Annotated in this window: 59 protein-coding genes, 2 tRNA genes, 1 other RNA gene and 1 other annotated feature (2 of these 63 only partly in view); of the genes, 45 read left to right on the forward strand and 17 right to left on the reverse strand. The window is 46.1% G+C overall.

What is annotated here, in order from left to right:
- Positions 1-452: the 5' end (the start) of a YaaC family protein gene (locus FO446_RS00205; RefSeq protein WP_237899743.1), read on the reverse strand. The gene continues 562 nt to the left of window position 1, outside the view; 452 of the gene's 1,014 nt are visible here — the first part of the coding sequence; it begins with the start codon at positions 450-452; the stop codon falls past the left edge of the window.
- A 166-nt stretch (positions 453-618) separates the two neighbouring features.
- Between FO446_RS00205 and guaB the strand changes: the two genes are divergently transcribed.
- The 20 genes from guaB to FO446_RS00305 all read left to right on the forward strand — a co-directional run bounded on the left by guaB (position 619) and on the right by FO446_RS00305 (position 22,091).
- A complete protein-coding gene (gene guaB, locus FO446_RS00210; protein WP_173612165.1) occupies positions 619-2,079 on the forward strand; it encodes an IMP dehydrogenase in 1,461 nt (486 codons plus the stop codon).
- 188 nt (positions 2,080-2,267) lie between these two features.
- Positions 2,268-3,584, forward strand: a complete 1,317-nt coding sequence (locus FO446_RS00215; RefSeq protein WP_173612164.1) for a D-alanyl-D-alanine carboxypeptidase family protein — start codon at positions 2,268-2,270, stop codon at positions 3,582-3,584.
- 106 nt (positions 3,585-3,690) lie between these two features.
- Positions 3,691-4,575, forward strand: coding sequence for a pyridoxal 5'-phosphate synthase lyase subunit PdxS (gene pdxS / locus FO446_RS00220; RefSeq protein WP_012683798.1), 885 nt, complete (start codon positions 3,691-3,693; stop codon positions 4,573-4,575).
- Between the two features lie 10 nt (positions 4,576-4,585).
- The gene (gene pdxT / locus FO446_RS00225; protein ID WP_232774356.1) at positions 4,586-5,161 is read left to right on the forward strand and encodes a pyridoxal 5'-phosphate synthase glutaminase subunit PdxT; all 576 of its coding nucleotides are present in this window, start codon (positions 4,586-4,588) and stop codon (positions 5,159-5,161) included.
- A gap of 126 nt (positions 5,162-5,287) precedes the next feature.
- Positions 5,288-5,513 (forward strand) — a binding site (T-box leader).
- A 54-nt stretch (positions 5,514-5,567) separates the two neighbouring features.
- Complete coding sequence (serS, locus tag FO446_RS00230) at positions 5,568-6,848, forward strand: serine--tRNA ligase (protein WP_106785127.1); 1,281 nt, start codon at positions 5,568-5,570, stop codon at positions 6,846-6,848.
- A gap of 191 nt (positions 6,849-7,039) precedes the next feature.
- Positions 7,040-7,207 (forward strand): hypothetical protein, encoded by a 168-nt coding sequence (locus FO446_RS00235; protein ID WP_173612162.1) that lies wholly within the window; start codon positions 7,040-7,042, stop codon positions 7,205-7,207.
- Positions 7,208-7,267: 60 nt separating this feature from the next.
- A complete protein-coding gene (gene aceB / locus FO446_RS00240) occupies positions 7,268-8,875 on the forward strand; it encodes a malate synthase A (RefSeq protein ID WP_173612161.1) in 1,608 nt (535 codons plus the stop codon).
- Positions 8,876-8,902: 27 nt separating this feature from the next.
- Positions 8,903-10,192, forward strand: a complete 1,290-nt coding sequence (aceA, locus tag FO446_RS00245; protein WP_173612160.1) for an isocitrate lyase — start codon at positions 8,903-8,905, stop codon at positions 10,190-10,192.
- A gap of 191 nt (positions 10,193-10,383) precedes the next feature.
- Positions 10,384-11,481, forward strand: coding sequence for an ABC transporter substrate-binding protein (locus FO446_RS00250; RefSeq protein ID WP_173612159.1), 1,098 nt, complete (start codon positions 10,384-10,386; stop codon positions 11,479-11,481).
- Complete coding sequence (locus tag FO446_RS00255) at positions 11,471-12,304, forward strand: alkaline phosphatase family protein (RefSeq protein WP_237899744.1); 834 nt, start codon at positions 11,471-11,473, stop codon at positions 12,302-12,304. Before FO446_RS00250 ends, FO446_RS00255 begins: the two co-directional genes overlap by 11 nt.
- A gap of 36 nt (positions 12,305-12,340) precedes the next feature.
- Complete coding sequence (locus FO446_RS00260) at positions 12,341-13,186, forward strand: ABC transporter permease (protein WP_232774359.1); 846 nt, start codon at positions 12,341-12,343, stop codon at positions 13,184-13,186.
- Positions 13,183-13,971 (forward strand): ABC transporter permease, encoded by a 789-nt coding sequence (locus FO446_RS00265; protein ID WP_221868201.1) that lies wholly within the window; start codon positions 13,183-13,185, stop codon positions 13,969-13,971. The genes FO446_RS00260 and FO446_RS00265 overlap by 4 nt, the downstream gene beginning before the upstream one ends.
- The gene (locus FO446_RS00270; protein WP_237899745.1) at positions 13,971-14,990 is read left to right on the forward strand and encodes an ABC transporter ATP-binding protein; all 1,020 of its coding nucleotides are present in this window, start codon (positions 13,971-13,973) and stop codon (positions 14,988-14,990) included. The genes FO446_RS00265 and FO446_RS00270 overlap by 1 nt, the downstream gene beginning before the upstream one ends.
- A complete protein-coding gene (locus FO446_RS00275) occupies positions 14,974-15,774 on the forward strand; it encodes a DeoR/GlpR family DNA-binding transcription regulator (RefSeq protein WP_237899747.1) in 801 nt (266 codons plus the stop codon). Before FO446_RS00270 ends, FO446_RS00275 begins: the two co-directional genes overlap by 17 nt.
- The gene (locus tag FO446_RS00280; RefSeq protein WP_237899749.1) at positions 15,768-16,772 is read left to right on the forward strand and encodes a histidinol phosphate phosphatase domain-containing protein; all 1,005 of its coding nucleotides are present in this window, start codon (positions 15,768-15,770) and stop codon (positions 16,770-16,772) included. The genes FO446_RS00275 and FO446_RS00280 overlap by 7 nt, the downstream gene beginning before the upstream one ends.
- A 222-nt stretch (positions 16,773-16,994) precedes the next feature.
- Positions 16,995-18,512, forward strand: a complete 1,518-nt coding sequence (locus FO446_RS00285; RefSeq protein ID WP_237899750.1) for a YcdB/YcdC domain-containing protein — start codon at positions 16,995-16,997, stop codon at positions 18,510-18,512.
- A 53-nt stretch (positions 18,513-18,565) separates the two neighbouring features.
- Positions 18,566-19,102: an RNA polymerase sigma factor gene (locus tag FO446_RS00290; protein ID WP_173612151.1), complete on the forward strand. Its 537-nt coding sequence runs from the start codon at positions 18,566-18,568 to the stop codon at positions 19,100-19,102.
- Positions 19,089-20,741, forward strand: a complete 1,653-nt coding sequence (locus FO446_RS00295) for a YcdB/YcdC domain-containing protein (protein ID WP_173612150.1) — start codon at positions 19,089-19,091, stop codon at positions 20,739-20,741. The genes FO446_RS00290 and FO446_RS00295 overlap by 14 nt, the downstream gene beginning before the upstream one ends.
- Before the next feature lie 98 nt (positions 20,742-20,839).
- A tRNA-Arg gene (locus FO446_RS00300) sits at positions 20,840-20,916 on the forward strand.
- A 470-nt stretch (positions 20,917-21,386) separates the two neighbouring features.
- The gene (locus tag FO446_RS00305; protein WP_173612149.1) at positions 21,387-22,091 is read left to right on the forward strand and encodes a hypothetical protein; all 705 of its coding nucleotides are present in this window, start codon (positions 21,387-21,389) and stop codon (positions 22,089-22,091) included.
- A gap of 417 nt (positions 22,092-22,508) precedes the next feature.
- Here FO446_RS00305 and FO446_RS00310 read toward each other — a convergent pair whose 3' ends face one another.
- Positions 22,509-23,786 (reverse strand): hypothetical protein, encoded by a 1,278-nt coding sequence (locus tag FO446_RS00310; RefSeq protein ID WP_173612148.1) that lies wholly within the window; start codon positions 23,784-23,786, stop codon positions 22,509-22,511.
- Positions 23,787-24,758: 972 nt separating this feature from the next.
- Here FO446_RS00310 and FO446_RS00315 point away from each other — a divergent pair.
- Positions 24,759-25,298 (forward strand): hypothetical protein, encoded by a 540-nt coding sequence (locus FO446_RS00315; RefSeq protein ID WP_370647954.1) that lies wholly within the window; start codon positions 24,759-24,761, stop codon positions 25,296-25,298.
- Positions 25,299-25,336: 38 nt separating this feature from the next.
- On the opposite strand, the gene FO446_RS00320 is transcribed toward FO446_RS00315, so the two are convergent.
- Positions 25,337-25,762, reverse strand: a complete 426-nt coding sequence (locus FO446_RS00320) for a DUF7832 domain-containing protein (protein ID WP_173612147.1) — start codon at positions 25,760-25,762, stop codon at positions 25,337-25,339.
- A gap of 187 nt (positions 25,763-25,949) precedes the next feature.
- On the opposite strand from FO446_RS00320, the gene FO446_RS00325 reads away from it, so the two are divergent.
- The 3 genes from FO446_RS00325 to FO446_RS00335 all read left to right on the forward strand — a co-directional run bounded on the left by FO446_RS00325 (position 25,950) and on the right by FO446_RS00335 (position 29,338).
- Positions 25,950-27,587, forward strand: a complete 1,638-nt coding sequence (locus FO446_RS00325) for a hypothetical protein (protein WP_237899751.1) — start codon at positions 25,950-25,952, stop codon at positions 27,585-27,587.
- A gap of 21 nt (positions 27,588-27,608) precedes the next feature.
- Entirely contained in the window at positions 27,609-28,016 is a 408-nt protein-coding gene (locus FO446_RS00330; RefSeq protein WP_232774365.1) for a RidA family protein, read from the forward strand.
- Positions 28,017-28,156: 140 nt separating this feature from the next.
- Complete coding sequence (locus FO446_RS00335; protein WP_221868209.1) at positions 28,157-29,338, forward strand: NupC/NupG family nucleoside CNT transporter; 1,182 nt, start codon at positions 28,157-28,159, stop codon at positions 29,336-29,338.
- 70 nt (positions 29,339-29,408) lie between these two features.
- Here FO446_RS00335 and FO446_RS00340 read toward each other — a convergent pair whose 3' ends face one another.
- Complete coding sequence (locus FO446_RS00340; RefSeq protein ID WP_173612073.1) at positions 29,409-29,588, reverse strand: hypothetical protein; 180 nt, start codon at positions 29,586-29,588, stop codon at positions 29,409-29,411.
- A 90-nt stretch (positions 29,589-29,678) separates the two neighbouring features.
- Between FO446_RS00340 and FO446_RS00345 the strand changes: the two genes are divergently transcribed.
- Complete coding sequence (locus tag FO446_RS00345; protein WP_173612144.1) at positions 29,679-30,287, forward strand: hypothetical protein; 609 nt, start codon at positions 29,679-29,681, stop codon at positions 30,285-30,287.
- A gap of 67 nt (positions 30,288-30,354) precedes the next feature.
- Here FO446_RS00345 and FO446_RS00350 read toward each other — a convergent pair whose 3' ends face one another.
- Positions 30,355-30,765 (reverse strand): DoxX family protein, encoded by a 411-nt coding sequence (locus tag FO446_RS00350; protein WP_173612143.1) that lies wholly within the window; start codon positions 30,763-30,765, stop codon positions 30,355-30,357.
- 196 nt (positions 30,766-30,961) lie between these two features.
- On the opposite strand from FO446_RS00350, the gene FO446_RS00355 reads away from it, so the two are divergent.
- A complete protein-coding gene (locus FO446_RS00355; protein ID WP_106656985.1) occupies positions 30,962-31,309 on the forward strand; it encodes a winged helix-turn-helix transcriptional regulator in 348 nt (115 codons plus the stop codon).
- 100 nt (positions 31,310-31,409) lie between these two features.
- On the opposite strand, the gene FO446_RS00360 is transcribed toward FO446_RS00355, so the two are convergent.
- The gene (locus FO446_RS00360; protein ID WP_229087872.1) at positions 31,410-31,766 is read right to left on the reverse strand and encodes a helix-turn-helix domain-containing protein; all 357 of its coding nucleotides are present in this window, start codon (positions 31,764-31,766) and stop codon (positions 31,410-31,412) included.
- 166 nt (positions 31,767-31,932) lie between these two features.
- Between FO446_RS00360 and FO446_RS00365 the strand changes: the two genes are divergently transcribed.
- Positions 31,933-32,145 (forward strand): helix-turn-helix domain-containing protein, encoded by a 213-nt coding sequence (locus FO446_RS00365; RefSeq protein ID WP_173612140.1) that lies wholly within the window; start codon positions 31,933-31,935, stop codon positions 32,143-32,145.
- A gap of 294 nt (positions 32,146-32,439) precedes the next feature.
- On the opposite strand, the gene nagE is transcribed toward FO446_RS00365, so the two are convergent.
- From nagE to FO446_RS00395, 6 genes are all read right to left on the reverse strand, one after another.
- Positions 32,440-33,879, reverse strand: a complete 1,440-nt coding sequence (gene nagE, locus FO446_RS00370; RefSeq protein ID WP_173612139.1) for an N-acetylglucosamine-specific PTS transporter subunit IIBC — start codon at positions 33,877-33,879, stop codon at positions 32,440-32,442.
- A gap of 152 nt (positions 33,880-34,031) precedes the next feature.
- Positions 34,032-35,744, reverse strand: a complete 1,713-nt coding sequence (ptsP, locus tag FO446_RS00375; RefSeq protein WP_237899752.1) for a phosphoenolpyruvate--protein phosphotransferase — start codon at positions 35,742-35,744, stop codon at positions 34,032-34,034.
- A 40-nt stretch (positions 35,745-35,784) separates the two neighbouring features.
- Positions 35,785-36,042: an HPr family phosphocarrier protein gene (locus FO446_RS00380; RefSeq protein WP_007719815.1), complete on the reverse strand. Its 258-nt coding sequence runs from the start codon at positions 36,040-36,042 to the stop codon at positions 35,785-35,787.
- A 36-nt stretch (positions 36,043-36,078) separates the two neighbouring features.
- On the reverse strand, positions 36,079-36,576 hold the full coding sequence (locus FO446_RS00385; RefSeq protein WP_237899753.1) for a PTS sugar transporter subunit IIA: 498 nt from the start codon (positions 36,574-36,576) through the stop codon (positions 36,079-36,081).
- A 129-nt stretch (positions 36,577-36,705) separates the two neighbouring features.
- Positions 36,706-37,563, reverse strand: coding sequence for a glucose PTS transporter transcription antiterminator GlcT (glcT, locus tag FO446_RS00390; RefSeq protein WP_173612136.1), 858 nt, complete (start codon positions 37,561-37,563; stop codon positions 36,706-36,708).
- Between the two features lie 367 nt (positions 37,564-37,930).
- Positions 37,931-38,428, reverse strand: a complete 498-nt coding sequence (locus FO446_RS00395) for a ribonuclease H-like YkuK family protein (RefSeq protein ID WP_056496045.1) — start codon at positions 38,426-38,428, stop codon at positions 37,931-37,933.
- A gap of 184 nt (positions 38,429-38,612) precedes the next feature.
- Here FO446_RS00395 and tadA point away from each other — a divergent pair, with 184 nt between their 5' ends.
- Positions 38,613-39,095, forward strand: coding sequence for a tRNA adenosine(34) deaminase TadA (tadA, locus tag FO446_RS00400; RefSeq protein WP_173612134.1), 483 nt, complete (start codon positions 38,613-38,615; stop codon positions 39,093-39,095).
- Positions 39,096-39,134: 39 nt separating this feature from the next.
- Here tadA and FO446_RS00405 read toward each other — a convergent pair whose 3' ends face one another.
- Positions 39,135-39,854, reverse strand: a complete 720-nt coding sequence (locus tag FO446_RS00405; RefSeq protein ID WP_048035529.1) for a pseudouridine synthase — start codon at positions 39,852-39,854, stop codon at positions 39,135-39,137.
- A gap of 159 nt (positions 39,855-40,013) precedes the next feature.
- On the opposite strand from FO446_RS00405, the gene FO446_RS00410 reads away from it, so the two are divergent.
- Positions 40,014-40,102, forward strand: a tRNA-Ser gene (locus FO446_RS00410).
- Between the two features lie 430 nt (positions 40,103-40,532).
- On the forward strand, positions 40,533-42,281 hold the full coding sequence (locus FO446_RS00415) for a methyl-accepting chemotaxis protein (RefSeq protein WP_221868214.1): 1,749 nt from the start codon (positions 40,533-40,535) through the stop codon (positions 42,279-42,281).
- A gap of 63 nt (positions 42,282-42,344) precedes the next feature.
- On the opposite strand, the gene FO446_RS00420 is transcribed toward FO446_RS00415, so the two are convergent.
- Positions 42,345-42,788 carry a GNAT family N-acetyltransferase gene (locus FO446_RS00420; protein WP_173612132.1) on the reverse strand — a complete coding sequence of 148 codons (444 nt, stop codon included), beginning with the start codon at positions 42,786-42,788 and terminating at the stop codon, positions 42,345-42,347.
- 168 nt (positions 42,789-42,956) lie between these two features.
- Here FO446_RS00420 and FO446_RS00425 point away from each other — a divergent pair, with 168 nt between their 5' ends.
- Together FO446_RS00425 and FO446_RS00430 are read left to right on the forward strand one after the other, a co-directional pair.
- Positions 42,957-43,487 (forward strand): RNA polymerase sigma factor, encoded by a 531-nt coding sequence (locus tag FO446_RS00425; protein ID WP_173612131.1) that lies wholly within the window; start codon positions 42,957-42,959, stop codon positions 43,485-43,487.
- Entirely contained in the window at positions 43,471-44,772 is a 1,302-nt protein-coding gene (locus FO446_RS00430; RefSeq protein ID WP_237899754.1) for a penicillin-binding transpeptidase domain-containing protein, read from the forward strand. Before FO446_RS00425 ends, FO446_RS00430 begins: the two co-directional genes overlap by 17 nt.
- An 80-nt stretch (positions 44,773-44,852) precedes the next feature.
- Here the strand turns inward: FO446_RS00430 and FO446_RS00435 are convergent, their stop codons facing one another.
- Positions 44,853-45,281, reverse strand: a complete 429-nt coding sequence (locus FO446_RS00435) for a DUF4275 family protein (protein ID WP_173612129.1) — start codon at positions 45,279-45,281, stop codon at positions 44,853-44,855.
- A gap of 176 nt (positions 45,282-45,457) precedes the next feature.
- Here FO446_RS00435 and FO446_RS00440 point away from each other — a divergent pair, with 176 nt between their 5' ends.
- The 8 genes from FO446_RS00440 (at position 45,458) to FO446_RS00475 (ending at position 50,779) form a co-directional block, all read left to right on the forward strand.
- Complete coding sequence (locus FO446_RS00440) at positions 45,458-46,039, forward strand: sulfurtransferase TusA family protein (protein WP_232774369.1); 582 nt, start codon at positions 45,458-45,460, stop codon at positions 46,037-46,039.
- 13 nt (positions 46,040-46,052) lie between these two features.
- On the forward strand, positions 46,053-47,204 hold the full coding sequence (locus FO446_RS00445; RefSeq protein ID WP_232774370.1) for an MBL fold metallo-hydrolase: 1,152 nt from the start codon (positions 46,053-46,055) through the stop codon (positions 47,202-47,204).
- A gap of 62 nt (positions 47,205-47,266) precedes the next feature.
- Positions 47,267-47,491 carry a sulfurtransferase TusA family protein gene (locus FO446_RS00450; RefSeq protein ID WP_173612126.1) on the forward strand — a complete coding sequence of 75 codons (225 nt, stop codon included), beginning with the start codon at positions 47,267-47,269 and terminating at the stop codon, positions 47,489-47,491.
- Between the two features lie 339 nt (positions 47,492-47,830).
- Positions 47,831-48,619: a sulfite exporter TauE/SafE family protein gene (locus FO446_RS00455; RefSeq protein ID WP_232774371.1), complete on the forward strand. Its 789-nt coding sequence runs from the start codon at positions 47,831-47,833 to the stop codon at positions 48,617-48,619.
- A gap of 84 nt (positions 48,620-48,703) precedes the next feature.
- Positions 48,704-49,186, forward strand: coding sequence for a DsrE/DsrF/DrsH-like family protein (locus FO446_RS00460; RefSeq protein WP_237899756.1), 483 nt, complete (start codon positions 48,704-48,706; stop codon positions 49,184-49,186).
- A gap of 89 nt (positions 49,187-49,275) precedes the next feature.
- Entirely contained in the window at positions 49,276-49,542 is a 267-nt protein-coding gene (locus FO446_RS00465) for a metal-sensitive transcriptional regulator (RefSeq protein ID WP_173612124.1), read from the forward strand.
- Between the two features lie 24 nt (positions 49,543-49,566).
- A complete protein-coding gene (locus FO446_RS00470; RefSeq protein WP_221868221.1) occupies positions 49,567-49,956 on the forward strand; it encodes a rhodanese-like domain-containing protein in 390 nt (129 codons plus the stop codon).
- Positions 49,957-50,146: 190 nt separating this feature from the next.
- Entirely contained in the window at positions 50,147-50,779 is a 633-nt protein-coding gene (locus FO446_RS00475) for an NAD(P)-dependent oxidoreductase (protein ID WP_232774373.1), read from the forward strand.
- Between the two features lie 81 nt (positions 50,780-50,860).
- Here FO446_RS00475 and FO446_RS00480 read toward each other — a convergent pair whose 3' ends face one another.
- A complete protein-coding gene (locus FO446_RS00480) occupies positions 50,861-51,169 on the reverse strand; it encodes a DUF4870 domain-containing protein (protein ID WP_221868222.1) in 309 nt (102 codons plus the stop codon).
- A gap of 237 nt (positions 51,170-51,406) precedes the next feature.
- Here FO446_RS00480 and FO446_RS00485 point away from each other — a divergent pair, with 237 nt between their 5' ends.
- Positions 51,407-52,006 (forward strand): class I SAM-dependent methyltransferase, encoded by a 600-nt coding sequence (locus tag FO446_RS00485; RefSeq protein ID WP_221868223.1) that lies wholly within the window; start codon positions 51,407-51,409, stop codon positions 52,004-52,006.
- A 12-nt stretch (positions 52,007-52,018) separates the two neighbouring features.
- A complete protein-coding gene (locus tag FO446_RS00490; RefSeq protein WP_173612119.1) occupies positions 52,019-52,678 on the forward strand; it encodes a DedA family protein in 660 nt (219 codons plus the stop codon).
- Between the two features lie 123 nt (positions 52,679-52,801).
- Here FO446_RS00490 and FO446_RS00495 read toward each other — a convergent pair whose 3' ends face one another.
- Positions 52,802-53,692, reverse strand: coding sequence for an EamA family transporter (locus FO446_RS00495; RefSeq protein ID WP_237899758.1), 891 nt, complete (start codon positions 53,690-53,692; stop codon positions 52,802-52,804).
- Between the two features lie 213 nt (positions 53,693-53,905).
- Here FO446_RS00495 and FO446_RS00500 point away from each other — a divergent pair, with 213 nt between their 5' ends.
- The 3 genes from FO446_RS00500 to FO446_RS00510 all read left to right on the forward strand — a co-directional run.
- The gene (locus FO446_RS00500) at positions 53,906-55,669 is read left to right on the forward strand and encodes an HD-GYP domain-containing protein (protein WP_173612117.1); all 1,764 of its coding nucleotides are present in this window, start codon (positions 53,906-53,908) and stop codon (positions 55,667-55,669) included.
- A 55-nt stretch (positions 55,670-55,724) separates the two neighbouring features.
- An RNA gene (gene ffs, locus FO446_RS00505) (signal recognition particle sRNA large type) lies at positions 55,725-55,989 on the forward strand.
- A 238-nt stretch (positions 55,990-56,227) separates the two neighbouring features.
- Positions 56,228-56,563: the 5' portion of a PAS domain-containing sensor histidine kinase gene (locus FO446_RS00510; RefSeq protein ID WP_173612116.1), read on the forward strand. The gene runs 1,098 nt beyond the window's last position; 336 of the gene's 1,434 nt are visible here — the first part of the coding sequence; its start codon is at positions 56,228-56,230; the stop codon falls past the right edge of the window.

Below are 56,563 nucleotides of genomic sequence, written 5' to 3' on the forward strand. Positions count from 1 at the left end.
GGGATGGATGAAAATAAATCATGGACTGAATAGCGCTCTTGTAACGGCGCAAGCTGGAACACGTTAGTTAATTGCGCAAAAAACCCCTCCTTTTGTGGACGAACCTCGTCCTCCATTAGGATATAGGCGTTTCTTTTAAGCTTTCTGGTCGTGACACCATGTTGCAGAACACGACTGTTTTGGGGATAATACGGATCACGAGTCAATAACATCGCCTTCAACAAGTGAGAGCAACCATAAAACAGCAGCAATGGCTGGATGGACAAGTCGGCAACAGCGGAAGTGGAATAAAAATGTCTGGCTTGTCTCCAGAGATAAAGGAAACGCGAGCTTTGTTGAAAGGCTAGTCGCTCGGCATGCTCAGTACCCATGTCATGATAGCAGGAAGCCAAATATTTACGTGCAGTTGGTTCGGTCTCAAAATAGCGTAATGTTTTCCAAGCGTTATCCATGTTACCCACCTTTGGTAATTTTCGTAATATGGTTATGTTTCCCTAAATATTTTTTGATTTATCTGTATAATCGATTCTATAACCGAACGATATACTCATTTCTTGACAGTAAATTAAGCCGTTTGTTAAACTGTCTTAAACAATTCGCCGAGAGGAGCTTTCAACTGTGCGGGAAGATAAATTTGTTAAAGAGGGCTTAACGTTTGATGATGTATTGCTCATTCCAGCAAAATCTGAAGTTTTGCCAAGGGATGTTGATCTGCGAGTACAATTGAGTGAGAATGTGAAGCTGAATATTCCTCTGATCAGTGCTGGGATGGACACCGTAACGGAGTCTGGACTTGCAATCGCCATGGCTCGCCAAGGTGGTATCGGGATTATCCATAAAAACATGTCCATCGAGCAACAAGCAAGCGAGGTAGATCGTGTAAAACGCTCTGAAAGTGGCGTTATTACCAATCCATTCTCTTTGACTCAAGAACATACCGTAGAAGAAGCGAATGCTCTCATGGGTAAATATCGTATCTCCGGTGTTCCGATTGTCGATGCGAATCAAAAACTGATCGGGATTCTTACCAACCGCGATCTGCGCTTTGTGCATGACTTCTCCATCAAGATCAAAGACGTGATGACCAAAGAAAACCTGGTGACGGCTCCTGTCGGTACTACACTGCAACAGGCAGAATTGATTTTGCAACAACATAAAATCGAAAAGCTCCCGTTGGTGGATGAGAACAACATCCTGCGTGGACTCATTACGATTAAAGATATTGAAAAAGCAATCCAATACCCAAATGCAGCAAAAGATAACCAAGGCCGCTTGCTGTGTGGTGCTGCTGTTGGGGTATCAGCAGACACGTTTGAGCGTGCCGCAGCACTTGTACAAGCTGGCGTAGACGTTTTGGTAATCGATACGGCTCATGGGCATTCCAAAGGCGTAATTGAAACGGTAAAAGCAGTTCGCAAAGAATACCCAACGCTCACCATCGTCGCAGGAAACGTTGCAACTGGACAAGCTACTCGCGATCTGATCGAAGCTGGCGCATCTGTGGTGAAGGTTGGTATCGGTCCTGGATCCATTTGTACAACTCGTGTTGTAGCAGGTATCGGGGTTCCGCAAATTACAGCGATCCATGATTGTGCACAGGTAGCACGAGAGTACAATATTCCAATTATTGCCGACGGCGGCATTAAATACTCCGGTGATTTGCCAAAAGCAATTGGTGCAGGTGCTTCAGTGATCATGATTGGAAGCCTGTTCGCTGGTACAGAAGAAAGCCCGGGCGAATTCGAGATTTTCCAAGGGCGTCGTTTCAAGGTATATCGCGGAATGGGATCGATTGGCGCGATGAAAGCCGGCAGTAAGGACCGTTACTTCCAAGAGAACGCACAAAAGCTCGTTCCGGAAGGGATCGAAGGCCGTGTTCCTTACAAAGGCCCATTGGCGGATGTCACGTATCAGTTGATTGGTGGACTGCGTGCAGGTATGGGATACTGCGGAGCGAAGACTATCGAAGATTTGATTCAAAACTCCCAGTTCGTTCGCATTACCGGCGCTGGCTTGCGTGAGAGCCACCCACACGATGTACAAATTACAAAAGAATCACCTAACTACTCGATTTCTTAAGCGAAAAAGTGGTAAAGAAGACCTACGTCCCCTTTCTTTTATAAAGAGAGGGGATTTTTACTAGCCACTAACATGTGGAAATAGGAGGAATCTCGCTTCAAGCCACCCTGCAACCTATGGTACACTTACAATTGTGTGCTTGTTTCATGAAAAAAGAAATCGACAGAAATAGGAGAGTGAGAGATTACATGAAGCGAAAGACATGGACAAAGCGATTGACAGGTCTGTTCCTTTCTGTCGCTGTTTTTGCTACAGCAATGGGAGGATCGGTTTCAAAGGTGGAAGCTGCCCCTGTAGCATCTCAAGCGAATTTACAATTGGAAGCGAAGTCTGCCATTCTTGTTGAGGCATCGACGGGAAAGGTTCTCTATAGTAAAGATCCTGATGTAGCACTTCCGCCTGCGAGTATGAGTAAAATGATGAGCGAATATCTGGTTCATGATGCCATCAAGCAAAAGAAAATGAAATGGGATGATGTCGTCCCTGTAAGTGAATATGCGTTTTATATTGCTAAAATTTCTGATTCGTCTGGTGTGTATTTGAATTTAGGCGAATCCTTTACAGTTAAACAATTGTATGAAGCGATGGCAATCGTATCAGCCAATGACGCTACTGTACTTTTGGCTGAGAAGATCGCAGGCAGTGAGGCAGCCTTTGTTGAATTGATGAACAAAAAGGCAGCAGAGCTTGGTATGAAAAATACTTCGTTCGTCACTTCAACTGGATTACCAGCCAATGAGTTGGGTCCATACTCTGTTCAGACCGATCAAACAGAAAACCTGATGTCTGCTCGTGATGCAGCGATCCTTGCCCGTGCGCTGATTCACGATTTCCCGGATGCGTTGGAGACCTCCAAAAAACCAATCTTCACCTTCCGTACAGGTACACCAAAAGAGTGGAGCAAGAAAAACTATAACTGGATGCTGCCTAGCCTGATTAGCTATTACCCAGGTGTAGACGGATTAAAAACGGGGCATACAAATGCAGCAGGTTATTGTTTTACAGGTACGGCTGTTCGCGACAACATGCGTTTGATTAGCGTCGTGATGAAAACTAGCTCCGAGTCAAAGCGTTTTGCTGAGACGAGAAAACTGTTTGACTACGGTTTTGCCAATTTCAAGCTCACAAAACAAATGGACAAGAATGTACCAGTCAAAGGATTTGAAACAGCTCCTGTGAAAAACGGTGTAGAGGTAACTGTGCCAGTTGTTACAGGCAGTGAAGTAAACATGATCACCAAAACCGGTACGGAAGCAAAATACACGCCAACAGTTACCTTCCAGGAGCTAACCGCACCGATCCAGCAAGGACAAGTTGTCGGTAAGATTGTTTTGAAAGAAGAAGGTATGAAGGAATCGGATTACTTGCAGCCTGAAGACGCAGCAAAAGCAGGCGTGGATATCGTAGCAGGACAGGCAGTAGAGGAAGCCAGCTGGATTCGTCTGTTCTTCCGCAGCATCATTGAGTTTTTCAGCAATTTGTTTAGCAGTGGAACAGGAAATTAAATAACTATTGTTTTCCCCTACATCTATCGTTTACAATGACGGTAACAGGAACCATAACACCGCATAACAGTTTCGGTTCTGACTCATGATGTAGGGGGTATTTTTAATGGTACAAGTAGGAACATCCCGCGTTAAAAGAGGTATGGCTGAAATGCAAAAAGGCGGCGTCATTATGGACGTCGTGAATGCTGAACAAGCGAAAATTGCAGAAGCAGCGGGTGCTGTTGCTGTAATGGCTTTGGAGCGTGTACCGTCTGACATTCGTGCAGCAGGTGGAGTTGCTCGCATGGCGGACCTTAGCATTGTAGAGGAAGTACTGAATGCTGTTTCGATCCCTGTTATGGCAAAAGCTCGTATCGGTCATTTTGTTGAAGCGCGTGTTCTCGAGTCTCTGGGTGTAGATTATCTCGATGAGAGTGAAGTGCTCACTCCGGCAGATGACTTGTACCATATCAATAAAAAAGAGTTCACTGTACCGTTTGTATGTGGCGCCCGTGATCTGGGTGAAGCTCTCCGCCGTATCGGGGAAGGTGCATCCATGATCCGCACAAAAGGTGAGCCAGGAACCGGAAACATTGTAGAGGCTGTTCGTCACATGCGCACGATGATGTCCCAAATCCGCAAAGTGCAAGCTATGTCCTACGATGAACTGATGGCAGAAGCCAAAAACCTGGGTGCTCCATACGAACTGCTTGAAGAGGTACACAAAACAGGTAAGCTGCCAGTCGTAAACTTCGCAGCAGGCGGAGTAGCAACACCAGCGGATGCTGCCCTGATGATGCAACTCGGCTCGGATGGCGTGTTTGTTGGCTCTGGTATCTTTAAATCAGAGAATCCAGAGAAGTTTGCTCGCGCGATTGTGGAAGCGACCACCCACTACACAGATTACGAACTGATTGCTCGCGTATCCAAAGGCTTGGGAACAGCAATGCCAGGAATCGAAATCTCCAAAATTCGTGAAGCTGATCGCATGCAAGAGCGCGGCTGGTAAGGTGAGTAGCATGAAAATCGGCGTACTCGCTCTACAAGGAGCTGTAGCAGAACATCTGCGAATGCTAGAAGAGGTTGGTGCGACAGCTGTCCCGGTCAAAAAAGTAGAAGAACTGGATGACCTAGATGGACTGGTCATTCCCGGCGGAGAAAGCACCACGATTAGCAAGCTGATGCACAAGTACGGATTCATGGAGGCTGTTCAAGAATTCGGTAAGGCGAACAAGCCGATCTTCGGAACTTGCGCAGGAGCGATTCTTCTGGCGAAACGGATTCAAGGACAAGACGATTACCATTTAGGCTTGATGGATATCAAAGTCGAGCGGAATGCTTTTGGTCGCCAAAAGGAGAGCTTTGAAGTCTTGATGCCTGTTGCGGGTGTAGCGGCAGATTACCCGGCAGTGTTCATCCGGGCTCCGTATATTATGGAAGTGGGAGAGAACGGTCAAGTCTTGGCCAAGCATGAAGACAAGATTGTTGTCGCCCGAAGCGGTCATTATTTGGCAGCAGCCTTTCACCCAGAATTGACCGAAGATACAAGACTGCACAAATACTTCCTCGACATGGTCAAGGAATACAGAAGCTAGCTGTCATACCGGAAGATCGGCCGTAAAAAGGTGCCGATCTTCTTTTTTCTGTACAGATCAGGATGGGCTGCTCTTTACATACGTATAGAACCTGTAGTACAGTTAACAATAATAGTATTCATGAATGAGAATGCGATGATGAGAACAAGTACTTCACAAGAGCCAGGCCTAGAGAGTCGGTGGTAGGTGCAAACCGATCCGGTTATGTGAGGGAATCCATCTCGGAGTGGCAAAGGAACAACAACTTTGCCCGGAACCGTCCCGTTATGACGGAAGAGTGGGCATATGCATGAAGGATTGCTGCATATGTCAACGAGGGTGGCAACGCGGGTATACAACACTCGTCCCTTACCAGGGGACGGGTGTTTTTTGTTTTTTTTTCAATACGATTCGGAGGGATTTACACATGTTGGACGTAAAAGTATTACGCCAGGATTTAGAAGAAGTAAAACGCCGTTTGGCTCACCGCAATGAAGATATTTCTGCGTTGGATCAATTCGTAGAAGTAGATGAAAAGCGTCGCGAAGTCATCCAAGAGGCAGAAGCGCTGAAAAATAAGCGTAACACGGTATCCGAGCAAGTAGCTGTCATGAAACGCAATAAGGAAAATGCAGACCATCTGATCGCTGAAATGAAAGAAGTAAATGAGCGCATCAAGGCTTTGGATGAAGAGCTGCGCCAACTGGATGAACAGCTGGAGTTCATTTTGCTGAGCCTGCCAAACCTTCCGCATGAAAGCACGCCGATCGGTACGACTGAAGACGATAACGTGATCGCCTGGACATGGGGAGAGCCACGTGCGTTTGACTTCGAGATTAAGCCTCACTGGGAGCTGGCTAGCCAAGCAGGCATCCTCGATTTTGAAACCGCGGCAAAAGTAACAGGAAGCCGTTTTGTTTTCTATAAAGGCTTGGGCGCACGTCTGGAGCGCGCACTAATGAACTTCATGATGGATTTGCACTCGAATGAACATGGCTATGAAGAAGTGATCCCACCGTATATCGTCAACCGTACGAGCATGACGGGAACGGGGCAATTGCCTAAGTTTGAAGAGGATGCATTCAAAATCGAGGGACCAGATTACTTCCTGATTCCAACAGCAGAGGTGCCCGTCACCAACATGCATCGTGATGAGATCATGGATGGAGCGGATCTCCCTCGATACTACACTGCTTTCAGCGCATGTTTCCGTTCGGAAGCGGGCTCTGCTGGCCGTGATACGCGTGGGTTGATTCGTCAGCATCAATTCAACAAAGTTGAGCTGGTGAAATTCGTGAAACCAGAAGAGTCTTATGACGAACTCGACAAACTGGTGAAAAACGCTGAAAAGGTGCTTCAACTGCTTGGATTGCCATACCGTGTCCTGAGCATGTGCACAGGCGATCTTGGTTTTACGGCTGCGAAGAAATTCGACCTAGAAGTTTGGATTCCAAGCGGCGGCACATACCGTGAAATCTCGTCTTGCTCGAACTTTGAAGATTTCCAAGCACGCCGTGCCAATATCCGTTTCCGTCGCGATACGAAATCAAAGCCAGAATTTGTGCATACATTGAATGGTTCCGGTTTGGCGATTGGACGTACAGTAGCAGCAATCTTGGAAAACTACCAAGAGGCAGACGGAACAATCGTAATTCCAGAAGCTCTTCGTCCGTACATGGGCGGAGTAGATAAGATCGCACCGAAGTAATAAGCGAGAGATTTGGAAAACAGCTCTTGATCCATAACGGGTCAAGGGCTGTTTTATATTGTGTACTAATACAGATATATTTTTTAAAAAACGTGTTGCACTGTACTAATCTCTGTTATATAATAAAAACAAATTTTAAGAAAATTGTTTTAATACAGAAATGGAGGAATGGAGAATGGACTGCTATCGGTGTGAAGGTAACGGAGAACAAAATTGCCCAAGATGTGGAGGCGTTGGTCGTGATGCCAACGGAGCGGCTTGCCACAATTGCTTGGGAGACGGTCATGTATGCTGCAGCCATTGCAGTGGCAGCGGGTATCAGGAGTAAGGACATTTTTTTTGCTATCGCTGTTATATAATAAAAAACATTTTATCGATCTGTACCATAATAACTTTCAAGTGAGGGAGGAGGAGCTGTTTTGACTACTGTACCAACGAATCCATATCCGCTGGAGGTGCAGATTTCCGGTGAGATGCACCCTGGTTATCAAGATATCCTGACACCAGAAGCGATTCAATTCGTGATGAAGCTGGAGCAAAGGTTTGGCGACAGACGCCAACAATTGTTGGCGAAGCGCGTGGAGCGCCAATTGCAGATTGATGCAGGTCAACTACCCGATTTTTTAGAGGAAACAGCGGACATTCGCAAAGGAGATTGGACTGTTGCTCCATTGCCCAAAGATTTGCAGGACAGACGGGTGGAGATTACAGGACCTTCGGGTGACCGGAAAATGGTCATCAATGCACTGAACTCGGGTGCTCGGCTTTTCATGGCTGACTTTGAGGACGCGAACTCACCGACCTGGGAGAACACCATCCAAGGCCAAATCAACATGAAGGATGCGGTACGCCGCAATATCTCTTACATCAGTCCGGAGGGCAAATCATACACCCTCAATGAAAAAACAGCGGTTTTGATCGTGCGTCCTCGTGGCTGGCATCTTGAAGAAAAGCACATCCTCCTCGATCAAAAACCGATCTCCGGCAGCCTGCTTGACTTCGGACTTTATTTTTACCACAACGTAGATGCTCTTGTCGCGAATCAAACAGCACCGTATTTCTACTTACCGAAACTGGAGAGCCATTTGGAAGCTCGACTCTGGAACGACGTCTTCCTTTTCGCGCAGGATGAATTGAATATTCCACGCGGCACGATTCGCGCGACAGTATTGATCGAAACGATTCTCGCGGCTTTTGAGATGGATGAGATTTTGTATGAGCTTCGCGAGCATAGTGCAGGACTGAATTGCGGACGTTGGGATTACATTTTCAGCTATATCAAAAAGCTGCGGAATCAGCCTGATGTGATTACACCGGATCGTGCCCAAGTAACCATGACCGTTCCGTTCATGAAAGCTTACACAACGCTAGCCGTGAAGACTTGCCATAAACGGATGGCACCCTGCATCGGCGGAATGGCTGCACAAATTCCGGTGAAAAATGACCCGGTACAAAACGCAGAAGCCATTGCCAAAGTGCGCGCTGACAAAGAGCGGGAAGCGTACGATGGACATGATGGGACTTGGGTTGCTCACCCGGGGCTAGTGCCGGTAGCTATGGAAGTGTTCGATCGCCTGATGAGAGAGCCGAACCAAATTTGGTACAAACGTGAAGACGTAGACGTATCTGCTAGTCAACTGCTGGCAGTCCCAGAGGGCACGATTACAGAAGCGGGTGTCCGTACGAACATAAGCGTAGGTTTGCAGTACATCGAGGCTTGGTTGCGAGGCTCTGGGGCTGTGCCGATCAACAATCTGATGGAGGATGCGGCTACAGCAGAAATTTCGCGGGCACAAGTCTGGCAATGGATGCGTCATCGTCACGGAGTCTTGCAGGATGGTAGAAAGGTGACGGAAGGCTTGGTGAAGCAGTGGCTGAGTGAGGAGCTGCAAGCGATCAAGCAAGCAATTGGCCAGGAGAGATACGACAAAAGCAAGTATCCGACTGCTGGAGATCTGTTCTTGCAATTGGTAACGACAGAAGATTTTGAAGACTTCCTAACGGTACCGGGTTATCGCTATTTGTAAAAATAAAAATGAGTGGGGGAAATGAAAATGAAAAAAGTAAACAAACAGGAAGCGATTCAACAGGTGGAGCAAAGCTGGCAGGGTGAGCGTTTTAAAGGAATTACACGTCCGTATACAGCAGAAGATGTCGTTCGTCTGCGCGGTTCCGTACAAATCGAACATACACTGGCTCGTCTGGGAGCAGAGCGTCTATGGAATCTGTTGCATACCGAGCACCATATTAAAGCGTTGGGGGCTTTGACCGGGAATCAAGCGATTCAGCAGGTAAAGGCAGGATTAAAAGCGATTTATTTGAGTGGCTGGCAGGTAGCGGCCGATGCTAATCTGTCTGGTCAGATGTATCCTGATCAAAGCCTCTACCCGGCAAACAGTGTTCCTCAAGTCGTAAAAAGAATTAATCAGGCATTGCAACGCGCTGACCAGATCGATCAATCAGAAGGTGGTACCGATACGAATTGGTTTGCTCCGATCGTGGCAGACGCAGAAGCGGGCTTTGGTGGGCCATTGAACGTCTTTGAATTGATGAAGGGCATGATTGAAGCGGGCGCAGCAGGTGTGCATTTTGAAGACCAGCTGGCTTCCGAGAAAAAATGCGGCCATATGGGCGGAAAGGTACTGATTCCAACGCAGGCGGCTGTACGTAATCTGATTTCCGCTCGATTTGCGGCAGATGTGATGGGAGTCCCAACAATTATCGTGGCACGTACCGATGCCAATGGCGCTTTCCTGATCACCAGCGACATCGACGAGCAGGATAAACCATTCCTGACGGGTGAACGAACAGCAGAAGGGTTCTTCCGTCTACGCGGCGGATTGGATGCAGCGATTGCCCGTGGCCTTGCGTACGCTCCTTATGCAGATTTGATCTGGTGCGAGACTTCTGAGCCGAATTTGGAGGAAGCACGCCGTTTTGCCGAAGCGATCCATGCCAAATACCCGGGCAAGCTGTTAGCGTACAATTGCTCTCCTTCTTTCAACTGGAAAAAGAAGCTGGATGAACAGACTATCGCTCGCTTCCAGGAAGAGATCGGCGAGATGGGCTACAAGTTCCAATTTGTCACGCTCGCTGGCTTCCACTCCCTGAATTACAGCATGTTTGAATTGGCGCGCGGCTATCGTGACCGCGGAATGGCTGCCTATTCTGAATTGCAGCAGGCTGAGTTTGCTAGCGAAGTACATGGCTATACCGCCACTCGTCATCAGCGTGAAGTGGGTACCGGGTATTTCGATGAGGTTGCGCAGGTCATCTCTGGCGGCAATTCCTCTACGACTGCACTCAGCGGATCGACGGAAGAGGAGCAATTCGCGCATAATTAAACAGGAAAAACGAAGGACTAGGTGGTTCTCTGGTATTCAGAGGACCACTTTTTGCGTTCACTTCTATTTTTCATAGAGTCTTAATAGCTTTTTAACAACGCATTTATATCAGTTTCATTTTGATTGTTTACGATTGGGTTAGAAAAAAGCAAGAGATCAAACACAAATAAAAACGAAAAGGGGCCTTAAAGATGAGAGGGAACCAGTTAAGCTGGAAACGAACCGTTGTTGTCATGACTTCCGTTTTTCTGCTTGCGGGATGTGCCACCGAGACGAAATCAGGCACTTCTCTGGATACGTCGCAATTGACCCTGGATCAAATCGTGGAAAAAGCGAAGCAGGAGGGAGAAGTCAACTCCGTGGGAATGCCGGACACGTGGGCAAACTGGGGGGAGACCTGGAGCAATCTTGCAAAGGAATATGGCTTGAAGCATACGGACACCGACATGTCGAGCGCAGAAGAATTGGCTAAGTTTGAAGCGGAAAAAGAAGACGCCACAGCAGACATCGGTGACGTAGGCATCGCTTTTGGACCGTTAGCCAAGCAAAAAGGGCTGACGCTGCCTTACAAAACCTCTTACTGGAACGACATTCCCGACTGGGCAAAAGATGATGAAGGACATTGGCTGCTGGGCTATACGGGAACACTGGCTTTTATCACTGACAAGACAAAGGTGCAAAATCCTCCCAAGTCCTGGGCAGATTTGAAAAACGGAAGCTACAAGGTCGCGATTGGCGATGTCATGAAAGCGAATCAGGCGCAATTTGCCGTTCTGGCCGCCGCCTATGCAAATGGGGGAGATGAGAAAAATATTCAGCCCGGCATTGACTTTTTCGCTGAGCTGGCAAAGAACAAGCGGCTCAGTACGAGCGATCCGAGTCTTGCCAATCTAGAAAAGGGTGAGGTCGAAGTTGCTATCTTGTGGGATTTCAACGCGCTCGGGTATCGGGACAAAATCGACAAAAACCGCTTTGATGTCCTCATCCCGGAAGAAGCATCAGTCAGCAGCGGATACGCTACGGTTATCAACAAGTACACCAAGCACCCACACGCTGCCATGCTGGCTCGTGAATACATTCTCTCCGACGCTGGACAGTCCAATTTGGCTCGCGGCTATGCACGACCGATTCGCGCTAACGCCAAGCTGGATGAATCCGCTAAAGCCATGCTGCTCCCGGATGACATGTATAAAAACGCACGTCCTGTGGGCGATTTGACTGCTTGGGAAGAGACGGCTAAAAAGTTGCCGCAGTTATGGCAGGAGAAGGTGTTAATCCATGTGCGCTAGCAAGCTCGCGATGATTGTGCTCGACGGATTGAGATTTGACACAGCCGTCACGCACATGGGGTACCTGCATCACCTGGTTGAGTACGGCATTGCGGCCCGCTTTCAGGTGCGATCGGAACTACCCAGTCTCTCTCGTCCTTTGTACGAGGTTCTTTTAACGGGAACACCTGTTTGGAAGAACGGCATTTCCAGCAATCAGACGGTTCGGCTTTCGCACCAGGAGAGTCTCTTTCACCTGACGCAGAAAAACGGACTGTCCAACGCTGCTGCGGCTTATTGCTGGGTAAGTGAGCTTTATAACAAGGCTCCGTTCAATCCGTTTTACGACCGAATCCAATTGAATACCGACAAGCCGATACAAAACGGGATGTTCTACTGGGAAGATCACTATCCGGATACACACCTATTTGCTGACGCCAACTTTTTGTTGAATGGATACAATCCGGATTTTCTTTACGTCCACTCCATGAATATCGATGATGACGGACATAAGCATACGGCCGATTCCGCGCGATATCGAAATCGCGTTCTGGCGGCAGATTCGATACTGGCTAATGTGCTTCCTGCGTGGATCGATGCGGGTTATCAAATCATTGTAACAGCCGATCACGGGATGACAGCCGATGGAAATCATGGTGGCACTTCTAGCGCTGACCGGGACGTCCCCTTGTTTGTCATCAGCGACCTGATATCTCCCGGTATTCGCGAGGAGGAAATTCCGCAATTGCAGGTGGCTCCGCTTGCCTGCCATTTGCTCGGCATCTCCCCCTCGAAAGAGATGCAGCCATTGAACGTAGGAGGGCTGAGTAAGACGTCTCCCTAAGGGGGCGTCTTTTCCTCTAAGAAAGGAGTTTTTGCGATGAAACGATTTGTCAGTATGCTTTGGGTCACGACGATTCCGTTCTTTGCAATGATCGCCCTGTTTCTCCTCGTCCCATTGCTTTCTATGATTGGAGGGAGCTTTCAGGCCGAGGGGGGCGGAGGTTTTACCGTTAGTCATTATCGTGAGATTTTTTCAAATTCGTATTACTTGCAAGCTTTTGAGAACAGCGTGCTCATCTCGTTCCTGTCTGCTCTCATTGGAATCGTCGTTGCTGTTTTCGCCACCTATGCGATTACCCGTTTCCCGCAATCTCTGCAACAGCGAGTGCTTGTTATTACCAATCTAACCTCCAATTTTGCAGGAATTCCGCTCGCATTTGCCTTCATTGTCCTGTTGGGAAACAGTGGATTGTTTGTTTTGCTCGCGAAGCAACTGGGGATTGATTTTGGTGAGTCCTTTACTCTGTATTCGTGGAGCGGCTTGACGCTTGTTTATATTTATTTTCAACTGCCCCTGGCGGTAATGCTTTTGTATCCCCTGTACAATGCCATTCAAAAACAATGGATGGAAGCGGCCGAGCTGCTTGGGGCAAGTCCATGGAAGTTTTGGCTGAGAATCGGTTTTCCGGTACTGCTTCCAGGCATCGTCGGCACATTCAGCATTCTGTTTGCCAATGCAATGGGTGCCTATGCTTCTGCCTATGCGCTCACTGGGAGCAACTACAATCTGGTACCCATTCGGATTGGCGCGCTTGTCTCTGGCGACATTTTTGCCAGACCCGAGCTGGGTAGCGCACTCGCTGTACTGCTCGGCCTTACGCTTGCAGGAGCCTTACTCGTGAACGAGTGGCTGACGCGGAAGATTCGGAGGGATTTGTCTTGAAGCGGATCAGTTTGCCATCCTTGTCGTTTGCGTTGGTCATGTTGTATTTGTTTTTGCCAGTAGCGGCTACCATCCTTTACTCACTGGCAACCGAGTGGAACAGTACGATTTTGCCGGAAGGACTCACAGGAAAATGGTTCGCAGAGCTGTATTCTGATCCTCGATTCTTGCAAGCATTCGGGCGTTCTTTTCTGCTCAGCTTTCTGACGACAGTCGTTGCCGTTATCATTATTGTTCCTGCTGTATTCTCCATTATCGTCTACGCTCCCCGGATGGAGAGGCTGGTTCAGATTTTGGTGATGCTGACCTATGCTGTTCCGGGTGTTATTATGGCCGTCGGATTGATCCGTACTTATTCAGGAAACGGAATTCCAATGGTCATCATCACCGCCGGGGCGTATTTGGTCGGTTTGCTTCCGTATCTTTATCAGGGAACGCGCAATAGTCTGCTTGCGATGCAGGCACGTTCGTTGATGGAGGCAGCCGAGCTATTGGGTGCGAGCCACTGGCAGGCGTTCGTACGGATTATCGTTCCGAATATCATGTCTGGAATTTTCGTGTCCTCGCTCTTGTCGTTCTCCATTTTGTTTGGTGAATTCGTTCTGATTAACATCCTGGTGGGAGGAAGATACGAAACTCTGCAGATGTATCTGTACGCCAAGCTATCGTCAAGCGGACATGTCGCCAGCGCGATTACTGTCACTTATTTTGTCCTGATGGCTATCATCACTGGCCTGGTTGTAAAATTCACGCGCCGAAGCTTCGCACGCAAGGAGGTCCCCTAATGAGCTACGTCAAAATCGAACACTTGTCCAAAACCTTTCACGGTCAACACGTGTTGCAGCAACTCGATCTTGCGATTGAAAAAGGCGAGCTAGTCACTTTACTTGGCCCTAGCGGGTGTGGAAAAAGTACGCTATTACGCATCCTCAGTGGTTTGACGGCTCGGGATACAGGCATGATCTACATCGACGGCAAAGACGTGACGGACGTGTCGCCGAAAAATAGGCAAATCGGCATGGTGTTCCAATCGTACGCACTCTTTCCCAATCTTACGGTCAGTCAAAACATTGCCTTCGGTCTGGAAATGAACAAAATCTCGAAAACGGAGATTCGGTTGCGTGTCCAAGAAATGATTGAGCTGGTGGGATTGGTGGGAAAGGAGCAGGCTTACCCGCGTGAATTGTCTGGCGGCCAGCAGCAGCGTGTGGCACTCGCCCGTTCTCTCGTTACCCGGCCAAAAGTGCTTCTGCTGGATGAGCCGCTTAGTGCACTCGATGCCCAGATTCGCAAAAATTTGCAAAAGCAGCTACGCACCATCCAACGTGAGTTAAACATGACGACTGTGCTGGTTACTCATGATCAGGAAGAAGCCATGGCTGTCAGTGACCGTATCTACATCATGAATGGTGGACGAATCGTTCAGCACGGCAGTCCCCAAGAGATTTACACGCAACCTCGCTCTGAATTTGTTGCTCGCTTCATCGGCAATTACAACGTGCTGACTGCCGAGCAGCTTAACCGAATCGCGCCTAATCTGTCTCATCCAGCAGTTGAACGATTCGCAATCCGTCCTGAGACGTTTCGCGAACAGCGGTTGGCTGGGGAGGACATCTGTTTGACCGGGAATATCGCTCAGGTAACCATGCTCGGCAACATTACCCGTTACGAGCTGAACATGCGGGATGTTCCTGTACTGGTGGACACACTTCACCTGTCCTTCGAGCAGGAGCAGATCGGCACAACAAAAACATTGTATGTAAGTCCCAAGGATGTGATTCCGCTTTATGACACTATTGCCTGAAGAACGACAGCAAGTGATTCTGGACGAATTAAACCGCCACGGTAAAATTCAGGTGATGAGTCTGGCAAAAAACCTGGCAGTAACACCGGAGACAATCCGACGTGATCTTGACCATTTGGAACAGCAACGTTTGTTAAAGCGAGTGTACGGAGGAGCAATCCCTTTTCATTTGGCGAAACGTGAGCCGCACTTTGAAAAGAAACAGGCGATCCAACAGACGGCAAAAACGAAAATCGGGCAAATCGCGGCAGAACTTTTGTCTGACGGGGATACTATCGCGCTCGATGTCGGGACGACAACACTGGAATTGGCACGTGCGATAAAGGGCCTCAACCAATTAACGATTGTCACGAATTCGCTCCCCGCCGCTTCTTTACTAAACGAGCTGTTGGAAGCCAATCAATTCAACGGTCAGGTCATTATGCTGGGGGGGTTGACCCATCCGGCCCAAAAATCGGTTGCTGGGGCGTTTACCTGCGAGCTGCTCTCCCGCTTTCATTTTGATAAAGCTTTTATTTCCTGTGGAGGAATGACGGCTGATGGCTTCACCGATTATGACATGGAAGAAACGCTGTGCTCGACCATGATGGTACAGCGGTCGGAGCAAGTCTATGTATTAGGAGATACATCCAAGATTGATCAGACGCAATTTTTTCGTATTTGCGGCTGGCAGGATGTCAGCGCGGTTGTTTGTGACCAGCCGATGCCGGATGAATGGCTATCGTCTGGCATACAAACTACCTGGATAAGCGAACATCCGGGAAGGAGAGACTTCACATGCTGATCGACTATCATCTTCATCTGGAAGAAGGGCCTTTTTCATTGCGTTGGCTCGATCGTACCAATGCGGCCCTCGACCACTTTTATCCGCTTTCTGAACCTCGACATACCCGCGCCTGGCTGCTGGACAGTCTTGCGCGATTAAATAACCGGATGTCTTTGGGAGCATACGACCCGTCTTGGATCGATCTGTATTTGCGTGAAGCGTTAAACAAAGGCTTGAAGGAAGTGGGGATTGTCGATCATTTATACCGCTTTCGTGAAGCCCGTCCCTACTTTGAACGGTATATGGAGCTGGGTGACACCGATTTGGGGCGTTTGCAGCGAACGTGGCTTGATCAAGTATGCACCGAGAGCCTCAGTGACTTTTGTGTCGCCATTGAAGCAGCAAAGCAGCGTTGGTCGGCAAGCGGTGTGGAGTTGCGGCTGGGGATCGAAGCGGATTACTTTATCGGCGGGGAAGCAGAATTGGAAAGCTTGCTCGCAGGCGCTTCGTGGGATTATGTGATCGGTTCTGTTCATTTTTTACAAGGATGGGGCTTTGACAATCCCGAGACTTGCCATCTGTTTGAGCAGCACGACTTGAAACAGTTATACGGGGACTTTTTCCATACAGTTGAATCTATGATTAGGAGCAACTTGTTTGATTTTGTTGCTCATCTGGACAATCTGAAAGTGTTCTCCTATCGCCCAGAGGAATCGGAGCTTGTTCCCTATTACCACCGAATTGCAACTGCTTTGAAAGAAACGGATACAGCGACCGAAATCAATGCGGGCCTGTACTACCGCTATCCCGTTCAGGAAATGTGCCCGAGTCCTGCTTTCCTCGACGTTTTGGTCGCGCATGGTGTTCCATTGACACTCTCGTCCGACGCGCACTTTCCCGACGATATTGGGAGATACGTGGCGGAGAATCTGGAAGTCCTTCGTTCAAAAGAGGTAACGGAGATTGCTACTTTTTCCGGTCGTCAACGGATCATGAAGCCAATCTGCTATGCTTGACTGTGAAAAACAGCATGTCTTGAGCAAAATATGATTTGAGATGCAAAAAACCTTGGATTGCCAAGGTTTTTTTAGTTCTGTTTGCTTGACAGGGGGAAGACCACTGTAACAGGGTTTTTATGTTTTTTCTGGAAAGCGTAACCTTTTGTTCGTTTCTACGAATAAGTCAATGTACACAAATAGCAAGCAGCATCCAAGTAACCAATACAAAGGAGAGAACCTATGAGGAAAACAATTTCGCAAGCTGTATGTCTGATGGGAGCCATGTGTGTCCTGGCCTCCACACCTGTAGCTTTAGCCACCCAAGGAGAGTATCAGCAAGCAACGTTATCAGCAGGAAATCAAGCAAGTGTAGCGGATGATGTCATGAAAACAGTAGACGAAGCTCTGGTCAAAGCGGGGAAACTATTGCCGTATCTCAAGGAGTTTACGTTCAAGACGGTAACGCTTGATAAAAAGAGACCGAACATTATCTTTGTTCAGCTAAGAAAAGAAAAAGACCAAAATGAGCCGAGAGTAGACATCGAATTTGAAGCGAAAACTGGGAAATTAATAAGTTTCAGGTTAGCGACAGAGGAAGTAGAAGATGAAAAGAAACCAACCTGGCAGGAGTCCAAAGAAAAGGCAACCGCTTTTCTAAAAGAGTGGTACGGTCCAGATATGGATGGTTATCAGCTTAATCAGCTCTTCACTGAAGAGGGTGGGCACGGTATTGTGTTTTCCAAATCCGTAAATGGTTTACTCTATCCGAATTTGAGTACACGCCTAGAGTTGAATGCCAAAGGTGAGGTTGTCTCCGGTGGACCAAATGGGGGCTTTCCCTATGAGATCCCTTCAATCGAAAAGACCTCTTTCCCCGATCCCAAAGAAGCAATGGCAAAGGAACAAATGACAAAAACAGTAGCTTCCCACATGAAATTGTCCTATTGGGCCGATCGGAAGCTGCTTGCGTATGAGCCCATGTTTTCCGGATATCTGGATGCAACGACAGGGAAGTCCTTGTACGTGTCGGAACAGAAGTACTACCTGCCCGGAGAAATCGTGAAAGTTGCGCCGAAAACGAATAAACTGACAGCCAAAACGAAAGAGGAAGTTTCCTCATATGTGAAACAGGAATTTAACGTAGACATAAAAGCAGAGGAATGGAAGGAAGAGAGTTTTCCGAAAACGGGGATCAAGGTATTTACATGGAGAGAAGAAACTGACGATGAAACGGTAGTAACTGTTGTGGAGAAAACAGGAGAGATTCTGTCTTTTTCTAAAGAAGTGACAATCATAAAGAAAGATAGTAAGACGAGGGAAGAAGCACGCGCGCTAGCAATCAAGGAAATGGAAAAATACCTACCCATTGATACGAAAGAAATGATGGAAATCGGTAATTCAAAGCATATCAAAGGCGAAGAAGATGGGAGCTTCGAATTTGAGTTCGTCAAGGTGCATCAGGGGATACCCGTACGGGACAGAAGCTTCTATGTCTACATCGTTAACGGAAAGGTCATGAGATTAGACACGGCTAGCAAAGCGAAATTCACCGAACAGTTACCTGATTTGAAGGCTGGGATAACGGCGGAACAGGCTGCGCAGGAATTCCTCAAGCAATTTCAACTGGAGTATTTTTATCCTGAAAATAACGGGAATAAGGCACTTTTGGTATACAAACTGGCCACAGTTTATCAAACGGTAAATGAACAAATTGATGCGTTAACGGGAAAGATTGTTCAGGAGGATGAGGACCAATAAGCCGATTGATCCTGACCAAGGGATAGAAGACACACGGAGAAAGGAGGGCGCGCATGTATGACGACCTCAATGAGAAAATGGGGAGCATCTATGAACAGCACTACATGGCTGTTTACTGCTTCTTGCTGCATTTCACGGGCAATCAGAATGAAACCGAAGATTTGACACAAGAGGTGTTTACCCGTGTAGTGAAAGCATTGCCGACTTACGACGGACGAGTAGCAGTAAAGACTTGGCTATTCTCCATCGCAAAGCATATTGCTATCGACCATTATCGCAAGCAGAAGCTGTATGAGCTGGTTTCTGAAAACTGGCTAATGCGGCTAACAGCAAAGCAAGGGATACCAGAAGTAGAGCTGGATAACAAGGAAGAAATGCGGGAGATCAAGGATGCGTTGCAAAGACTGAAACCATCTTATCGTATGGTCGTCATCTTGCGCAGTGTGGAAGGGTACAGCATCAGGGAGACGGCGGAACTTCTGGCTATTTCGGAGGCCAAGGTCAAGGTGGTTTATCATCGGGCGCTGAAAAAGCTTCAGCACTTCCTGAAGGATTCGGTGAAAGGGGGGATTCCACATGAGCTGGCATGAAGAAGAGCTGGAAAAACAACTGAGACGGCTAAAGGAAACGGAATCGCCACCTCGCCCGGAATACGTCAGGGAGACTCAACGGCGTTTACAATTACGTACAAATCAACTGAAGCGTCGTTTGCATTTTCAACGTGTGGCAAATCGGGTGGCTGGCGTTGCAGCAATCGTTTTGTTGGGAGGATGGGCGTCCACAGAGAGTGGGCAGCAGAGTCTTCAAACTCTTTGGGAGCATACAATGAAGCACGAGCAACCATCTGCAACCATTGTTCCTGCACCCACTCCGGAATCCATAAAGCCGCCGCCGCTTCCTCCTCCAGCAAACACGACCAAAGAGAATAAAGTCTTGAATCGTCCTCCCGAAATGAATCGGTCAGAGACGACTACTGTACGTATTGAGCACAAAAAACAGCCAGAAAAGGCTTTACCACCAGTAGCTACCTCCTCGCTCAAGCAGACTGATGCCGTGACCGATCCAATCTCAATCCCTCCCTTGGTGAAAAAAGCACAAACATACATGCTGGAGTTGTTGGGAGAACAAGGAGAGCATTACCAATATAATCCTTCCCAGTCTGATCTAAAACGAGGAACCATTGGGTTTAGTCGGGTTGTTCATGGCATACCTTTTTATGAAGCAAGCTACACTGTTAAAATGAATGACGATCAGGTATCCAATTTTCAAATCCTTCAGGACTCCGATCAACTTCAGTCTCTTGCGCAGATTCCCAAACCAACGGCCGTACTATCCAAAGAAAAGGCGGAAGAAGCGCTTGCTTCGACATTGCGGTTGGTTTACCGGGAAAAGGAAGGGGAAGTAGCTTCCTTACACTACGAGACTGACATTTCCGGGTTCATTGATGCCAATACAGGAGCTTTGGTCAATAGCAAAGGCGTTCCCATACAGAGATATGAGGGAAAACGCATCGTACAAATATCGGCTGAGGGGAGAACGTTAAAAGCCGGTTCAAGTGAAGAGATGCTTTCCTTGCTCGCAAAGGAATTCGGTTTGCCAGTTGCTGTGGACAATTGGCAAGGGACGACATCTGTAGGGAGAGACGGGATACGGGAGTACCAGTGGGAAGAGAAAGAAAAAGAACTGACGGCTCGGGTACATGAAAATGGGCAATTGCTATCTTATCGGTTGAATAGCAAACAAGAGGCAAGGTCCTCTTTTAGCAAAAATCGGGAACCTTCGCCGGAAGCCTTGTTGCAGCCTGCGATTGAGCATTTGCAGCGTTACTTGGACAAGACAATCGAAGAGATGGAGCTGACAGGCATCAGCAGAGAAGCAGCAGAGGTTCGCTTTCGATTTACCAAGCTGTATCAGGGCATTCCCGTAGTGGATCGCTCCTATGAAGTGATTGTGGATACGAACACAGGAGAAGTTGTCGGCATGTCAGGTGCATTTGGACAGGGGGCCACGAGCTTTCCCGATCCTGCAAAGGTGATTTCCAAGCAAGCTGCTGAGGCAACACTAAGAAGAAATCACCCTCTGGAGCTTACGTATATTTTGACGGGTAAAAAGGATACATTTGACAAGCAAGCGCTTCTTGTCTACCGTGTGTACAAAGAAAAAGGAATCGAAACATCCATTGATGCGATCACCGGAGCTGTACTGGAACGGGCACAGGAAGAATCATGATCAAATGACAAATAAATAAAGGAGGACCGGGCATGGTCACCCTGGTCCTCAATTGCCAAAATCGAGCGATTTCACTATAATGGAAGTGAATGTAAAATGTCCCCGTAGCTCAGCAGGATAGAGCGTCAGTTTCCTAAACTGTAGGTCGGAGGTTCGAATCCTCTCGGGGACGCCATTGTAGGAAAAACCTTGGAGTATCAAGGTTTTTCACTTTTTTCATAGGCGCTTTAATGAACAACAGTTTATCTTTTGAAACTAGGTAGACTATACGTGCAAGACGTTTCCACTTCATTGATTCGGTCTTACATCAATTACTTAGCCTCTGAGCTATTAGGACTCGTTCTTTATTCGTCTTCGAGTAGGGGAGATAGATTCCCTATTCTTGTAGTTGAAACGGCATATATGGCAGTGAAATTGAACGTTTAATACTGCGTATCAAAATCAAGCAATAAGTGCAGTAAGTATATTAGCCACCCTTCCTAAAATTTCAGGATGGGTGCTTTTTTCATGCGATGTTCTGTCGTTACTTCTGTTAAGAACTGTATATGTGAGCTAGAACCGACTAAGACCGTGTAAGTATTTACGTGGGAATATACGTTTGGTAAAGTGAACTCAAAAATTAAAACAAAGAAAGGTGATGCTGACTTGGAAATCAAGTGTTATGTAGCAATTACAGTAGTTCTCATCATTCTTGGAGGTATACTCTGGAAGACGATGAAAAGTTTAAGATGGGATTCAAAGTTCTATCGGGAAATGAATGAAAGATTACATGAAGTGAACCAAGGCTTGCGTGGCAAAATTAATGAGGATGAAAAGGCAATTGAAGAATTGGAATTGTCGGTATCAAATCTACAAAATGCTTTGAATTATAAACAACAGGATGAGTTTAAAAGACATCTCTTTATTTGTAATCTTGATGAAGGGCAAAAAATCGTTATCTTATTCGATGAAGAGTTGGAGCATAACCAAGAACTCCAGCAAAAACTTAATGAAAGAAACATTAGCCCGTTGAAATATTCTAGGAAGCTAGAATGCGTTGTGTTTGTTGATGGAAAGAAAGAAATGCCACTATTAATGGATAGTATTTTTGCAGGGCAGGTAAAAGCCACAATAGGAGATATTAATTGTGGGAATTTTAAGAATCGTGGGATTGGCTCTTTTGTTGTGCAGAATCTCTGCATTATCTTAAAAGGAATGGGAATAGAGAGTGTAAATGCTTCCCTTTCTACAGTCGATTATCATAAAAAAGATAAGTTGTACAATTTTTACCTGGGTAAAAACGGATTTCATTTGGTAAGAGAATTAACAGAAGACAAATGGGGACTTGTGTCTAAGAAGTTAGTAGGCTGAATAAATTCCAAATATTTAAGGAGAGCGAACAGAATCAATTCTGATAGGTTCTCCCGTTTTTATTACTATTTATGAATTAACTTGTATTAGTTTTTTGATTTTTCTTATCAGTTCAGTAGTATCGCTATCTAATACTCTTCGCCATAATTACAGAGCCTTGGCTCGGTGCAGGCTGACGCGGACAACGCTTCGCTTTTCCGACTCGTCTGGAAGCGAGATTTGCAGGGATAGAATCTTATTAACTTAAGTTGACCCTCATAAATTGAACGGTAAGTAATACAACTGTTTTCCTGAATGGATATTTAAAGTTTTAGCCGAAAAGTTTGAAGCCCTCCATCGGAACAATCCGGGGGAGGGCATTAACTTGTGAGTCAAATTGTAAAATATGAACTACAATAACAAAGTAATTAAGGCATATTAGTAATTGTAACTAATAGAAATAGATTGGTCTGCATCTGTTTCAACGTCAATACCTGCATAAAAATTAACTTTATGGCTGATATCCAGTTTAGTGTAGCTACCTGTAGCAGCCCATGCAGTTACGAATTCATAGTCATCTGATGATTCTAATTGACTTCCAGTAACATTCCATTTTGCATAATCATTTGATTTATTCAATGTGAGATCCATGTCTGGTTCTGTGTCAATTTCATATTCGAAACCAATGCTATAAGGGTAACCTAAACTTACTTTATACGGGTTACTGGAGGTATCATTTGGTTCAGCATCATCTAATTCGTCACTATCAAATACCAGATCGTGTCTAATAGTAAACTCTTCCGCATCCCAAAGCCATTCATATGTTTCAATAGTGCTTGTATCTTTTACATAGAAATAGTCATATTCTTTATCGTCTTCATCGGTAACTTTGTACAGTTTCCATTGTGAATTAATTTGTCCGGCTTTTTTTGTTATATAGTAAGCGGAGGCAATAATATCATATTCACTATCTACAATTCGGCTTGATCTAGTAGAAATCTCAGAGTTACTCTTTTCAATAATTTTATTTTCGTGCTGCAAGATTTCTGCGAGATAAATTTCATCTTCAATTTCAATTTTACCCTCGTCATCATAGCTATTTATATCTGAAATAAAGACTTTATAAGGGGCATCTTCATCTAATGTGTAACCTATGATTTCGTGTTTCTCGGAATCCTTATTCTTATCAGTGCCATCTTTCTTCTTCTTTTCTTTTTTCTCATCCTTTTCATTAAAGAAAGAAAGCTCGATTGATTCTTGAGTTTCTCCACTTTCTATTTTTGTTTGAGTATACAAGTTGTCAATACCTAGCAGATCACAGTATTCTTTTATAGTAAGCCCGCCAAATAAATACACTTTCTTACCATTTTGCAGTTCTTCTTGTAATTCCTTCTGTAGCTTTTTGTTTTTTTCTACATCTTTATAATTATATGCAATAGAATTGTACTCTGATAAATCCACTTTATCATCTGGATTTATCAATTTTACTTGGATTTTTTTATCCTCCAGAGTTTTTTTGACACTTTTCAGAGATTCGTGTTTGAAATCCAATTGTTCTTCCGTATTTTCAGAATCCATTCCGGATGAAAACAGTAACTCTTTAGATGTTTTTGCAAATGCAGTCTGAACTGAAAAATTTGGTAACATTACAGTAGATACTAAAACACCAGCCAAAACGAGGCTAGTAATAGATGATTTAATATTTTTTTTGGACATTTTAATATACCTCCCTTTTTATGGTATAATTTACCATGAAGAATAAGTATCTACAACCAAAAAATGGATAATCAACAAAAAAGTAAAGGCGTGATTCATTATGTCGTTTAATAATGTGCAGTCTTGGATAATTACTGTTTGTTTCGTTGTAATAGCGTTCAGTTCAGCTTATATAGCAATTAGAATAGATAAGATCATTGAGCGCTTGGCAACTATTGCTGAATTTATTAGTATTACAGGAGGTAGTTAAGTTGACGGAAGAATTAAACTTTGACTATAAGGATAGTCAGTGGATTGACCGGAATTACCTTTTTTAACTTGAAACAATATAGATTACAGCCGCCACTTTACTTATAGAAAGGCGGGGCTTATTTGCAGTTCTGTTTGGGGCATTTGTTGGAGGAACATAAGATGTTGGGACAAAGACCAAAAAACAATAGGTATTGTTTATGATCTTGATTAGATTTCGGTAGACGGTAATGAACAAAATGCAATTTTTGTGGTTGAGAGTTCGATAGATAAATCGAGTACACAGCTATCTGTGGGAAAACTCGCAAAATTTCAAACCTGATATCATAAGGTTTTTCAGGGGCGGATAGTTGGCCACGGAGAGGGTAAGGCGCATTTCGTATAATTCCTAAACTGCAGGTCGGAGGTTGGAATCCTCTCGGGGACGCCATCGAAGAAAAAGCCCTGGTGCATCAAGGTCAGAGTGTAGAGAAAGTCCCCTTTCGTAAAAAAGGGGACTTTTAGTGCCATTTTAGGGGGCAAATATGTCTCCCCGCCATCGTAAAACGCCTTGGAAGCGATTCTAGAAGGTCAAATTTTTTCTGCCCAATCGGCGAAATTCAGGAAGGGGGTTTCTCGAAACCTTGGCCTTGGTGTATCAGGGTGTTTTTTTGTTGAGACGTGTAGCATGCTTGAAATGAATAACGTATATCAAATGATGAACGAAATAAGGGGGGATTTCTTTTGAAAAAAGTGATTGTAGGATGTATGGCTATGGTATTGGCTGTTTTCATCAGCGGCTGTAGCTCAGACGCGGTCGTACAAAATCCGACTGCTACGCCACCTCCAAAAGAGGTAACGAACACTGGCACAGACCAGAAACAATCCGTAGACAGCTCTTCAAGCTTTGACAAAATTGCGGGCTATTTGCAAGAAGAGAGCAACAAAGCTTTCTCCTCCCACTATGAGCTGCTCGAGTTTACCCTGTCAGATTATGAAGAGAAAACCGTTGACGGAAAAGTAGAAGCGACATTCGGATATCAAGTGAAATACAAAAACTTTGAGAAAGACCCTGACACCGTGGACTACATCAAAGCGGCAAAAGAAAAGAACGATCCCAACTACCAACAGCTGTATGATGAATATTTGCAGCCCAAGGACATGAATTTTCATTTGAAAGCGGTAATTGAAGATTCGGACTCCATATCGCTTTACACCAATGTGAGTCCAAAAGGAGTTCAATGGGAAAAGGCAGTTATGTCTGATTTCATCCTGAAGAAGTAAAATAGCGACTTGATTGTAGGCCGCGTACTCACGCGGTCTTATTCATTTTTCTCGCACCAGTACTCGTACTCATTGTCGATCCAATTTTTGATATGATCATAATTCTCCCAAGTATCTTCCACGTGATACACACTTGGCTCGCAATCAAACGCTTCTAGATAATGATACCGATACTCCCCCGTATCGAAATCGAAGTAAAACATCGCGAACTGGTTTCCTTCTTCATTCAACATGTCTTTTGCAAATACCCCACCCGTCTTCTCATAAACTTCAGGACCAGTAATCTGCCTTTGTTTAAAATCAGCGATTAGGTTTTCGAAACTCTTTTTAAAATCCTCGCTAACCATATCCTTTTCAATCAACCAGCCAATGAAAAAGCCTGTATGTACGTATGCCTGTTTTTGAGGAAGGTCCTCCTCAAAGTTTTCGTAATGATATTTCGCTTTATCGTATACCGTTGTCATTAGCAAAACCTCTCTTTCTATTTCCCTATTTCCCAAAAATTATACAGGATAGATTTTTTGGTAAAAAGCAATAAGAGGGTGAAGAAGGAAGGGTAGGAATTTTGTAGCATTTTCATGATACGAGGTGGTAGTATTTAACTGTTAGAAAGAGAGAACCATTGATTGGTTCATAGAGGGGTCATATTTCATGCGGAACTTGCTTGCCTATTTTCTTAGCGCTGTAATGATTAGTCTAGTTATCCTTCCAGTAGAACCTGCGTCATCTAGAGGCTCAAGTTCATCTAGCTCCAGTAGTTCAGGCAGAAGCTCGGGGTCGTCTAGTACCAGCTCCTATTCGTCCGGCAAAAGTTCAGGGTCATCTAGTACCAGCTCCTATTCATCGGGCAGAAGCTCGGGATCATCTAGTACAGGCTCATCCTCCTCAAGCAAAAGCTCATATTCTTCAGGAAAAAGCTCAGCCTCAACCAGTAAAAGCTCAAGCTCCACGATAAAAAGGGCCAAACCGTCAAGCGGTTTCCAATCATCCAAGCCGGTTAAAATCAAGAAGCATGACGATGACGACGATGATGAAGAGCAATTCGAGGAAGAAGAGGCTAGTCAAGAAGAGGAGACGAGCGAAGAAGCCGCTGCGGAAGAGGAAAGAATCAAACGGGACGAAATCTTATTTCAAATTGATGGAGGTATTGGACCATACCATTTACGACCCAATCAATTTTATCAAACTACGATATGGGGGGAATCCACTCATGACGGTTCCCTATACTTTACCGTACATAATAACGGACAGATAGAAGAGGTAGATGAGAGTGAGATAAATGGGTCAACAGTATTTAACATCCCATACAATTTCGATCCAACACCATTTGAAAAAGAGTTTTATCTTCATAACCTACCAACGGATCAAATCTATGTGACATCCTTTCAATATCAGGATATTTACTTGTTTTTGCGCTCGGATGGTACCATTCAATGGCTTCCCAAATATGAAGCCATTGAGACAAACCTTCCCATCATAGAAGCAGAAGAGGTACTGCTGTCAGAGCAGACACTTGAAATGCATAGCAACGAAATGGCCTTGCATCATTTCCCGAAAAACAAAGTCTATCGGAAGAATATCAATAAGATTCCGAGGTATTTTCTGTTTAACAATGAAGAAAATGTTCAGTTAATAGGAAAAACAGAAAGTAAGAACTATGAAGTTTTGGAATATGACCAAATGATTGATCCGACTGCTGCTGATCTTCTGGATGAGATAGAAGAAAAAATCCAAAATTCAGGGGTCCCCACAGGATTCATATACCAGCTCACAGTAAATAACGTTCCGCGAAATTTTATTTACGATGGAAGCCGTTCCGTTGGGTTTGTGAAGGATCTATCTTCTGTTAAAGAAGACTATAAGGTTCGCGACTTCGAACAGGTTGTCCAAAAGATACGGAAAGAAAAACAGGAGGAAGAGAAAAGGCAATCCATCTGGAAGCTGTATTTGATTACAGCCGGTGCGATCATGCTCGGTATTTTTCCTTTATCCTATTGGTATATGACCAGAAGAAGAAAGAAGAAGAAGCAAACCCCTAACAAGATCATTACGAAAAACACGAAAAGTACGAGAAAGAAAAAGAATGTAGAGCCCATAAAGCCTGTAAAGCCAGAAAGAACACCAATTCAACAACCCCTACCCAAAAAGAAAGAAATAAGAGTAGAAGAAAAAAAGAAGAATGACGGCGGACTTTTTCAGCAATTTGAAGCCACAAACAAAAAAGAACAGCCAAGAAGCTCTGGAAGCGGACTATTTAATCAATTTAATTCCTCCAATAGAAATCAGTAAAAAAGCAAGGAGCGTGTCGTGATGCAAAATGATAAGCGAATCAAATTCATTAACCCTGAAACAATGCCACCTACGTTTGGCTATACCCATGCGGTAGAGGTTCGGAACGCCCGGACGATTTACGTATCGGGTCAGGTGGCTCTCAACAAAGAAGGCCAGGTGGTCGGCACAGGTGATTTAGCGGCACAGACCAAGCAAGTTTTCGCAAATATCCAATTCGCGTTAGAAGCGGCAGGAGTCAGCTTTGATCATGTAGTGAAATTGACTTTTTTCGTGACCGACATCTCCAAGATTCACATTGTCCGAGAGATTCGAGATCAGTACGTGAATACAGAAACCCCGCCAGTGAGCTCTGCAGTTGAAGTGAGCAGACTCATCAGGGACGAGCTGCTAATTGAGATTGAGGCCATCGCCGTGGCAGATGTATAGTTGTTCCATCCCCCTTCTGTTCGATTATTCATCGTTCAGGAGGGTTTTTTTATGCTCTTTTGGGAAGATTATGGAGCAAGACAAGCAGATCGGTAATAGTACGTGTCGGCTCTAAATCTTTTGCTATTGGAGTTGGTTGCATGAATTATATCATCGCAGGAATAGGTTTGATTACCGTATTTTTGCTTGCTTGGCTGGCAAGTAGTGATAAAAAGCACATTCGGTATCGTCCTATCCTTATCATGATTCTGATTCAGATCGTGTTTGGCTTGCTGCTGTTGCGAACCAGTATTGGACTTATTTTCATATCAGGCATTGCCAGCAGTTTTTCCATACTCCTGAAGTATGCCTACGAGGGGATTAATTTTGTTTTCGGTGGCATTGCGAATCCGGGTGCGACGCCGTTTTTCTTGCAAGTTTTGCTACCGATTGTTTTCATATCTGCACTGATTGGCATTTTGCAGTACACGAGGATCCTCCCATTATTCATTCAGTATGTAGGGCTCGTATTGAGCAAAGTGAATGGCATGGGAAAATTGGAGTCGTATAATGCGATTGCCTCGGCGATTGTCGGGCAATCCGAAGTGTTTATTACGGTGAAAAAACAGCTCGGTGCCATTCCGGAAAACAGGTTGTACACGCTGTGCGCCTCTGCAATGTCCACCGTGTCTATGTCGATCGTGGGCTCCTTCATGACCATGCTCAAACCGGAGTATGTGGTAGCTGCATTGGTACTCAACTTATTTGGTGGTTTTATCATTGCTTCCATTATTACGCCGTATGAAGTAAAGCCGGAAGATGATTTGCTCGATCAAGAAAAAGAAGAGAAACAGGCCTTCTTTGAAATGCTCGGAGAGTACATTCTGGATGGGTTTAAAGTAGCCGTGGTCGTGGCCGCGATGTTGCTCGGATTTATTGCACTCATTGCGATGGTGAACGGGTTATTCAGTGCAGTATTCGGTATTTCGTTCCAAGCGTTATTAGGGTACGTCTTTGCCCCGCTCGCCTTTCTTATGGGGGTTCCCTGGCACGAAGCTGTACAAGCAGGAAGTATCATGGCCACCAAAATAGTAGCGAACGAGTTTGTCGCCATTCTCGACTTTACGAAGATTCAAGGTCAGTTGAGCGAAAGAACAATTGCCATCGTGTCTGTGTTTTTGATCTCGTTCGCGAACTTTGGCTCGATCGGGACGATTGTTGGCGCGGTAAAAGGTTTGAATGAAAGACAAGGAAATGTCGTCGCCCGGTTTGGATTGAGGCTGTTATATGGGGCAACACTTGTCAGCATTTTGTCAGGAATTATCATCAGCATTGTGGTGTGAAGGGGGACCCTTTTTGGGGTCTTTTTTGTTAGGTTCGGTCTGGTAACCAAATGATGGTAAGCTGCGTCTATCAATTGAGATATTCGTCTTTGTTTCTCGGATCGTATCCTTCATTAAAGGAATGGGAATCACGATTGTTACGCTCTATGAGGATTCTCTGCTTCCGGCGCTTGGCAATCCAATCGATGATGGCTCCAATCAGCAAGAGACCTCCGAAAATAAATACGACGAGTAACCAGAGTGGCATCATACAACACCTCACTTTTTACTAAAAGATACGTCATACCCGTGATGAAGTTGCGATGAAACCATTCAAGAGGAAGAAAAGGAGCGAATTCGGATGAGAAAATGGGTGTGTATGACCGTAATGGCAGGCTTGATTGCAGGAGGCTGTTCACCTGACACGAACGTATCAACAGATACAAAACCACAGCCTGTAACCGAGCAGAAGCAAGAGGCGGGAAACAGCGGTGGCGACCAAAAGCAAGAGAAGCAAACCGCTACCGCACGTCAAATGATTCTCAATGAGCAATTTTTGCAGCTGCTCGCCAAAAACGAAATCAGTGGATTCGATATCCACATCGGGATGAAGCGGGATGAAGTTTCTGCGCTATACGGCAAGGTAACGAAACAGGATTATTGGGATGGCGGGCGCTATGAAGTCTTTGAGAAGCTAGAGACGGCACTCATTTATTTTGATGGGCAAGATCGCGTATATGGAATTGATTTGGCCGGCCTTCATCTTAATGAAACGAATCTGGACACAATCCGTAAAAATCTGGGAGCGCCTGTCAGTGAAGAGAAGAGTATGGCCGATCAGGATTATGTCATGTTTTTTGAAGCGGGAGATAACTCCGTATTTATTAGTGCAAAGGACGAGAAATCACCAGCAGATAAAATAAGGATCATCAATAAAAAAATGATCGAGGAATCACCGCAAAAAGAATAAAAAAAGCCAAGTCAGAAGGGGCTCAAATGTGACCTTCAGGCTTGGCTTTTATATGTGAAACAATGGATTATTCAACCGATCTTTTTCCAAACAGGATAGTGTCCAGTGCGAACTTGGTGCTGCCACTAATTCCAAGAGAAACCAACATCGCAAGCAAGGCCAGATCCAATTCATAACCAGCCCCACCTTCACCGCCCAGGAAGCCGACAGCGAGCTTGGCTGTAAAGATTGCACCAATCATGACAACAGACAACGCACCTGCGAACACGCGAGTACCCAGACCAAGAATCAAGGCAATACCGCCTACTACCTCCAAGAAGGTTACGAGGTAAGCAATGAATGCAGGGAGTCCCATGGTCCCGAAGAAACCAGCGACATTCTCCAGCCCCATTTGGAATTTGGCCACTCCGTGAATGGCAAAAGTAAGTCCAGCTATCACACGTAGAATAAGTGCGCTCCATTCAAAACGATTAGACATGTATGAATCCCTCCGAAATTTAAATGCGTAACAAAGTTACTTTTCGTTAGTAAGTATACAATAATAAATTCCTAAGTCAAGTGATTCAATAAAATCCCAACAGTTGGCAAGTGTATTTTTCAAGGGTGATTCGCATCATTGGTTTTGATGGATTGAACAAAGAGCGGTATACTGGAAGGAGAATGAGGTGATACCTATGAAACAGTCTACCCTCTGTCCCAAGTTCGAAAAAGGTATGCAGTTGTTGGGGAAGCGATGGACAGGTCTAATCCTATACCAGTTGTTGTCGGGACCACAGCGATTTTGTGCATTGGAAGGGGCCCTGCCAGTAAGCGGAAGGCTACTTTCTGAGCGTTTGAAGGATTTGGAGAAGGAAGGACTCGTGCATCGGCAGGTGTTTACTGATTCTGCTCCTGTCCGCGTAGAGTATTCCTTAACGGAGATGGGGAAAGCTCTGACTCCAGTGCTCAAGGGAATTGAGTCTTGGTCGCAGAGCTGGATCGAGTTGAATGCAGACGAAATGGCTAACGACAGCGAAGAATAACACAGCCTATATAAAAAAAGCATCAGGAGAGTACGCCTGACGCTTGCCACGATGAAAACCCCTGGAGACAGGGGTTTTTCTGTTATTCGTTAATGAATCTTCAAGAAGGGTCTTCGTTCTTTTCCTGCAAAGCCTTCCATTTTAAAAATTCAATATGGCGCTTGACCTCAATCAGATCTTTCTCTGTCAGGCCATCGACATCCAAAAAGGTCGCTGGTGTTTCCCGGACAGAACCGCGTTTCCAAGATGGTTCTTCCGTGCGACCGTGGAGAAAATCGGTGGATACTTCAAATAAATCTGCGACTTTGGAAATCAGATGAAAATCGACGCCCTTCTTTTCGCCTGACTCGATCCTCGAAAGTACCGTATTATGTATGCCCAGCTTTTCAGCTAATTGAAGTTGTGACCATTGTTTTTGTTCGCGCAGCCATTTTATGCGTTGACCAACTATGGACATCGTGAGACCACCTTTATCGTTTTGGCAATTCCATTCTAACAATTTTCCATTACGGAAAAAACAAGATTGCTAATATGACAAAATCTGTATTGACTTTGCTAAAATTGAAAGGATATGATGTAACTATAAATATTTGCCATTTTTGCAAATCAGGAGGGGATAACTGGTGGAACGGCTCAACCTCCCGTTTATCGCGCAACGACGTAATGAGTGCAAGCTGACCTTGCAAGAAATGGCGGAAGCACTCGGGTTTCGAAATGCTTCGACATACTTGAAGTACGAGAAGGGAGAATATGACTTCAAGGCCAATCATTTGCCAGTGTTGGCTAAAAAACTACGATGCAGCATGCTTGATCTTTTTATCAGAATCGTTTGCTGATTTAGCAAAAAGGGGTGGGATGGGTTGAACGCTAGGGAGGCAAATAGAAGGCAGCTGGAAATATGGAGAAAGACCGTCGCTTACGAAATTGAAATGATGGCGCCACAGAGTATGCCGGCTTGCGAGGGATTTCTTGAGCGCTTGGTCATGTTTGAAAAGGAGTTGGAAAACAACGCGCGATGCCCATATAGTACGACACATGATGGGAATGATGCCGGGTCGCGTCCGTTACCCATTCAGGAAACAGAAAAAAGCCCGGTACGGATTTCACCGTGACCGGGCTTTCGTTTTCCTTTATAGCTTGGTTATCTCTTCTTTTAGCAGCTCTGAATGGGTTCCGAAGACGACTTGCACGCTTCCTTGACCCAGTCGCATAACACCGGCTGCACCGAGGTCCTTTAAGGCTTTGTCATTGACCTTCTTGTCGTCCTTCAAGACGAGACGCAAACGAGTGATGCAGGCGTCTACGCTAACGACGTTTTCTTTTCCACCAATGTGAGTGAGCACTTGGATCGCTTTATCCTGCATCGAATTGTTCCTTCCCGTAGCTGTAGTTGTCATTTCTTCATCATCCTCACGTCCCGGTGTCTTGAGGTTCAGCTTCACAATCAGGAAACGGAACAGGACGTAGTAGACCACGGCGAATGCCAGACCAATCGGGATGATCATCCAGGCATTCGTAGAGAGGTGGTAGTTGATACCGTAGTCGATCAGACCCGCTGAAAATCCAAAGCCGTGCTTGATGCCGAGAGAGGTCACGATATACCCGGACACACCCGTCAATATCGCGTGGACAAAATACAGGAGTGGGGCAGCGAACATAAACGCAAATTCCACTACCTCAGTAATCCCGGTCAGGAACGAAGCGAGAGCTGCACCAATAAACATAGAAGCAACTACTTTGCGTTTTTCAGGACGCGCTGAGTGAATAATAGCGAATGCCGCTCCAGGAAGTGCGAACATCATGATCGGATAGAAACCAGTCATAAACATTCCTGCTGATGGGTCTCCTGCAAAGAAACGATGCAGGTCGCCGTGTACCACTTTTCCTGTCGCATCGGTAAAGTCACCGATTTGGAACCAGGCAATCGCATTGAGTACATGGTGCAGACCAAATGGAACGAGCAATCGGTTGAAGAATCCGAACAAGAAAGAACCTGTTGCGCCGAGACCTACGATCCAAGAGCCCAATGAGTCAAGGGCAATCTGGATCGGTCCCCAAATAATCCCAAAAATCAAGCCGATGACAACCATGGAGAGAGAAGTGACGATCGGGACGAAGCGTTTTCCACCGAAGAAGCCCAGCCATTCTGGCAGCTTGATTGAATGGTAGCGGTTGTAGAAAAATGCTGCAATACCACCGGCCATAATACCGCCGATGACACCCATGTTCAGTTTTAAATCATCCGCGATGAAAGGCATGGCAGCAGGAACAGCAGCAAGTACTTTCGTCAATACGACGTAGGCAATGACAGCGGCTAAAGCAGCAACAGCATCTCCAGCCAAGCCAATGGCAACACCGACAGCAAAGATTAATGCCAGGTTGTCAAAAATAGCTGCACCGCCAGCAGCCAAAAGCGGAGCGATGTACGAGTCCATGAAGGCACCAAAGGCACCGAGATTGAGGTCCTTCTCGAATTTGAGAAGACCAAAGCTTTGCAAAATCGCTGCGGCTGGCAACGTTGCGACTGGGAGCATCAGGGCTCTCCCAATCTTTTGCAGAAAAGCGAGCATAGGATAAAACCTCCTTGGAATGGGATGAATTTATCAGGGAAGCCGCTCTCCGGATAAATGCAAAATGATGAGGGCACAAGGAATAAACCGGAGAGAGACCATTCTGATCGATATATTGGAAGCGCTTACACTACTCGGGCGACAAAACCTTTCTATAAGGCTTTGTCTTTCAGATACTGAACGACCTCGTCTACAGTAGAGAGTGTAAGGACGTGTTCAGCCAATCTTTTCGCTTCCTCTAAGCTGGTGGAGCGGATGCGTTCTTTGACTTTTGGCATGACCGAAGCGGCACCGCTGAACTCATCGAGCCCCAATCCGAGCAAGAGCTTGGTTGCCAACGGATCTCCCGCCATTTCCCCACACAGCCCGGTCCAAATACCTGCCCGATGGGAAGCTTCGATAACTTGGGAAATCAGTCGTAATACGGCTGGATGGTAGTAGCTGTACAGCTCGGCGATATTGGCATTCATCCGGTCTACTGCCAGCGTGTATTGAACGAGATCATTGGTGCCGATGCTGAAAAAGTCTACCTCTTTCGAAAACGCATCTGCTTGCAGGCAAGCGCCTGGAATCTCCATCATCATGCCTACGGCGATTTTCTCGTCAAAAGCGACCCCTTCTGCTCGCAGCTCTGCTTTTGCTTGCTCCAGCAATCGTTTGGCTTCACGCAGTTGCTCCATATGGGAAATCATCGGGAACATAATCAGCAGGCGACCGAATGCACTGGCACGCAAGAGCGCGCGTAATTGCACCAGGAATAATTCCGGTCTGGCTAAGGAGATGCGCATGGCGCGGAAGCCAAGGAACGGGTTTTCCTCCTGCGGAAGCGCGAGTGCTGGCAAATGCTTGTCGCCGCCAACATCCAAGGTACGAATGATGACCGGCTTGTCGCCAAAAGCAACGGCTACATGCTTGTATGCAGCAAATTGTTCGGCCTCATCGGGAAGGGTGGTGCGATCCATGAACAAAAACTCGGAGCGGAATAACCCGATTCCTGCTACACCAGATGCGATCAGTGCATCAGATTCTTCTGGCACAGCCATGTTTGCCATCAGGTGAACACGATGTCCATCGGTGGTTTCGGCAGGCAGTTCCTTTATGGCTTCGTACAATTGGCGCTCCTTTTCTTCCTGCGCGGCTTTTTCCTGATAGGCAGCCAGTGTATCCGCATCAGGCGAAACAATCAGCTGTCCAGAGGTTCCATCGATAATCAGCAAACTTCCGGAGTCTACTTTTTCCATCAAGGTATCGCCTGCACCCATGACAGCGGGAATTCCGAGAGAGCGTGCCAATATGGCTGCATGAGAGGTAGCGCCACCTTTTGCCGTAACAATTCCTCGTACATGCTGGAGTGGAAGCTGAAGCGTCTCGGATGGGGTGACGTCCCATGCAACCAGGATAAAAGGCTCTTCCGGGTAGGAGATGACGGTGTCACCACCCGAAATATTTCGAATCAGACGGCGGCTCACATCACGAATATCATCTGCGCGCTCTTTCATGTAGGCATCGTCCATACTCTCAAAGAGGGCAATGAATTGATCGGCTACTTGCGAGACGGCGGTTGATGCCGCCAGTTGTTGATTTTCAATGAGCGCACTCATCTCCCCGACAAATGCCGGGTCATCCAGAAAGGCAATATGAGCAGAGAGGATCGCCGCTTTTTCCGAACCTAATTGTTCCTCTGTCTGTTCCTTTAGCTTTTCCAGTTGTTCGCGTGCTTGCTCTACGCTTTTGCTAAGTAGTCCTAGCTCCTGAGCTGCATCCACTGGAGTGGTGGACTCTGCCTGCGTGATGGCAGTTTCGTGTGTGAGGCGTAAAACAGGGGCAATCGAAATGCCAGCGGAAACCGGGATTCCTTTTAACATACGTCCTTCACCTTCCTGTCCGTCGTTTACACGGTATGATTTACGAGGATTGCTCCAATAGCTGCTGAATCGCAGTGGCTACGTTTTGTTCATCCGCTCCATCGATCTGAACGGTCAGGGTGTCACCTTGGGAAACACCCAGTGTCATGATGCCGAGAATGCTTTTGCCATCTGCGTGTTTTGTCCCTTTGCTCAGCGTAATCTTTGACTGAGATTGCGACGAACAATTCACGAGTAGAGCTGCTGGCCTCGCGTGGAGCCCGCCCTCTACATTGACGGTTACTTCAAATTGAACCATGTTGTACCTCTACCTCCCTCAACCATGCGCTTCGCTTTATTTTAAGACGACAGTCATCAGTGGCTCTTGACCTGCTTGCACAGTTGCTTTTGCCACTACATTTTTTTCAGCAACCATATCACCGTTTGTAATAACGATCGGTGTTACGATCGGACAACCCGCATCCTCCAGTACACTCTTGTCGAATTGGATGAGCTTGTCGCCAGCTTTTACTTGATCGCCAACCGAGACAAATGGGGTAAAGCCTTTCCCGTTTAATTTCACGGTGTCGATTCCAATATGCATCAATATCTCAAGACCACTTTCAGACGACAGCCCGATAGCATGGTGAGTAGGGAAAAGATGCGTTACCTTTCCATCGACAGGGGAGACGAGAGTGTCTGCGCTTGGCAGAATCGCTACACCATCACCGACGACTTTACCTGCGAACACAGGATCAGGAACTTCAGACAGAGGGAGTACGGTACCTGTTAATGGTGCAAGAAAGGTTACCTCTTGTTGTTGTTTTTTCCGGGAAAAAAGACTGCGTAGCATAGTATCCTCCTTTTGCGTCTGAACCAAAAAAGGCATGAGACGGTTGAATTCATACGACGACATACTTACTATGTCCGTATGATCTCACCGCTCATGCCTAGTCGAGCTAGTAACACGCAGGATTATGATTTAATTTTGTTGTAATAAGCGATAAAGGTGCAGAGCCATGTAACCAACCTCGTCTTCCGGTACAGCAATCTCGAGACGGGTGGAGATGTATTGAGCCAGCTCTGTTGCCAATTGATAGGCTTCTGGCATGGTCGTTTTGACTCGGTCCAGAAGCGGGTTCTTGATGAATTTTTGTTGACGGATGCGCTCAACGGCAAAGCGCAAATGGGTGATGAGACGAACGTAATCAATGGTACTGCGTTCAATCGTAATGGCTGTTCGCTCTTCAATCAGGCTTACCAACTCGGTGATGATGTTGGTGAATTGGACTGCCTTTTTTACTGGGACGTAGCTAATCGCGGAATGAATGTGCAAGGCCAGAAATCCGATTTCACTATCGGGAATGTCCAGGTCGAATGCGTTTTTGATCATATCCGCTGCCCGGTTCGCCAGTGCGTACTCCTTCGTGTACAGCGTCTGGATTTCGAACAAGAAGGGATTCACGATCTCCATCCCGTTATTGAGCCGATAGATGGCAAACTGGATATGGTCAGGCAAGGCAACGTGGACGTGTTCGTTCAATTCTGGCGTGATCTCACTCGCGATGAGAGCGATGATTTCTTCCGCAATTCCTACGACAGCAGGATCTACTTGGCTCAGGATGTTCTGATACTGCTTCTGATGATTTTCATTTTCGAGCCTGAAGCGCTTTTCCACTCGCAAATCATGGGCGGGGATGGTATTCCCGGTTTTTGCACCAAATCCGATTCCTTTTCCGAACAGGACAATTTCTTGTCCAGACCCGGGTTCTTCCACGAGTACGACGTTATGGTTCAACACACGCGTAATAGCGTACGTTTTTTCCTTTTCACGGGACAATCCATTCCACCACCTTTAGATAGACAAAAACGGTCCATGACCGTATTTGCTTACCGCAAGCGGTCACATCCAATTTAATGAAAAACGCCGATGAACCATGACGTTAATCAGAAAAAAGAGCCGAAAAAACCTTTTTAACAAGAAAAAGATCTTCTCGGCTCATGCCTGCATTACCAGTAACACGCCTTGTGAAAACGCTTCAATTAAAGCTTATAATAGCTCACGTCTCGTACATTGTCAATCACTCTGTGAACGGGAAAAACACGGCGGGCAGGAGAAGCAGCAGCCTGTCCCGAATTGTTTGAACCGACAGGATAAGGGCAAAACAAAGCCAAGCGGACGCCTCATTAGCAATCCGCTCGCTTTGTTACTTGGTGTACTTGTCGGCAATCGTAGATGCACAGAAGGAGTTCGGTTTGATCTCGGCACGAAAGTGATTGGTTTCTGCTAAGCTCAACAAAGACTGGATAAACTTACGGGTAGGACCATTCGTGCCGATATCAAAATGCAGGCGGATGGGAGTATCTAAGTGGTGGTCCCGCAAATATTGGCGTACTTCTGTGGCAAGTCCGACTGCGTACATCGCTTCCTGAAATATACGCTGTTGCAAGGATGAGTACCGGCGTTCCTGAAATTTGTGATAAAAGAAGGTACCCCCATGCCCGGGACGGATCACTGTGATAACAAGGGCAAAAAAAGTCCCGCGGCTTTTTAATTGAGAGTCGGCCCCCACAATAATTTCAAATGGACCACCTATTGATGAGATGGTATGTTCGATGTGGGAAAACACTTCTTCTTTTGCCAGTAGACCTCTAGTCGGACTGTGAAAGCGATCAAATAACGTATTTGCAGAGGTTAAGCCCACTCACATCCCTCCAGAAAGAGGCTAACAATGATTTGCATACTTCTTCCTTACATCATTAATGTATGTAATCTCTCAGATAGTATGTGAACGGGTAGGGACAAAAACTTCTTGAATCAACTTTTTTGAGTAAAAGGGTCCGTTTGTTCGGGACGAAAGACTGTTTTTGAAGGAGCTTTAGGGAAACGTGATACAAGCAAATGAACATGATTATTATATGAAACAAGCCATGGAAGAGGCCCGGAAAGCGGCTGCGATTGGCGAGGTTCCGATCGGTGCGGTCATCGTGCGCGAAGGGGAAATCGTCGGTCGCGGCTACAACTTGCGGGAAACACAAAAAGACCCTACCTTGCACGCGGAATTGATCGCGATACGGGAGGCAAGTGAACGTTTGGGTGGATGGCGCTTGATTGGGTGTACGCTGTACGTGACGTTGGAGCCGTGTCCAATGTGTGCGGGTGCAATCGTTCAAAGCCGCATCGAACAGGTCGTGTATGGCGCTCGCGATCCGAAGGCGGGCTGTGCCGGGACATTAATGAACCTGCTTGAAGAACCGCGCTTCAACCATCAGGTGCCAGTCATAGAGGGCGTTCTTGCAGAGGAATGCGGGCAGATGCTCAAGGACTTCTTTCGTGGATTGCGCAAAAAAAGACAGCCGGTACAGGAATGACCGGGCTGTCTGGACAAACCGTCTACATGCAGGCGGTTTTTATTTGTTTACATTTTGCAGCATGTGCAGCTCTTCCTCGGTCAGTTCGCGATACTCACCAGGGGCGAGTGACGGGTCAAGATGAAGGGGGCCCATACGAATCCGTTGCAGATAGGTGACCTGCAGGTCGAAGGCAGCAAACATCCGCTTTACCTGATGGAACTTTCCTTCCATGATGGTGACGCGAATCTCTGATGTTTCTCCCGAAGAGATAATTTCCAGCTTGGCCGGCAGGGTAGTGAAGTCCTCTAATTCCACGCCTTTGGCAAACTCCTGTACATGGTGCTCAGTGACCCGGCCATCGATGCGGGCAAAGTACTCCTTGTCCACTTTCTTTTTCGGGGACAAGAGGCTATGGGAGAGCTGACCGTCATTGGTCAAGAGCAAGAGACCCTCTGTGTCAATATCCAGTCGGCCCACCGGGTGCACCTTGATTGCCCACTCGTACGGGAGCAAGTCCACTACGGTTTCATGGACATTGTCCTCTGTAGCAGAAACGACTCCAGGCGGTTTGTTCAGCAAAACGTATACCCAGCGCTTAAAGTTTAGCGGTTCTCCATCCACAAGAATTTCTTGTTCCTCGGCAATGACATGCATCCCCGGGTCTGTTGCGACAACGCCGTCTACGACGATCAGTCGCTGTTTCACTAATGCTTTCACTTCCTTGCGCGTGCCGATTGCCATATTGGCCAGCACCTTGTCCAAACGTTCACGTTTCATATATGTTCCTCGCTTTTCTTCTGATCGGATACCAATCGTGTGTGCTGTTATTAGTTTGGCCTAATGAGCCGCGCAAATCAAGGGGCATGCAAAGGAATGACTCTTGCATTTTTGACTGTATTTTGCTATAGTAAGTAATGTTTCTGACAAACCAAATATGGAGAGATACCCAAGTGGTCATAAGGGGACGCACTCGAAATGCGTTAGGCGTCGTGAGGCGTGCGTGGGTTCGAATCCCACTCTCTCCGCTTAGATTCTTCGATAGAAGAGAATGAAGCATATTTTTGCCGATGAGGCGGAGATATGCTTCCATTTTTTTTTGGCAAGAATATACTTCAACATCAGCTCTGCCTGTATATAATGTTTCACAGAAAAAGGGGGTGTCTCTAAGTCGGAAAATCGACTTTTGAGATACCCTCTTTTTCATTCCAAAACCCTTGATCAATTCTTGAGTATACTGGTCTACATGGCTGAGCAGGAGGGTTTAACAATAATTACCCCTTACAGCCGTGTTGCAAAAGCATGAAGCAATTTTTAGTCGTACTTAAAGCCGTAGATTTTGTTAATGTATAAACAATAAAATTCGGTTTTCACTCTATACTTCATTGTGTTATATGACGATATATTAATTAGATATATTATATATTTTATTTATTTGTAGCTGGGGGAGTGGGGATTATGAGCGGCAAGTTGGGAAATGCAACAGGAAAAACAGGGCTTACACTTCGCACCAAATTACTGGCGGGGTTTCTTACAGTTGTTGCGCTCCTAGCATTTGTGAGTACATTTGCATTAAGCCAGATCAGAGATTTGACCATGATATCCGGGGATATCGATAAGTCATGGATGCCAGCGGTAACCCTGCTTGGCACGGTGAATGGAGACATTTCCGACGTGGAGCGTCTTGCGCTCAACATTATCGTTGAACAGAACGAGGAGGAGCTCACGAAGCAGAAGGAGGCTCTGGATCAACTGCTTGCCAAGATTGAGGATGAACGGAAACAACTGAAGACGCTTGTGTATGCCAGCAATGCGGAAGGCAGTGAGATTGTCAATCTGTTTGAAGAGTTTAACACCAAATACGATGCTTATTTGGAAAAAATGCCTGCGTTCGTGAAGTTGGGCAGAGAAAACAAATATGATGAGGCAAGTAAGTTACATAGCGCGGCCTACCCTTTGTGGTACACGGCCAATGATAATATTGTCAAATTAATCGATATATACAATGAGGGGGCCGGAAAGGTTAGTCAAAGCGCTTCGGAGCTTTCCCAGCAAGCGTTTGTCATCATTCTTGTGACTACTTTCGTAGCGGCGGCCATTGCGCTGCTTATCGCCTTCTTCATGGCACATATCATCTCAAAGCCAATCCAGCAAATAAATCAGGCCGCTGTCCGGATTGCGAGTGGCGATCTAACGGGCGAGACGATTGTGCTGCGTAACAAGGACGAGCTGGGCACCTTGGCGGCATCCTTCAACACGATGACGGCGAATCTGCGCGCTATGATTGAATCAGTAGCTACGACTTCTGAGCAAGTAGCAGCTTCGTCGGAAGAACTGTTAGCCAGCGCAGAGCAAAATGCGAAGGCATCCGAGCAAATTACCCTAACAGTGGAGGAATTGGCTACGGGTACCTCCGAGCAGGTGGATATTGTCAAGCGTTCCTCTCAGGCCATGGGCGAAATGGCTTTGGGTTCGGAACAGATCGCACAGTTGGCACAGAGCGTATCGATATCGGCCGTTGACGCAGCCAACCAGTCTGCGGAAGGAAATATGATCATCAAGTCAGCGGTCGAACAGATGAATACTGTCCGTAATTCTATCACATCCCTATCGGAGCTGGTTACGGGACTGGGAGAACGTTCGGCAGAGATCGGAACGATCACCGAGGTCATTAATAATTTGGCGAGTCAGACGAACCTGCTAGCACTGAATGCGGCGATTGAGGCCGCAAGAGCTGGAGAGCATGGCCGCGGCTTCGCTGTCGTTGCCGAAGAGGTTCGGAAACTGGCCGAGGAATCCTCATTGTCTGCGCAGCGCATTACTGACCTGGTGCAGCTGATCCAGAATGATACAAGGCAGGCGGTTGAGGCAGTCAAAATGAACAGCGACGAAACGCAAAGCGGCATGGAGATTGTCACAGCAGCTGGACAGGCATTTGAGAACATCTCGAATGCGGTCAACAAGGTCGCGGGCGAGATTCAGGAAGTATCCGCAGGCGCGGAACAGATGGCGGCAAGCACGGACGAGGTCGTCCATTACGTGGAGAAGATTTCAGCGATTGCGGAAGAAGCATCGGGCGGCGTGAATAACGTCTCTGCCGCTACGGAGCAGCAGCTGGCTTCCACGGAGGAGATCGCTTCGTCTGCGGGTTCCCTCTCCAAGATGGCTGAGGAGCTTCAGGAGCAGATTAACAAGTTCAAAGTATAGATTAAAACATTAGACTGCTTCTTCTGCTGCCCTGGGCGGCAGGAGAAGCGTTTTTTCATTAGCTTAGAACTTTTTTATAAAATTTTTCTGATCCTTTGTAAATCGATAGCCACGTCGTTCATAGAACCTGTGAGCATGTATGCGACTCGGGTGGGACAACAGTTTCATCCCAGAAAATCCATTCTTCTTTCCCCACTGTTCAAGATGTTCAATCAACATGCTACCTACACCTTGATTCCTATCCTTTTCTTTCACAACAAACCCTAGGACGTTTACGAAAGAGTCGGAAAAAAGCAATTCATAGGGACTTCCATGGATATATCCGATTACTTCGTTGTTTTGCTCACACACAAAGATGATGTCGTTTGTTTTCTTTGTGATGATTTCAATCTTCTCTTTTACTTTTTCTTCAGTAAATAGATGCAGATTCGGGTTAAAGTCTAGGTTTAACAAATAAATACCATGATAATCCGTGACCCTAATTTCTCGAATACTCTTTTCTTCCATTTTTGAACGCCTCCACTTGTTTGATAGCCAATTTCTATCGCCAAAAGGTGCTGTCCCCCGAGATAATAGCTCAAGTGGGCCGGCATTTTCTTTTTTATATCACAAAAACTGTAAGCAAATTTTAATTTTGCGTCTAATAAGATACAAACTTCATAAAGGAGCGTACGAATGGATTCCGATGACCGAATAGAGCGATGGTTCCAGCAATACGGAAATGATATTTACAATTACCTCGCGTATTTTACCGGACGTAGAGATGTCGAGGATTTAGTCCAGGAGGTTTTTACAAAGGCGCTTAAAGCCTTATCTGGCTATGAAGGAAGGGCACAGCCCAAGACATGGCTTCTGACTATCGCACGCCATGCAGCGATTGATTATAGGCGAAAGCAAAAAATGATGGACTGGTTCCCCGAAAACGTCCTCCGACTCCTCACTTCCAAAGAACGCACACCTGAGAAGGCATTGGTGTTAAAGGAACAATTGCAAGAAGTATATGAAGCGATGAATCATTTGAAAAACTCGTATCGAGAAGTTCTCATCCTGCGGTTGATCGAGGGAGTATCTACAGCAGAGACAGCAGAAATCTTGGGCTGGAGTGAGGCAAAAGTCAGCACGACGCTCCATCGAGCTATCAAGGAATTGCAAAAACAAATGGGCAATAGCGGCAGGGAGGTCAATCTACATGACGCCATCTTTTGAAGAAAAAGAGATAAGCATAGTGCTTCAATCATTTCCGTCGCTTCAGCTGGACGAGGACAAACGACGTGAAATCGCCAGTCATATCCGTCGAGAAAGGGAGGTACTCGTACAAATGAAAAAGCGCAAAAAATATGCCAAGGTAATTGGAGGCGCAGTTGCTTCCTTTGCTTTATTGTTTATCGCGTATCAGTGGATGCCTTCGGAGGCCGTGCCGAGCGCACAGCAGATGAATATAGAGGAGGATCAAAAGGCACAAGCCGCAGGACCGACATCCCAAACAGATAAGGTTCTGACCCTCGATTCACAAATTCAGGAGTATATAGAAGAAGCGATACATAAGACCAACAAAGCTTATCAGCCCGAAAATATGACGGTAATCGTTACCGATCCAAATACCGGAGAAATTCTTGGGATGAATCTGAAAAAACAGGATGCCAATGACCGGGTTCCAGACATAGTAAAAGCGAAACCAGATCCTGTGGCCGCATTTCCGATCGTGACGTTGGCGGCTGCTATTGAAGAGGGGAAGTATGAGGACAACGAGACTTACGAGTCTGGCACCTACGAGATTACCCCGGGCAAGTTTATAAAAGACCACAATAATGGTGCAGGGTGGGGGCAGATTACGTATTTAGAAGGTATCCAACGTTCTTCCAATGTTGCTTTTGCCAAGCTCAGTGAACAGATATCCAATCATTCGTTGCAGCAATATTATGAACGGTTCGGTTTTGGAGCGAAAACCGGCATCGAACAAATCAATGAACAGCCTGGAAAGATACCTAACATGGATACTCCCTATGATAAGGCAATGGCAGCTTATGGACTTGGGGGCTCTGCCTCTGCCATTCAACAAGTAGCTGCTGTCGGGGCCATCGCCAACGGGGGTGAATTGATGAAACCCCATGTCACGAGGGAGGAGCGGAATCACATTGACAAAGGGCGTCGAGTCATATCAGAAGAAACAGCCAAACAGGTTCGAGAAGTTTTAGAAGTGATAGTAAAAAACAAACCAGGCTCAGATACAGCCTTTTCCATAAAAGATTATGCAGTCTCTGGGCGCACAGGAATAGCAGAGAAACGCGACCAGCAAGGAAACATTATCGAAGGAAAATATACGTATTCGTTTATCGGATTTGCACCAAGCGATGATCCAAAGCTATTGGTTTACATAGCTGTTGATAACCCGAATACAGACCTCTGGGTAAAATTATGGGGACAAGAAATTGTTGCTCCCCCTTTCAAAGAGATCATGGTAAACAGTTTGCAGTATCTCCAACAACGATAATCAGCTCATCCATCCAAAAAGGAAGCATAACGCATACCCCTAAAGGTATCCGAATGCTTCCTCTCTTTGTTTCCCTCATCCTATTTCCTACAAAAATAAGGCCCACACCACTTGGTTTCATGGGTCTTCACATACGTCCACGTAAAGTCCTTATCCACGACGTACACATCGTATTCCTTTTCCAAGTCCGCGACAGAAAACCTCGCAGCATTTTCCAAGATCAGCACTTCGTTAGCAAGCTGGTAAAACACATAGTACGACTCATGGGCTACCTGCTGAAAGGCCTCATCCGCTTCCTCTCGTTCAAGACAATCCCTCAGCTTATTGCTGAATAAATGCCACAGATACCCCTGGTAGCCGTCTTTATTTTTGAGAAAAATCCTCTCTTTATCCTCTTCGGTCAGATGGCTCGCAAAATGCTTTTCCCATTCTTCCCGTAAGTATGGTCCCCAAATTGACAGCTCTGTTGTCTTCGTGTTCTTTTCCTTCATCCGGTCAGCTAGTTTCATTGGGCGCCTCCATGTTGGTACAAGTTCGTTTGTAAGAAGATACGTATGAAAGAGTGGGTCGGTCACGTTTCGACTATTGACAAAGAGAAACGAGGGGCATATTATAATACCCATAGGGGTATACGTATAAAATTGATCGATCACATTTCCATTCAAAAACGTAGGAGGTAGACAGCATGTCTGTACAATCGAATTTTTCTGCTGATAAAACAGTAGATTGCAAAGGGGTGGCATGTCCAATGCCTGTCGTACGCACAAAAAAAGCGATGGAAGAGATGTTACCGGGTCAAGTGATGGAGGTACAGGCGACGGATAAAGGGTCATTGGTTGACCTGAAGAGCTGGGCAACTAATACCGGGCATGAATTTTTGGGTACGGTTCAGGAAGGGAAAGTGTGGAAGCATTTCCTGCGAAAAGCGAGTACCCATGAGGTGAAAGAGGAGACGAATTTCTTGCGGACCATTTCTAATGAAGAACTGCAAAAAAAGCTGGAAGCCAACGAGAAGCTGACGCTCATTGATGTGCGAGAACCGGCGGAGTACGCTTTTCACCGCATTCCTATAGCCATTTCAATACCCCTGGGAGTATTAGAGCAGCGCTTGGATGAATTACAGCCCGATGACGACATTTACATCATCTGCCGATCTGGCAAGCGCAGCGACATGGCTTGTCAGTTGCTGGCCGAAAAAGGTTTTACCAATATCACCAATGTAGTACCGGGTATGTCTGGCTGGAATGGCCCGGCAGAAAAACAATAAGGGGGAGAGAAAGATGATGGAACAACAAACAGGCGTAAAGGCGATGACAGCACACGAGCTAACGCAGCTTCTTTTTGCGCAGGAGGAATTGTTTATTCTCGACGTTCGCAATACGAGCGATTACGAGAATTGGAGAATCGAAGGGCATCGAGTAGTGAGCATGAACATCCCTTACTTTGATTTGCTGGATGGGGTGGAGAGTGTTCTGGAGAAAATCCCTGTGAATCAAAAAGTGTTGGTCGTCTGTGCAAAAGAGGGCTCGTCCATTTTTGTCGCAGAGATGCTAGCAGAAGCGGGCATTGCAGACGTTTCTTACCTGCAAGGTGGAATGAAAGCGTGGAGTGAGCATCTGGAGCCAGTGAAGGTGGGAGACCTCCGTGATGGCGGTGCGATTTATCAGTTTGTCCGCATTGGAAAAGGCTGCTTGTCTTACATGGTCGTATCAGGAGGAGAAGCGGCTGTCGTCGATACATTGCGAATGACGGATGTGTACGAAGCATTTGCAGCCAAGCATCAATGGACGATCAAGCACACCATCGATACCCATCTGCATGCCGACCATATTTCCGGTGGAAAGAAGCTGGCAGATCAGCTCGATGCGTCGTATTGGCTTCCAGAAAAAGATGCGGAAGAAGTTACGTATTCCTATCGTAAGCTAGAGGAAGGGCAAGAAATCCAAGTGGGGGCAACCAAAATCGCGATCCTGCCGATCTATTCCCCCGGACATACCATCGGGAGTACGTCACTGATTGTCGATGATACGTTTTTTCTCACGGGAGACAGTTTGTTTGTCGCTTCGATCGGGCGCCCGGATTTGGCCGGGAAAGCAGAAGATTGGGTGGGAGACCTGCACAACACCTTGTATAATCGATATAAAGAGCTTCCCGAGCATTTACTCGTGTTGCCTGCTCATTTTGGCAGCTACACGGAGATTGGTTCGATGGGTGTCGTATCCGCCCGTTTGGGTGATTTGTATCGCAACAATCCAGGGCTAACGATTGGGGATGAAAGTGAATTCCGGCATATCGTTACGCATCATTTGCCGCCGCAGCCGAATGCGTATCAAGAGATTCGTCAAGTGAACATGGGGAAATTAAAACCGAGCGAAGAGGAACAACAAGAGATGGAAGTAGGGCCAAATCGCTGCGCCATTCACGATAAATAACGAAAAGGTAATTCAAAAAATCGTCTTTTGATCACGCGCTTATATAACAGGAGGAATGAAAAATGGCGGATCTTGTGGTAGATACAAAAGGTCTGGCTTGCCCGATGCCAATCGTCAAAGCCAAAAAAGCAATGGACGGAATGCAATCCGGTCAAACCATGGAAGTACTCTCGACAGACAAAGGCTCTTTGAACGACTTCACCGCTTGGGTCAAGCAAACCGGGAATGAGCTGGTTTCCCATGAGGTTGAGAACGGTGTGTACAAATTTTTGGTGAAAAAGCTGTAGGGAGACAGAAGCGAGCACTTTTGGACCAAGCCGCTAACGTTCGTTTAGTGCTCGCTTACTCCTGATTTTCATAAACGATACGTACGCCAAGGTGCGTATAGATTTCTTCTTTGTAGTGGCCATTTGGGCATTGCTTTTCACTGAACAAGGCATTTTTGTGTGAGCGCAAAGGTTCTTGGCAGGTGGGGCACCGATGCTGAAAAATGGATTTGAAAAAGCGGACCATTTAAATCACCTTATTCACAGTTATTTACTTGGAATTAATTTTACTTGATGCTGACTCATTTGAAAAGAGGTTTGAGCATTCCGATGTGTTAGGTAGGAATGCAAGGAGGATATATGGACGTTTTGCTGCTTCTGCTCATGGTCTCTCTCGGTTTTGTCGGCTCCTTTTTTTCCGGATTGCTCGGGATTGGCGGAGCGATCATCAGCTATCCGATGCTTCTGTTTATCCCACCGGCACTAGGGGTGGCTCAGTTTTCCGCCCAGGAAGTTTCGGTGATATCGATGTTTCAAGTGTTTTTCGCGTCGCTGTCTGGCGTACTGGCTTTCCGCAAAAGAAACGGGAAAAACTCGCCCCTGATTCATAAAGGACTCGTCAGAGATATGGGGGGAAGCATCTTGGGGGGCAGCCTGATTGGTGCAGCTCTCTCCCAATACTTGTCGAATGAAAGCATCAATGTGGTGTACGGGATACTGGCGATCATCGCCGTGATTTTGATGCTCGTGAAAAATAGAGGGACAGAAGAGGCAGCAGGGGAAGTTGCGTATAACCGCTTCATTGCTGCTGGTGCAGCGTTTGCCGTAGGAATCGTATCTGGGATTGTCGGTGCAGGGGGAGCGTTCATCCTCATTCCGATCATGCTGACCGTGCTGAAAATACCTACGCGGGTGACGATTGCCTCATCTTTGGCTATTGTATTCATCTCCGCAATAGGTGGTGTGATCGGGAAGCTGTCGGGTGGGCAAATTCCGCTCTTGCCCGTTTTGTATACGGTCATCGGAAGTGTTTTGGGGGCGCCGGTGGGCAGTATGGTCAGCGCCAAGAGCGATGTGAGATATTTGCGTTATGGCCTGATTGTGCTGATCTGTGGAACGGCGATCAAGATTTGGAGTGACATTCTATAAGGAAAGATGCTTTTCTTGGCAAAAGCTTCTTTCGCTTATTTTTATACCTATACAAGTATAAGTATTTCTAAGGAGTGTTCTTACATGGAAAAACAAAAAGAAAAAACGACAATTGTGTTGTTTAGCGGTGACTTGGATAAAGCGGTTGCGGCCTTTATTATTGCGAACGGAGCTGCGGCTTACGATCATGATGTCACGATCTTTTTCACCTTCTGGGGACTAAATACCATGCGCAAAGACGAGATCGTGAAGGTAGAAAAGGGTTTGCTTGAAAAAGCATTCGGTTGGATGATGCCAAGAGGCGCCAAGAAGCTCGGACTGTCTAAAATGAACATGATGGGCATGGGGCCAGAGATGATCAAGCATGTCATGAAAAAGCACAATGCCCTGACGCTTCCGCAACTCATCGAGCTGGCTCAGGAGCAGGGGGTGAAGCTGGTCGCTTGTACGATGACGATGGACTTGCTCGGCCTCAAGCAGGAAGAATTGCTGGACGGAATGGAGTATGCAGGTGTAGCTGCTTATTTGGGGGATGCGACACAGGCAAAAGTAAACCTGTTTATTTAAAACAGCTCACGTAGGCGCTTCGCTTGACATTGCCTGTATTTCGCATAAGATACCTGTATGTAAAGTAGTTCCAAGCAGGAGGAATTCATATGGATTACAACTACAGTGACGATATCAAAAGACGATTAAAACGAATCGAAGGACAAGTCCGCGGTGTACTGAAAATGATGGACGACCAGAAAAACTGCAAAGACGTAGTAGCACAGCTCTCTGCCGTTCGCAACGCTTCAGACAAGGCGATTGCCCAGATTGTAGCGGAAAACCTGCAACGCTGTTTGCTAGAGGAGCAGGCTACTGGGGGAGACACGAGCAAGCTGGTGAAAGAAGCCGTAGAGCTTTTGGTCAAGAGTCGCTAAACCGATTTTGGAGAGGAGCTTCCTATGAGTTTCACTACGATTCTTTTGCTGATCGCCTATGCGGTCATTATTTGGTATATCATCTCTCGCTTCGTTCCTGTGAAGGGATTGGAAAATCTCAAGTCAGATCAGTTCAAGGAACGGGTCAACCAAAAAAGCAGGGTACTCCTCATCGACGTACGTGAGCCGCACGAATACAAAGCGGGTCACATTCCATCAGCGGTGAACATCCCTTTGTCTCAGCTCGACCAACGTGCAAAAGAAATTTCCAGCAAAAACGATATATTGCTGTACTGCAGGAGCGGGATGCGTAGCAAGCAGGCAGCAAAAATTTTAAAGAAACACGGCATTCCGCAGATGGCCCATCTGCAAGGCGGGTTCATTACCTGGAATGGTCCGACGAAAAAGAAGTAACAGCTAGCACCTGGTGTAGGTTTGAATACCCAGGTGCTTTTTTACTGCGATAAAAAAACAGGGTTGACATTTCTTTTTGTTGTAACTAAAATGATTACAACAGGGCGATGCGACAAACGCCTATACTTTTTGAGAGTGTTGTAACTAATTAAGTTACATCAACAACATACAAAACGGAGGGAATATTATCATGAAAATTGCAATTGTAGCAGCAAGCGGTAAAGCAGGTAAGGTGATTATGAAAGAGGCGTTGGATCGTGGTCATCAAGTGACAGCGATTGTGCGTGATGCATCCAAAATCGAGCAAAAAGATGTAGCTGTGATTCAGAAAGATGTGTTTGACCTGACAGCCGCAGATTTGAACGGCTTTGACGTAGTCGTGAACGCTTTTGGCGCACCAGCAGGTCAAGAGCATCTGCACGTCGAGTCAGGGAAGGCACTGATTGAAGCGTTGAAGGGTGCTCCTTCTACACGTTTGCTCGTTGTAGGTGGTGCAGGCAGTTTGTTTGTTGATGAAGCCAAAACACTGCGCCTTGTAGAAACTCCTGATTTCCCTAAGGCTTACTTGGCAACTGCACAAAAGCATGGTGAGTACTTGCGTGTATTGGAAGAGTCAAACGGCATTCAATGGACGTATATCAGTCCATCTGCCTTTTTTGACCCAGCAGGGGAGAGAACAGGCGCGTACAGACTCGGAAAAGACCATCTGTTAGTGAACGCTAGCGGACAGAGCTATGTGAGCTATGCTGACTACGCAGTGGCGATGCTCGATGAAATCGAAAATCCGAAGCATCAAAATGAGCGCTTCACAGTAGGCTCCTAATCTCAATTGGAATTAGGCCCTACCTGAATACAAAGACCAGCTTCCTATTAAAGGATAGCTGGTCTTTGTTGTGTATCGAGATTATCGGCCAATCCCACCGACGAATGGGTAGGAAAACGGGCGTCCATTTAAGGAATAAATGATACCTTTAACCGGGTAGTAGATCGCCATCAGTCCAAACACAATTAGGAACGGAATCCCAATCAACAAGAAGGCGAAGAACCAGGAAATAGCGATAAGCACCGTCATAATGATGTGGAACACCAAAGCTTGCAGCGCCATATTTTTGGCGTCACGATTTTGTACGAGTAGCCAGACAAGAATGGGCACAAGGATCGGTGCAAAAAATGTGCTAGCGTGCGTGATGACTTTTACACCTCTATAATCCATAAATAAGTCCTCCTTGATTAGATGTAAAACTTGATCTACTGTCATTGTAACGTATAGAAATCACTCAAAAAACCATCATGAGCGTGATTATATACTCCGACTATAGACGGAGGAATTTTTATTTCCATTCGTTTACTGTTATAGTAGTAAGAAAATCTTTCGTTTTTGGTAGATAATTCGTAATGTTTTTTGGATATGATATTGGATAAGTAAGAACTGAGAAGGGAGTATATAGACATGATGATCGATTGCCATCATCCATCTAGCATGAAGGATCGGATGATGTTCTTCTATAATTTTTTGCGGTCACCTGGCCAAGTAGGCAGTATTACTCCTAGCTCCCGTGCGCTTTGTAAACAAATGGTTGCACCCATCGACTGGGAGCAAGCACATACAATTGTGGAATTAGGAGCGGGAACGGGGATTTTTACGAAGTGGATCGAGCAAAAGAAAAAAACCGAAGCCGTACTGGTATCCTTTGAAAAGGAGACCAAGATGCGCAAAAGGTTGGAACCACTATTTCCCGATGTACGATTCCACGAAGATGCGGTAGATTTGAATCGGGTTCTTACGGAAGCGGGGTTAGGTAAAGCCGACTGTATTTTGTCGGGATTGCCGTTTGCCAACTTCCCACAAGAGCTGCGCGATCAAATCATGGATCAGGTATATCATGCGCTAAAACCAGGCGGAGTATTTGTCGCCTTTCAATATTCGCTGCAAATGAAAAAGCAGCTTTCCTCTGTATTTGAGCAAGTATCGGTGAAAATGGTTCCATTGAATCTGCCACCTGCCTTTGTCTACATTTGCCGGAAGGATGATGGCAAGGGTGTCGGCTAGGAGGATTTTTAAATGATTGTCGATATGCTGTCCGAGTCTGTGGGTCAGTTTGGCTATTTTGCTCTTTTCTTTATGTTATGGCTAGGGATTGTTGGTATGCCGATTCCAGACGAGGTAATCGTGCTGTCTGCGGGAGTGCTGACCTCGATGGGGATTCTGCATGTTTTTCCTGCATTTATTGCGACCTATTTGGGGGTTGTGTCTGGGTTGTCATTGGGGTATGTGCTCGGGAGATGGCTAGGTGCACCTGCATTGAACTGGATTAGTCGAAAAAAAGGAATGAACAAGTACGTAGATCAAGCGCAGTCGCTGCTCGATCGTTACGGAAGCTACGCTCTCTGTATCAGCTATTTCTTTCCTGTCGTCAGGCATGTGGTTCCTTACTTGGTCGGGATCGGGAAAATGACGTTTCCACGGTACGCCCTGTTTTCGTACACAACCGGCTTTGTATGGACATTGATCTTGTTTTTGCTCGGTCATTTTATGGGAAACAAAGTGGAGATGCTTACTTCCTATGTGGCCTTATTGAATAATCGAACCGTCATTTTTTCTGTCTTAGGCGTACTGGTTCTCATTGCTGCTGCTTATTATGGATTTACTGTTTGGAGAAAACAAAAAAGCATGGCAACTGCGCCACAGCCTCTGATGATCGAGCGTGATCGAAAAGAGTAACCCGAATGGAATAATGATTGAAGTTAACAACCCTCTGCGTGGAGCAGAGGTTTTTTGCTTTTTATCATAAAAAGCCCGTCCATATGTGCGGCAGAGGCACAAATGACGGGCTTTGGACAACAATTATGAGGTAACCTTGTTTCTTCGAATGTTTCGCTGGCGCAGCCATTCCGGGAAGATGATTCCCAGTAAAATGATCACGACACCGCTCACTTGGAGTATAGAGACAGATTCATTCAGAATGACATAAGAGGAGAGCACAGCCATAGGTAGCTCAGCTGCTCCTAATATAGCTCCCATCCCCGGTCCGATGTGCGGCATACCATAATTGAAAAAAACCGTCGGGATGAAAATACCGAAGAAGGCGAGCAAAAATACGTATGGAAACAACCCGTCCAACAATGCTCCGTTGAATAGAAAAACGGGTGGGTAAATCAAGCTGGCCAACAGAACAGAGCCAGTCGCCATGCTGGAACTACGAATCCACGGATTAACAGCAATGGCGGTTTTCCCGCTGAACAAAATAAACAACGTAAAAGAGACGGCAGAGAGAAGACCGAATATGACACCCATGATATGAAATTGGGCCAATCCACCACTCTCAAAAATTCCCCCTGCAAGAAGGGTTCCTGTCAACAGCAAGAGGAGGGAAAAAATCGTCTCCTTTCCAGGCATCCTGTGAGTCATCACAGCTTCAACCAGTACGCCCATCCATGTGAACTGAAACAAAAGGACAATGGCGATCGAGGCTGGGATATATTGCAGGGCATTGTAGTACATAATTCCCGTCGAACCGACTGTCAGACCTACGACGACCAATAGTAGCAACTGGCGAAGGGGAGGCTTGGTCCGCAGGAAGAAAAGCGCGGGTATCCAGGTCAGCACAAAGCCCAAAAACATTTGCCCACCAATTACTTCTGCGGGGGAATAGCCTTGCTTGTAGGCAAGCTTTACGATGGTTGATAGTATGCCGTAACTACATGCTCCGAGAAAAACCAGGAGGATGTATCTCATCTGATGCATCTCCTCACATACGATAATAATTCTTAGCTAGAATATTACGACAGCGTCCGTTTGTCTATGGATGAAAAAGATTCCATTTTTGGTTCGAACAAAGGTTTACGTTTGATCCCAGCGGGAAATAGTGAAGGGACACTATATAATCGTACCCACTACAAATGGTGTAGCTATAGGTTTGGTGAACAGCTTAGAAAAAGGGGGAGGCTTGTGTACCTAAAGTGGAGGGATCGATTGTTTTCCACATTTTTACTATTGATTCTGGGGCCTACTATTTTTATTTGCTTCCTTTTTTATGATCAAGCCAAAGAGGCAGTATTTGAGCTGTACAAGACGAATATGGATGCGAATATAGGGCTCGTCGATGAACGACTTCTGTCTCTTTTTCAGTCTATCCAAAAGGATACCGATGAATTGGCGATTAGGCTGACTGTGCGTGTAACAGATGGACCATCTTTTGTCGAAGGAAATAAAAATGGTATCCGGCGTGAATGGCCATCGCAGGAACAAGCCGTCCAAAATCTATTTGAGCGTTTCTCCCGCAATCAAAACGTGGTAGGCAATATTGTTTTTCTCGGTGAGGATGGAAGAGTTTTCTCCTTACACGAAGATAAGAGCTGGAGTGCGGATAATCAATTTATGGAACGAGAGCAATGGGGAACCGGAGAAAGCAGGGTAGATTTTCTTACCAAAAGGGAGCAAGAGAAGTATCCAAGATCATTTTTTCTCGAGAAGCGCCTGGAGAGTTCGAATCCAGAAGCTACGGGACTTTTATTGGTGGAAATCGATCTGGATAAACTGACTGACTGGATCCGTACCTACGTCGTTCCAAAAGAGTATGGCATGATGGTCCTTTCCCCCTCCCGAACCATTATGGTTCACACCGATAAAGCTATGATTGGAAATCATGTTTCGGGGCTTCCTCATTATGAAATGGTACGCAATCAGTGGGAACAATCCAATGAAAAAGGACTCTTTTCTTTGCTCATCGAAGGAAAAGACATTTACGTATACCGTCAAGTATCTGAAAAAAGCGGTGCTGCTTATTTTGAGTGGTTGCCGAGAGAGGGGATTAATGAACGATTACAACGATTGAACCTCATCTTTTTTTTCACCATTTTTATCGTTGTTTTATTTGCCTGTTATGTGGCTCATCGTTTATCAAAATGGATTGGTGAGCCGATCTATAGCTTGGTATCCGCTACTGACTCCTTGTTGAAAGGTGATTTTTCCATACGCGTTCCGATACAGGGGATGAAAGAAATAACGCTACTGGAGAATAAGTTCAACACTATGGCAGAACAAATGCATTCATTAATTACCCGGGAGCGGGAGTATTCGCAACAGAGCCTGGATCAAATCGTTCGCAGCTTTTACTTAGCCGTAGAGATGAAGGACCCTTATACAGCAGGACATTCAGAACGAGTTACACACTATGCCCTTATCATTTACGATTATTTACAGCAACAGGAGCAGCTTGCCGTTTCACGAGATGATTTACGTTATGCTGGATTAATGCATGATATCGGTAAAGTAGCCATTCCTGATCACGTCCTTTTAAAAACAGGAAAGCTATCGCCTGACGAGTATGAATGCATGAAAACTCATTCCATCATCAGTGGAAAAATTGTGGAGCAGATAGAAAACCTGTCTCATATCAGTTCAGGAGTAAGGCATCATCATGAGCGATGGGATGGAAAAGGTTACCCGGATCAGCTCAAAGGAGAAGAAATCCCGCTGATCGGGCGTATTCTTGCCGTTGCAGATACGTTTGATGCGATGACATCTACACGTTCCTATCGCAAAGCCATATCAGCAAATGACGCATACGAAGAAATTCTGCGATGCCAAGAAACACAGTTCGACCCATCTATTGTTTCGATTTTTAAGAAGGCTTTTGAGGATGGAGCTATTCAGATAACACAATCGGCGGATTGCAAGGGAAGAGTTAGTAAGGATAGAGAGATTTCCTAGCACTGGATAGGTTTACTCCTTGCTATCGGCTACTAACTTTGGTATTCTAGTTCTACCGTGCTAGACGGGGAGGTTGCGGTGCCCTGTAACCTGCAATCCGCAATAGCAGGGTTGAATTCCTATCCTAGGTTTTCTTATGTGAGGCTGCCTTATGGCGGCGGTGTTGAGGAGCGGGTCCTGTGCAACGCGAACCCATGAATCTGGTCAGGTCCGGAAGGAAGCAGCCATAAGTGGATCATCGCGTGTGCCGCAGGGTAGCCTGCTCTGAGCTGCTACCATAAGTAACGCTCGGATAAGAATTATCGAAGATAGGTGCACGGTACTTATCACGAATGACAGATAGCATGTTTCCGAAGGGAAGCATGCTATTTTTATTTATGTTTATTTTACGATCCAATTATTTTTTGTTGGAATTTGACGATAACTAGCGAAACATTTCCATGCTTTTCGGGTAGATAGAATGAAGGTTTTACGGGTATTTTCACGAATTTTCATAATAGGCGGAAAGGATTTCTTTCTTTCCTTTCAAAATACGTCATAGGCCAGGAGGGACAAGCTATGGGTGCACTTTCTTCGTTACATCTCGTTGGCTCGTCCGGTCGATTGCAGCGGTTCATGCATCAACTGCCTACTGCCGTTTTATTGGTGAATCAAGCGGGTAGTATCGTGGAGGTCAACGAACAACTGCTTCGTGTAACCGGATATTCACGCGATCAACTTGTCAATCAGCCTATCAGCTCTCTTCTTCCCCATCGAGGCTCCATAGAGCTCATGTATGAGGAATATTTGCGAAAGGAAGAAGAAGTGGGAACCAAAGGCGAGGTTGAACTGGAATGGTGTGATAAACAGGGAAGATGCAGGAGCACACCTGTCATGATCATGGCACAGCAAGCA

It is taken from the genome of Brevibacillus brevis (assembly GCF_022026395.1).
Taxonomy (GTDB): Bacteria; Bacillota; Bacilli; order Brevibacillales; family Brevibacillaceae; genus Brevibacillus.

What these genes read in the sequence shown, in the direction of transcription:
- FO446_RS00215 (WP_173612164.1), top strand. Translation starts at nt 2,268, where the DNA reads ATGAAGCGAAAGACATGGACAAAGCGATTGACAGGTCTGTTCCTTTCT.
- pdxS (WP_012683798.1), top strand. Translation starts at nt 3,691, where the DNA reads ATGGTACAAGTAGGAACATCCCGCGTTAAAAGAGGTATGGCTGAAATG.
- pdxT (WP_232774356.1), top strand. Translation starts at nt 4,586, where the DNA reads ATGAAAATCGGCGTACTCGCTCTACAAGGAGCTGTAGCAGAACATCTG.
- serS (WP_106785127.1), top strand. Translation starts at nt 5,568, where the DNA reads ATGTTGGACGTAAAAGTATTACGCCAGGATTTAGAAGAAGTAAAACGC.
- aceA (WP_173612160.1), top strand. Translation starts at nt 8,903, where the DNA reads ATGAAAAAAGTAAACAAACAGGAAGCGATTCAACAGGTGGAGCAAAGC.
- FO446_RS00250 (WP_173612159.1), top strand. Translation starts at nt 10,384, where the DNA reads ATGAGAGGGAACCAGTTAAGCTGGAAACGAACCGTTGTTGTCATGACT.
- FO446_RS00255 (WP_237899744.1), top strand. Translation starts at nt 11,471, where the DNA reads ATGTGCGCTAGCAAGCTCGCGATGATTGTGCTCGACGGATTGAGATTT.
- FO446_RS00260 (WP_232774359.1), top strand. Translation starts at nt 12,341, where the DNA reads ATGAAACGATTTGTCAGTATGCTTTGGGTCACGACGATTCCGTTCTTT.
- FO446_RS00270 (WP_237899745.1), top strand. Translation starts at nt 13,971, where the DNA reads ATGAGCTACGTCAAAATCGAACACTTGTCCAAAACCTTTCACGGTCAA.
- FO446_RS00275 (WP_237899747.1), top strand. Translation starts at nt 14,974, where the DNA reads ATGACACTATTGCCTGAAGAACGACAGCAAGTGATTCTGGACGAATTA.
- FO446_RS00280 (WP_237899749.1), top strand. Translation starts at nt 15,768, where the DNA reads ATGCTGATCGACTATCATCTTCATCTGGAAGAAGGGCCTTTTTCATTG.
- FO446_RS00285 (WP_237899750.1), top strand. Translation starts at nt 16,995, where the DNA reads ATGAGGAAAACAATTTCGCAAGCTGTATGTCTGATGGGAGCCATGTGT.
- FO446_RS00290 (WP_173612151.1), top strand. Translation starts at nt 18,566, where the DNA reads ATGTATGACGACCTCAATGAGAAAATGGGGAGCATCTATGAACAGCAC.
- FO446_RS00295 (WP_173612150.1), top strand. Translation starts at nt 19,089, where the DNA reads ATGAGCTGGCATGAAGAAGAGCTGGAAAAACAACTGAGACGGCTAAAG.
- FO446_RS00310 (WP_173612148.1), bottom strand. Translation starts at nt 23,786, where the DNA reads ATGTCCAAAAAAAATATTAAATCATCTATTACTAGCCTCGTTTTGGCT.
- FO446_RS00320 (WP_173612147.1), bottom strand. Translation starts at nt 25,762, where the DNA reads ATGACAACGGTATACGATAAAGCGAAATATCATTACGAAAACTTTGAG.
- FO446_RS00325 (WP_237899751.1), top strand. Translation starts at nt 25,950, where the DNA reads ATGCGGAACTTGCTTGCCTATTTTCTTAGCGCTGTAATGATTAGTCTA.
- FO446_RS00330 (WP_232774365.1), top strand. Translation starts at nt 27,609, where the DNA reads ATGCAAAATGATAAGCGAATCAAATTCATTAACCCTGAAACAATGCCA.
- FO446_RS00335 (WP_221868209.1), top strand. Translation starts at nt 28,157, where the DNA reads ATGAATTATATCATCGCAGGAATAGGTTTGATTACCGTATTTTTGCTT.
- FO446_RS00340 (WP_173612073.1), bottom strand. Translation starts at nt 29,588, where the DNA reads ATGATGCCACTCTGGTTACTCGTCGTATTTATTTTCGGAGGTCTCTTG.
- FO446_RS00345 (WP_173612144.1), top strand. Translation starts at nt 29,679, where the DNA reads ATGAGAAAATGGGTGTGTATGACCGTAATGGCAGGCTTGATTGCAGGA.
- FO446_RS00350 (WP_173612143.1), bottom strand. Translation starts at nt 30,765, where the DNA reads ATGTCTAATCGTTTTGAATGGAGCGCACTTATTCTACGTGTGATAGCT.
- FO446_RS00355 (WP_106656985.1), top strand. Translation starts at nt 30,962, where the DNA reads ATGAAACAGTCTACCCTCTGTCCCAAGTTCGAAAAAGGTATGCAGTTG.
- FO446_RS00360 (WP_229087872.1), bottom strand. Translation starts at nt 31,766, where the DNA reads ATGTCCATAGTTGGTCAACGCATAAAATGGCTGCGCGAACAAAAACAA.
- nagE (WP_173612139.1), bottom strand. Translation starts at nt 33,879, where the DNA reads ATGCTCGCTTTTCTGCAAAAGATTGGGAGAGCCCTGATGCTCCCAGTC.
- ptsP (WP_237899752.1), bottom strand. Translation starts at nt 35,744, where the DNA reads ATGTTAAAAGGAATCCCGGTTTCCGCTGGCATTTCGATTGCCCCTGTT.
- FO446_RS00380 (WP_007719815.1), bottom strand. Translation starts at nt 36,042, where the DNA reads ATGGTTCAATTTGAAGTAACCGTCAATGTAGAGGGCGGGCTCCACGCG.
- FO446_RS00385 (WP_237899753.1), bottom strand. Translation starts at nt 36,576, where the DNA reads ATGCTACGCAGTCTTTTTTCCCGGAAAAAACAACAACAAGAGGTAACC.
- FO446_RS00405 (WP_048035529.1), bottom strand. Translation starts at nt 39,854, where the DNA reads ATGAAACGTGAACGTTTGGACAAGGTGCTGGCCAATATGGCAATCGGC.
- FO446_RS00415 (WP_221868214.1), top strand. Translation starts at nt 40,533, where the DNA reads ATGAGCGGCAAGTTGGGAAATGCAACAGGAAAAACAGGGCTTACACTT.
- FO446_RS00420 (WP_173612132.1), bottom strand. Translation starts at nt 42,788, where the DNA reads ATGGAAGAAAAGAGTATTCGAGAAATTAGGGTCACGGATTATCATGGT.
- FO446_RS00425 (WP_173612131.1), top strand. Translation starts at nt 42,957, where the DNA reads ATGGATTCCGATGACCGAATAGAGCGATGGTTCCAGCAATACGGAAAT.
- FO446_RS00430 (WP_237899754.1), top strand. Translation starts at nt 43,471, where the DNA reads ATGACGCCATCTTTTGAAGAAAAAGAGATAAGCATAGTGCTTCAATCA.
- FO446_RS00435 (WP_173612129.1), bottom strand. Translation starts at nt 45,281, where the DNA reads ATGAAACTAGCTGACCGGATGAAGGAAAAGAACACGAAGACAACAGAG.
- FO446_RS00440 (WP_232774369.1), top strand. Translation starts at nt 45,458, where the DNA reads ATGTCTGTACAATCGAATTTTTCTGCTGATAAAACAGTAGATTGCAAA.
- FO446_RS00445 (WP_232774370.1), top strand. Translation starts at nt 46,053, where the DNA reads ATGATGGAACAACAAACAGGCGTAAAGGCGATGACAGCACACGAGCTA.
- FO446_RS00450 (WP_173612126.1), top strand. Translation starts at nt 47,267, where the DNA reads ATGGCGGATCTTGTGGTAGATACAAAAGGTCTGGCTTGCCCGATGCCA.
- FO446_RS00455 (WP_232774371.1), top strand. Translation starts at nt 47,831, where the DNA reads ATGGACGTTTTGCTGCTTCTGCTCATGGTCTCTCTCGGTTTTGTCGGC.
- FO446_RS00460 (WP_237899756.1), top strand. Translation starts at nt 48,704, where the DNA reads ATGGAAAAACAAAAAGAAAAAACGACAATTGTGTTGTTTAGCGGTGAC.
- FO446_RS00465 (WP_173612124.1), top strand. Translation starts at nt 49,276, where the DNA reads ATGGATTACAACTACAGTGACGATATCAAAAGACGATTAAAACGAATC.
- FO446_RS00470 (WP_221868221.1), top strand. Translation starts at nt 49,567, where the DNA reads ATGAGTTTCACTACGATTCTTTTGCTGATCGCCTATGCGGTCATTATT.
- FO446_RS00475 (WP_232774373.1), top strand. Translation starts at nt 50,147, where the DNA reads ATGAAAATTGCAATTGTAGCAGCAAGCGGTAAAGCAGGTAAGGTGATT.
- FO446_RS00480 (WP_221868222.1), bottom strand. Translation starts at nt 51,169, where the DNA reads ATGGATTATAGAGGTGTAAAAGTCATCACGCACGCTAGCACATTTTTT.
- FO446_RS00485 (WP_221868223.1), top strand. Translation starts at nt 51,407, where the DNA reads ATGATGATCGATTGCCATCATCCATCTAGCATGAAGGATCGGATGATG.
- FO446_RS00490 (WP_173612119.1), top strand. Translation starts at nt 52,019, where the DNA reads ATGATTGTCGATATGCTGTCCGAGTCTGTGGGTCAGTTTGGCTATTTT.
- FO446_RS00495 (WP_237899758.1), bottom strand. Translation starts at nt 53,692, where the DNA reads ATGAGATACATCCTCCTGGTTTTTCTCGGAGCATGTAGTTACGGCATA.